The sequence below is a fragment of the Streptomyces sp. NPDC031418 genome (assembly GCF_055581605.1).
The window spans coordinates 268698-322751 of sequence record NZ_JBVIJC010000012.1 but is presented as its reverse complement, the minus strand read 5'-3'; the positions used below and the strand labels follow the sequence as shown (position 1 = coordinate 322751).

Here is a 54054-nt window from a genome sequence, read left to right as displayed (position 1 = left end):
GGCACTGCCCAGGGGCCGGAGCTTTTTTGCGTTGAGGTAAGGTCAGGGGGCATCGTTGGCTCGTTTCGCACAGGAGGCCCCCGGGTGGAGGTCCAGGAGACCCGTGTCCAGACAGACCGGGTCCTCACCATCCCCAACATCCTCAGCATGGCGCGGCTCGTCGGCGTACCCGTCTTCCTGTGGCTGATTCTCCGGCCCGAGTTCGGTGGGCCCAACAGCGATGGCTGGGCCCTCCTCATCCTGGCTTTCAGCGGGATCAGTGACTACCTCGACGGCAAGCTCGCCCGCCGCTGGAATCAGATCAGCAGCCTCGGCCGGCTCCTCGATCCCGCCGCAGACCGGCTCTATGTCCTTTCCACTCTCCTGGGCCTGACCTGGCGCGAGATCCTGCCGCTCTGGCTGACCGCCGTGTTGCTGGCGAGAGAACTGGTTCTGCTGGTGATGGTGGGTATCCTCCGCCGGCACGGGTATCCGCCGCCGCAGGTGAACTTCCTCGGCAAGGCGGCCACCTTCAACCTGATGTACGCGTTCCCGCTGCTGCTCCTCAGTGACTGGAGTGGTTGGATCGGGTCACTCGCTGCTATTTTCGGATGGGCGTTCGCCGGATGGGGTACAACCCTCTACTGGTGGGCAGGAGTGCTCTACGTAGTACAAGTCCGCCGATTGGTTCGTGCGGATGCCATAGCCGATTGAGCTCGGCGATTGTCCGGACGTAGCGCCTCGATGGCCCACTGTGGAAAAGTGCGGGACAATCTGGACGGGTGAAGTCGGCTAGACCGTCGTCTCTTGGAGGAGGACGCTTCCGACATGAAGGCCGTCGTGATGGCCGGGGGCGAAGGCACTCGCCTGCGCCCCATGACCTCGAGCATGCCCAAGCCGCTCCTGCCCGTGGCGAATCGCCCGATCATGGAGCACGTGCTACGGCTGCTCAAAAGGCACGGGCTCACCGAGACCGTGGTCACCGTGCAGTTCCTGGCCTCGCTCGTCAAGAACTACTTCGGTGACGGCGAAGAGCTCGGGATGGAGCTCACTTATGCCAATGAGGAGAAGCCACTCGGTACCGCCGGAAGCGTCAAGAACGCGGAAGAGGCATTGAAGGACGATGCCTTCCTCGTCATCTCCGGTGATGCCCTGACCGACTTCGACCTCACTGAGCTGATCAACTTCCACAAGGAGAAGGGCGCGCTGGTCACGGTCTGTCTGACCAGGGTGCCCAATCCGCTGGAGTTCGGTATCACGATCGTCGACGAGGAAGGCAAGGTCGAGCGGTTCCTGGAGAAGCCGACCTGGGGGCAGGTCTTCTCCGACACCGTCAACACGGGCATCTATGTCATGGAGCCCGAGGTCTTCGACTACGTCGAACCGGATGTTCCGGTCGACTGGTCCGGCGATGTGTTCCCGCAGCTGATGAAGGAAGGCAAGCCGATCTACGGCTTTGTCGCCGAGGGCTACTGGGAGGACGTCGGCACGCACGAGAGCTACGTCAAGGCCCAGGCGGACGTCCTCGAGGGCAAGGTCAACGTCGACATCGACGGCTTCGAGATCTCGCCGGGCGTGTGGGTGGCCGAAGGCGCCGACGTGCATCCCGACGCCGTGCTCCGCGGACCGCTGTACATCGGTGACTACGCCAAGGTCGAGGCCGGCGCGGAGATCCGGGAGCACACCGTCGTGGGCTCGAACGTCGTCGTCAAGAGCGGCGCGTTCCTGCACAAGGCCGTCGTGCACGACAACGTCTATGTCGGGCAGCACAGCAATCTGCGGGGCTGTGTCGTCGGCAAGAACACCGACATCATGCGGGCCGCCCGGATCGAGGACGGCGCGGTCATCGGTGACGAGTGCCTGATCGGTGAGGAATCGATCGTCCAGGGCAACGTCCGTGTCTACCCGTTCAAGACGATCGAGGCCGGTGCCTTCGTCAACACGTCGGTCATCTGGGAGTCCAGAGGGCAGGCGAACCTGTTCGGCGCCCGCGGGGTGTCCGGCATCCTGAACGTCGAGATCACACCCGAGCTGGCCGTGCGGCTCGCCGGCGCCTACGCGACGACCCTCAAGAAGGGTTCCACCGTCACCACGGCCCGCGACCACTCCCGGGGCGCCCGGGCGCTCAAGCGGGCGGTCATCTCCGCGCTTCAGGCCAGCGCCATCGACGTACGCGACCTGGAGAACGTACCGCTGCCCGTGGCGCGGCAGCAGACCGCGCGGGGCAGCGCCGGCGGCATCATGATCCGGACCTCGCCGGGCGTGCCCGACTCGGTCGACATCATGTTCTTCGACGGCAACGGCGCCGACCTGTCGCAGGGCAGCCAGCGGAAGCTGGACCGGGTGTTCGCCCGGCAGGAGTACCGGCGGGCGTTCCCCGGTGAGATCGGCGACCTGTACTTCCCGGCGAGTGTCTTCGACTCGTACACCGGCTCGCTGCTGCGGAACGTGGACACCACCGGGATCGCCGAGGCCGGGCTGAAGGTCGTCGTCGACGCCTCCAACGGCAGTGCCGGTCTGGTGCTGCCGAGCCTGCTCGGCAAGCTCGGCGTGGACTCGCTGACCATCAACCCCGGTCTGGACGAGTCCCGGCCCACGGAGACGGGCGAGATGCGCCGGAAGGGTCTGGTGCGGCTGGGCGAGATTGTGGCGTCCTCCGGTGCCGCGTTCGGTGTGCGGTTCGATCCCGTCGGCGAGCGGCTGTCGCTGGTGGACGAGAAGGGCAGGATTATCGAGGACGACCGGGCGCTGCTGGTGATGCTGGACCTGGTCGCCGCGGAGCGGCGCAGCGGCCGGGTGGCGCTGCCGGTGACCACGACGCGGATCGCCGAGCAGGTCGCCGCCTACCACGGCACCCAGGTCGAGTGGACCACCACCTCGCCCGACGACCTCACGCGCGTGGGCGGCGAGGAAGGGACCATCTTCGGCGGTGACGGCAAGGGCGGGTTCATCGTCCCCGAGTTCAGCAGTGTCTACGACGGTACGGCGGCCTTCGTACGGCTGATCGGTCTGGTGGCGCGGACCCAGCTCACCCTCAGCCAGATCGACGCACGGATCCCGCGGGCGCACGTCCTCAAGCGGGACCTCGCGACGCCGTGGGCCGTCAAGGGCCTGGTGATGCGGCGGGTGGTCGAGGCCGCCGGAGATCGCTTTGTCGACACGACGGACGGTGTCCGGGTCGTGGAGACCGACGGACGCTGGGTCATGGTGCTGCCGGACCCGGCCGAGGCGGTCACCCATCTGTGGGCCGAGGGGCCCGACGACGCCTCCGCACAGGCCCTGCTGGACGAGTGGTCGGGGGTCGTGGACAGCGCCGGACGGTGACGCGGAGCGCCCCGGGCGGCACCGCCCGGGGCGCTGCCGTACGGCGGCCTGATGTGGGGAAATGCGCTGCACGCGTGCGTGCCGGACACGTGTCCCTGGGGGGCCTGTCCGGCACGCCGGTGGGGCCATTCGGAGGTATCCCTCGCGACATGCGACGATGTGCGGCATGCCGCAGCAACCCCCCGTTCGGAGCAGCCCCGCGCGGCCGCAGCGCCCGGACGCCTCCATGTCGTTGATCAACAACGTCATGGACCACAGCCTCGACGACGGGTACGCCGAGGCCGCCGCCCGGAAGAAGTCCCAGGGCGAGGGCGGCCTGCCGAAGACCCTGCGGGCGAAGCTGGGCCTCGCGGCCGGTCTCGTCCTCGCGGCGCTGGTCGTGACGGTGGGGGCGGCACAGGCGCGGATCGCGGCGCCCGTGGTGGCCAAGGAGCGCCAGGAGCTGATCGACCGCGTCGACAAGGAGACCGCCGACGCGGACAAGCTGGAGAGCACGGTCGACAAGCTGCGCGACGACGTCACGGCCCGGCAGCGGGCCGCGCTGCGGTCGAGCGGCGGCAGCGCCGAGGCGGACCTGGTGAGCCTGCTGTCGGGCGCCACCGCGGTGCACGGCCCCGGCGTCAAGCTCGTCGTGAACGACGCCAAGGAGGCCACCACGGGCGGTGACGGGACCAATCCGCGGGAGACCGCGGGCTTCTCCGACACCGGCCGGGTGCGCGACCGTGACATGCAGCGTGTGGTCAACGGTCTGTGGGCCTCCGGAGCCGAGGCCGTCTCGATCAACGGGCAGCGGCTGACCGCCCTGTCCGCGATCAGGGCCGCGGGTGACGCGATACTGGTCGACAACAGGCCGCTGGTGCCGCCGTACACGGTGCTGGCGGTGGGGGACGGGGAAAGGTTGAGCACCGGGTTCCAGAACAGCGCCGACGGCCTGTATCTGCATGCCCTGGAGCAGAACTACGGCATCCGCGCCACCATCTCCACCGAGGGTGACGTGCGGCTGCCCGCCGCTCCCAGCGTGATCGTACGCACAGCACAGCCGAATGCCGAGAAGACTGGGAAGGGCACATCGTGATCGCCGTACTGGGCCTCGTCGTGGGAGTCGTGGCCGGCCTGTTGGTCCGGCCCGAGGTTCCGGCGGTGGTCGAGCCTTATCTGCCGATCGCCGTCGTGGCGGCGCTGGACGCCGTCTTCGGCGGTCTGCGGGCCATGCTCGACGGGATCTTCGACGACAAGGTCTTCGTGGTGTCGTTCCTGTCGAACGTGGTCGTCGCCGCGCTCATCGTCTTCCTCGGCGACAAGTTGGGCGTGGGCGCGCAGCTGTCCACGGGTGTCGTGGTGGTCCTGGGCATCCGGATCTTCTCCAACGCCGCGGCGATCCGACGGCACGTGTTCCGGGCGTGACATCCATGAGCGATCAGGAAGAACAGCCGCAGAAGGCGGAGAACAGGCTGCGCAAGGAGCTGCCGGCCGAGGTGCCCGCCCAGGCACCAGGGACCGAGCCGACGTCCGCGGACCCCGCTCCGGAACCGCTGACCGGCCGGCAGCGGCTGGTCAAGGGACTGTGGCCGCCGCGCTTCACCCGGGCCCAACTCATCGTCGCGGTCCTCCTGTTCGGCCTCGGTTTCGGTCTGGCCGTGCAGGTCGCCTCCAACAGCGACACCGACAGCGCGCTGCGCGGCGCACGCCAGGAAGATCTTGTACGCATCCTCGATGAACTGGATTCGCGCACACAGCGTCTTCAGGACGAGAAGCAGGGACTCGACAAGCAGCGTCAGGAACTCCAGAGCAGTTCCGACCAGGCCGCCGAGGCGCGCAAGCAGACCGCCGAGAAGGAGAAGCAACTCGGCATCCTGGCGGGCACGGTGGGCGCTCAGGGTCCCGGCATCACCTTGACGATCGAGGACACGAAGGGGACGGTCCAGGCGGACATGCTGCTCGACACCATCCAGGAGCTGCGCGCGGCCGGTGCGGAGGCGATCGAGGTCAACGGAGTGCGTGTGGTGGCCGGCACTTATTTCGCGGATGCGGGCAAGAGCGTGGACGTGGACGGGAACAAGATCAACGCCCCCTATCGTTTCAAGGTCATCGGCAAGCCGCAGGACCTGGAGCCGGCGCTGAACATCCCGGGAGGTGTGGTGCAGACTCTGGAGAAGGAGCAGGCCACGGTCACCGTCGCACGGTCGGGCAAGATCGTCGTGGACGCCTTGCGACAGGCGAAGCGGCCTGACTACGCTCGGTCGTCCTCCCAGTGAACCGGTGGTGCATGGGGGACATCCGGCAGGGGCATGAGGTTGCGGGGGGTCGGCGCACCGAAGAGGTGGTGCGTGGTGGAAACTGTCTGGTGGGCACGGACGTTGTGAGGATGTCCGGGTCGGCCGGTGTAGGCAATCAGGGTTCGTCCTGCCCCACGGGCGGGTCTGTTTCGGTCAAGGGGAATCGCCCGTGAAGTTGTTTGCGAAGTTGTTCGGCAAGAGCGCGCGAGAGGGCAACGCCAACGCGACCGCCCGTCATCGCGCACAGCCTGATGCGGAGGGCCAGCGCCCGCTGTTCCGGGACCAGGTCGCTGGTCCGGGTGGTGACATTTCGGGAGGTCAGGGCGCGGCGTCTGTTGACCCTGCCCAGTCCGGCGGCATAGGTTTCGGGCAACCGTCAACCTCAGGTACGGGTGGAGGGTTCACTCCCGGCCCGTACGCGTCCAACGCCCCGGCGGGGCAGCCGCAGCAGGAGGATCCGTCGATGTCGGTCCTGGTGTGTACGAGGTGCGGTAACCGCAATGCGGAGAACGCCCGCTTCTGCTCCAACTGTGGTGCGCCGCTGCGCCCCGGTGTGGTGCCGGAGCGTGCCTCCGAGACCACGTCCACGATCTCCATCTCCGGTCTCGAGGCCTACGAGGCGGAGGCGACCGGCCAGACGCCGCTGCCGATGCTCTCGCCTGAGGCGCAGGCCGCGGTGGACGCCCTGCCGCTCGGCTCGGCGCTCCTGGTGGTGCGCCGGGGTCCGAACTCGGGCAGCCGCTTCCTGCTGGACAGCGATCTGACCACGGCCGGACGTCACCCGCAGAGCGACATCTTCCTGGACGACGTGACGGTCTCGCGTCGCCATGTGGAGTTCCGGCGCTCCCCGGACGGTTCGTTCACCGTGGCCGACGTGGGCAGCCTGAACGGCACCTACGTCAACCGTGAGCGGATCGACCAGGTCGCCTTGCAGAACGGCGACGAGGTGCAGATCGGCAAGTACCGGCTGGTGTTCTACGCGAGCCGGCAGGGCATCTGACCCGCCCCCGGACTCGGTCCGGGGATCCCCCAGGGAAGGTCCATGCTGCAAACACCGAGTGGCGGTGCCGGAAGCGGTACCGCCGCCAGGGACAGTGGGCTGATGAGCATCGGCACGGTGCTGAACGTGCTGCGCGACGAGTTCCCCGAAGTCACCATCTCCAAGATCCGCTTCCTGGAGTCGGAGGGGCTCATCGAGCCGCAGCGGACCCCCTCGGGGTACCGCAAGTTCAGCGCCGAGGACGTCACCCGTCTCGGCCATGTCCTCAGGATGCAGCGGGACCACTATCTGCCGCTCAAGGTGATCCGTGAGCAGCTGGACGCCATGGAGCGCGGGGAGGCCGTACAGCTGCCGCTGGTGGGGCGCCAGCGCACCGCGGAGCATGAAGCGGAGCGGCCGGAGGGCCCCACGGTGGCCCGGGTCGGCCGGGCGGAGCTGCTGGCGGCCGCCGACATCGACGAGGGCGCGCTGAAGGAGTGGGAGTCCTACGGGCTCATCGCTCCGCTGGAGGAGGGCGTCTACGACGCGGAGGCGGTCACCGTGGCGTCCCTCATCGCCGAGCTGGGCGGATTCGGGATCGAGCCGCGCCACCTTAGGGTGATGAAGGCGGCGGCCGATCGCGAGGCCGGCCTGGTGGACCAGGTGGTGGCCCCGCTCAAGCGCCACCGCAACCCGCAGACCAGGGCGCTCGCCGAGGCCCGTACCAAGGAGCTGGCGGCGCTCACGGTGAAGCTGCACGCGGCTCTGGTGAAGACCGCGCTCGGGATCCGGCTGCCCTGACCGGGCGGGGTCCGGGGCGACCGGATCGGGCACCTGTTCCCGGCCCGACTACCCAAACGTCCCGAGCACGGCCTAGGGTTGCTGTGTGAACGAGCTCGATGTCGTAGGTGTCCGGGTCGAAATGCCCTCCAACCAGCCGATCGTGCTCCTGCGCGAAGTGGGGGGCGACCGCTACCTCCCCATCTGGATCGGACCGGGGGAGGCGACGGCGATCGCCTTCGCCCAGCAGGGCATGGCCCCCGCCCGACCGCTGACCCACGACCTTTTCAAGGACGTGCTGGAGGCCGTCGGCCAGGAGCTGACCGAAGTACGCATCACCGACCTGCGGGAAGGCGTCTTCTACGCGGAGCTGGTCTTTGCCAGCGGGGTCGAGGTCAGCGCCCGTCCCTCCGATGCCATAGCGCTGGCCCTGCGCACCGGAACGCCGATCTACGGAAGTGACACGGTGCTGGACGACGCGGGTATCGCCATCCCGGACGAGCAGGAGGACGAGGTGGAGAAGTTCCGCGAGTTCCTCGACCAGATCTCGCCCGAGGACTTCGGTACCAGCAGCCAGTGAGGCGCCGGAAGCGGTGACCGCTGGCGGCGCGTGCCGGCCGGCGGTGGCTTCGTACGGCCAGGCCGGTGGGCAATTGCCACCGGCCCTTGAGAGCGTCCTACGGCTTCCCGTGAGCGCATTCGGCTAGCCTTTCCCCGCGGTGGGACACGGGAAACCACTCCTAGGGTGATTATCACTCGGCGTGCCGAGTGTGGCGATCGTTGACGCACCCCTGGTGACTGCCTACCGTCGAGAAGGCAGGTCAAGGACGGAGGTCGGCGTGAGAACGAGCGGCGACGGTACGGCTGGGGGTGCCCCCGGACGCGGTTTCGGGGAGAGCGGTCCGTACCCTCCCCCCGGTTCTCAGCTGTGTTCGGACAGGGGGTACCCCCATGCCGGCAGCGCGGTCGAGCACGCCCCGCAGCGGCCGACGGTGGTGCCGGACGGCAAAGGGGTGGCGGCCATGACGTCCGAGCAGATCGGTTACCGCGGGCCCACCGCCTGCGCGGCCGCCGGCATCACCTACCGGCAGCTCGACTACTGGGCCCGCACCGGCCTGGTCGAGCCCAGTGTGCGGCCCGCGTACGGGTCCGGCACGCAGCGGCTGTACAGCTTCCGTGACGTCGTCGTGCTGAAGATCGTCAAGCGCTTTCTGGACACCGGTGTGTCGCTCCAGAACATCCGCTCGGCCGTCCAGCACCTCAGAGAACGCGGTTTCCGTGATCTGGAGCGGATGACCCTGATGAGCGACGGCGCCACGGTGTACGAGTGCACCTCGCCGGACGAGGTCCACGCCCTGCTCCAGGGCGGTCAGGGCATCTTCGGCATCGCCGTCGGAGTGGTGTGGCGGGACGTGGAAAGCGCGCTCTCCCAGCTGCACGGAGAGCGCATCGACACCGGTGAGACCCTCGTCGGGCACAACCCCGCGGACGAGCTGGCACGGCGGCGCAACCGGGCGGTCTGACGGCCCGGTCGGCCGGGGCTCCGGTCCCGGTCCGCGGGCATTGTCAGTGGCGTGGTGCAGCATCGGAGATGTGAGAAACGCGCCCACCATCCTGCATCTCGACATGGATGCCTTCTACGCCTCCGTGGAACAGGCATCCAAGCCGAGCCTGCGCGGGAAGGCGGTCGTCGTGGGCGGGCTCGGCCCGCGCGGTGTGGTGGCCACGGCGTCGTACGAGGCGCGGGTCCTCGGGGTGCACTCGGCGATGCCCATGGCCCAGGCGCGCCGGCTGGCGCCCAACGCGGCGTATCTGGTGCCGCGCTTCTCCCTGTACCGGTCGGTCAGCGAGCAGGTGATGGCGCTGCTGCGGGAGCTGTCCCCGCTGGTGGAGCCGCTGAGCCTGGACGAGGCGTTCGTGGACCTGGAGGCCGGGGGAGCGGCCTGGGACGAGGAGTCGGCGCGGCTGACCGGGATCAGACTGCGCAGCGACATCAAGGCGGTCACCGGGCTCACGGGGTCGGTCGGGCTCGCCGCGTCCAAGATGCTCGCGAAGATCGCCTCCGAGCAGGCCAAGCCGGACGGACTGGTGGTGATCGAGCCGGGCACCGAGCGGGAACTGCTGGGGCCCATGCCGGTGCGCACCCTGCCGGGGGTGGGGCCGGCCACCGGAGACCATCTGCGGCGGGCCGGGATCACCACCGTCGAGGAGCTGGCGGAGGCGGGCGAGGACGAACTCGTCCGGCTGCTCGGCAAGGCGCACGGGCAGGCGTTGTACGCGATGGCGCTGGCCCATGACGAGCGGCCCGTGGTGGCCGAGCGCGAGGCCAAGTCGGTGTCGGTCGAGGACACCTACGACGTCGACATCCACGACCGCCTGCGGATCGGTCTGGAGGTACGGCGGCTCGCCGACCGGTGCGTGGGGCGGCTGCGCGGGGCCGGGCTGTCCGGGCGGACCATCGTGCTGAAGGTGCGGCGGTACGACTTCTCGACGCTGACCCGCTCGGAGACGCTGCGCGGGCCCACGGACGATCCGGCGGTGGTGCGGGAGGCGGCCGCGCGGTTGCTGGACTCGGTGGACACCACGGGCGGGGTGCGGCTGCTCGGGGTGGGCGTGTCGGGGCTGGCCGACTACACGCAGGAGGATCTGTTCGCGCAGGCGGCGTGGGCCGCGGAGGAGGGCGAGCGGCAGGAAGAGGGGGAGGCGGACGGTGCCGAGGCCGAGGCGGAGACCGAGGGGGCGGAGCGGGGCGCGGAGCCCGCGGAGCGGCTGTGGCGGCCGGGGCAGGACGTGCGGCACGCGGAGTACGGGTACGGCTGGGTGCAGGGCAGCGGGGTGGGGCGGGTCACCGTGCGGTTCGAGACGCCGCAGTCCGAGCCGGGGCGGGTGCGGACCTTCCTCGTCGGGGACGCCGCACTGGAGGCGGTGGAGCCGTTGCCGCTGGTGCTGGGCGTCGCCGACCCGCCCGCCGGGGTCCCGGCGGCGGACGGTGGCCATCGGGCCGGCTCCGCGCCGGACCCCGGAACCCGGCAGCCCGTAGGTCCGGCCGGGGTCCAGCCCGGTTCCGGGTGAGTTCGAGGACGGGGTGGGATCAAGGCTTCGTGGGGCGGGTCAGGTTTCCTCCGTGCCCGCCAGCTTGCCGAAGTCGTGGTCCGGAAGTGGGGGGTGCGGCGATGTGTCGAGGCCGTAGTGGTGGTAGAGCTGGAGTTCCTGCTCGGGGGAGAGATGGCGGCCCACCCCGAAGTCGGGGGCGTCCCTGATCAGGGCGCGCTCGAAGGGGACCCGGAGGGAGCCGTCGACCAGTTCGCTCGGTTCCAGAGGGACGAAGGCGTCCCGGGAGAACAGGCCGGTGCGTATGGCCGCCCACTCGGGCACGCCCGTCGCATCGTCGAGGTAGACCTCGTCAATGGTGCCGATCTTGGTGCCATCGCGGTCGAACGCCTTGCGGCCGATCAGGTTGCGCGGATCGATGTCGGTCTGCACGGTCCCTCTCCCTCCACTTGGTCGCAACTCATCCGTAAGCACTACAAAAGAGCACATTCAACGAGGCGGCCACTCGAGGGCCCAGGCGTTGACCTCGCTGGTAGGCTGACAGCGGCTGCTGACCCCGTGCGGGAGAGTCCTCCGACCACGTCGGAGGCGCCGAAGGAGCAAATCCTCCCCGGAATCTCTCAGGCTCACGTACCGCACGGACGAGGTCACTCTGGAAAGCAGGGCGGGTGTCGACGGCTTCCGCTCTCACCGACGGTGAAAACCGGGCGTGCCCGGTGAAACTCTCAGGTTGAGATGACAGAGGGGGAGGCCGTCCGGGCACCCGCGCCGTGGTGCCCTCGAAGGTCGCGTCAGACCAGGAGGCCTCCGCCATGACCGCCCATCGCATTCCGCTCTCCGCACTCGAAGCGGGCATCCCCTTCGAGCAGCGCCACATCGGGCCCGACCAGGAGGCGCGGGCCAAGATGCTCGCGCAGGTGGGCTACGGCTCGCTGGACGAGCTGACCGCCGCCGCGGTCCCGGATGTGATCAAGAACGCCGACGCGCTCGATCTGCCGGGTGCCCGCACCGAGGCGGAGGTGCTCGCCGAGCTGCGCTCCCTGGCGGACCGCAACCAGGTGCTCGGATCGATGATCGGCCTGGGGTACTACGGCACCTTCACGCCGCCCGTCATCCTCCGCAACGTCATGGAGAACCCGGCCTGGTACACGGCCTACACGCCGTACCAGCCGGAGATCTCCCAGGGGCGCCTCGAGGCCCTGCTGAACTTCCAGACCATGGTCGCGGAGCTGACCGGCCTGCCGACCTCCGGCGCCTCGCTCCTCGACGAGGGCACGGCCGCCGCCGAGGCCATGGCGCTGTCGCTGCGGATGGGCAAGAACAAGAAGGGTCTCTTCCTCGTCGACGCGGACGCGCTGCCGCAGACGATCGCCGTCATCGAGACCCGTGCCGAGCCGACCGGCGTCGAGGTCGTCGTCGCCGACCTCAGCGAGGGCATCCCGGCCGACCTCGCCGCCCGCGAGATCAACGGCGTGCTGGTCCAGTACCCGGGCGCCTCCGGTGCCGTACGGGACATCAAGCCGGTCATCGACCAGGCGCACGAGCTGGGCGCGCTGGTCACCGTCGCCGCCGACCTGCTCGCCCTGACCCTGCTGACCTCGCCGGGTGAGCTGGGCGCGGACATCGCCGTCGGCACCACCCAGCGCTTCGGTGTGCCGATGGGCTTCGGCGGCCCGCACGCCGGCTACATGGCCGTGCGCGAGAAGTTCGCCCGCAGCCTGCCGGGCCGGCTGGTGGGCGTGTCCGTCGACGCCGACGGGAACAAGGCCTACCGGCTCGCGTTGCAGACCCGTGAGCAGCACATCCGCCGGGAGAAGGCCACCAGCAACATCTGCACCGCGCAGGTGCTGCTCGCGGTCATGGCGGGCATGTACGCCGTGTACCACGGGCCGGAGGGGCTGCGGACCATCGCACGGCGCACGCACCGCTACGCCTCCGTCCTCGCCGCCGGGCTGACGGCCGGCGGGGTCGAGCTGGTCCAGGGCGCCTTCTTCGACACCCTCACCGCGCGCGTGCCCGGCAAGGCCGCCGAGATCGTCGCCGCCGCCCGCGCGGGCGGCGTCAACCTGCGTCTGGTCGATGCCGACCATGTCTCCCTGGCTTGCGACGAGACCACCAACCGAGCCCAGCTCGCCGCCGTCTTCTCCGCCTTCGGCGTCGAGGGCGACATCGAGGCGCTGGACGCGGCCGCCGGCGAGGCCCTGCCCGAGGCGCTGCTGCGCACCGACGACTACCTGGCCCACCCGGTCTTCCACCAGCACCGCTCCGAGACTGCGATGCTGCGCTACCTGCGCAAGCTGGCCGACCGCGACTACGCGCTCGACCGTGGCATGATCCCGCTGGGCTCCTGCACCATGAAGCTCAACGCGACCACCGAGATGGAGCCGGTCACCTGGCCCGAGTTCGGCCAGCTGCACCCCTTCGCCCCGGCCGAGCAGGCGGAGGGCTACCTCACGCTCATCCGTGAGCTGGAGGACCGTCTCGCCGAGGTGACGGGGTACGACAAGGTCTCGCTCCAGCCGAACGCCGGTTCGCAGGGCGAGCTGGCCGGCCTGCTCGCCGTGCGCGGCTACCACCGGGCCAACGGTGACGAGCAGCGGACCGTCTGCCTGATCCCGTCCTCGGCGCACGGCACGAACGCCGCCAGCGCCGTGATGGCCGGCATGAAGGTCGTCGTCGTGAAGACCGCCGAGGACGGCGAGATCGACGTCGACGATCTGCGCGCCAAGATCGAGCAGCACCGCGACGAGCTGGCCGTGCTGATGATCACCTACCCGTCCACGCACGGTGTGTTCGAGGAGCACGTCGCCGACATCTGCGCCCAGGTCCATGAGGCGGGCGGCCAGGTGTACGTCGACGGCGCCAACCTCAACGCGCTGGTCGGCCTCGCCAAGCCGGGCCACTTCGGCGGTGACGTCTCCCACCTGAACCTGCACAAGACCTTCTGCATCCCGCACGGCGGCGGCGGTCCGGGCGTCGGCCCGGTGGCCGTACGGTCGCACCTGGCGCCGTACCTGCCGAACCACCCGCTCCAGCCGGCCGCCGGCCCGGAGACCGGGGTCGGTCCGATCTCGGCCGCTCCGTGGGGCTCGGCGGGCATCCTGCCGATCTCCTGGGCGTACGTCCGCCTGATGGGCGGCGAGGGGCTGAAGCGGGCCACCCAGGTGGCCGTGCTGTCGGCGAACTACGTCGCCAAGCGCCTGGAGCCGCACTACCCGGTGCTGTACACCGGCCCCGGCGGTCTGGTCGCGCACGAGTGCATCATCGACCTGCGGCCGCTGACCAAGGCGACCGGTGTGAGCGTCGACGATGTCGCCAAGCGCCTCATCGACTACGGCTTCCACGCGCCGACCATGTCGTTCCCGGTCGCCGGCACCCTGATGATCGAGCCGACCGAGTCCGAGGACCTCACCGAGCTGGACCGTTTCTGCGACGCGATGATCGCCATCCGCGCGGAGATCGAGAAGGTGGGCTCCGGCGAGTGGCCCGCGGAGGACAACCCGCTCCGGGGCGCCCCGCACACCGCCGCCGCGCTCGGCGGTGAGTGGGCGCACGCCTACAGCCGCGAGGAGGCCGTCTTCCCGGCCGGTGTCTCGGCCGCCGACAAGTACTGGCCGCCGGTGCGCCGTATCGACCAGGCCTTCGGCGACCGCAACCTGGTGTGCTCCTGCCCGCCGCTGGACGCGTACGAGGACTGAGCGAGCCGAGGCCGAGGGCCCCGTCCGGCTGGTGCCGGGCGGGGCCCTCGCCGTGTCCGGGGGCGGGTCAGGCCGTCGCCAGGGACACCTCGGTCGACTTGATCAGGGCGACGACGGAGGAGCCGGTGGCGAGGCCCAGGGCGGTGACGGACTCGCGGGTGACGGCCGAGGTCAGCTCGCCGCCCTCGATGGCGATCTTGACGGTGGCCATCGCGGCGCCGGCGGCCAGGTCCGTGACGGTGCCCGGCAGCTGGTTGCGGATGGACACGCGGCCCACCGGGTCGGTGGCGAGAGCCACCTCGGTGGCCTTCACCAGCGCCCGTACCGCGGTGCCCTCGGCGAGGCCGAGGTCCCGGGCGGCCTCCAGGGTGATCGCCGCGGTGAGGTCCTGGCCGCCGTCCAGGCGGAGCTTCACGGTGGCCATGGCCTCGCCGGGGTGTACGGCGGTGATGGTGCCGGGGAGCTGGTTGCGGATGCTCAGAGTCATGGCCCGACGGTAGTGCGGGTGGGGGTTCAGGCCGGGTACGCGTGGGTCTGCGTCGCTTTGACTGTCGCCCAGACCGGTGCACCCGGGTGCAGGTCCAGCTCCGCGGCGGCGACCGTGGTCAGGTCGGCGGCGAGCGGGAGTTCCCCGGTCAGATCGGCGCGGATCTGGTCGCCGTGGGTCTCCAGGCCGGCCACCTCGCAGCGCCACAGGTTGCGGGCGCTGGAGGCCGTGGGCCGGTCCCGGAAGAGGGTCACGGCGGACGGCGGGAAGGCGACGAAGGCCGGTCCGGACAGTGTCTCGGTGGTGGTGATGGAGGGCCCGGCGTCCAGTCGTACCGTGTGCCCGTCCGCCCGGCCGCGGTAGAGGTTGAGGCCGACCAGCTGGGCGATGTAGTCCGTGCGCGGGTGGCGGGCGATGTCGGTGGGGCCGCCCTCCTGTACGACGCGGCCGTGCTCCACGACCACCAGCCGGTCGGCGAGCACCATGGCGTCCAGCGGGTCGTGGGTGACCAGTACGGCGACGGCCTCGAACTCGGCGAGGTGGCGGCGCAGCTGGGCGCGGACCTCCAGCCGGGTGCGGGCGTCCAGGGCGGCCAGCGGCTCGTCCAGGAGCAGCAGCCGGGGCCGGGTGGCCAGGGCGCGGGCGAGGGCCACGCGCTGGGCCTGGCCGCCGGAGAGGCGGCGGGGCTTGGCGTGGGCGTGGGCCGCCAGGCCCATGCGGTCCAGCCAGGTGGCGGCCAGGGCGCGGGCCTCCGCCTTGGACGCGCCCTGGCAGCGGGGGCCGAAGGCGACGTTGTCGAGCGCGGAGAGGTGGGGGAAGAGGAGGTAGTCCTGGAAGACCACGCCGACCGGGCGGGACTCCGGGGGAGTGTGGTGCAGGGGGGTGCCGTCGAGGTGCAGATGGCCGCCGGTGAGGGGGATGAGGCCGGCCAGGGCGCGCAGGGCGGTGGTCTTGCCGGCGCCGTTGGGGCCGAGGAGGGCGAGGACTTCGCCGGGGGCGGCGGTGAGGGGGATGTCCAGGCGGAAGGTCGTGCGGTCGACGAGGAGGTGGGCGTCGAGGGCGGGTGGGGTGGTGGGGGTCGCGTGCGGGTGGGGGTGCGCGTGCGGCGGCTGCGGCGTGGGGGTGGCCCGGCCTTCGGCCGGGTTGAGGTTCCCACCCGCACCACGCGTGCGGCGTTCGTCGGCGGGTGCGGGTGGCCCTTGTGGGGGTGCGGCGCCGTCGGCGGGTGCGGGTGGGATGTGGTGGCGTGCAGCGCCGTCGCCGGGTGCGGCGCCGTCGGCGGGTGCCGGTGCGGGTCGGTGGGGTGCGGCGCCGTCCGTGGGGAGGCCGGGGGTGTGCGGGTTGGTCATGGTGTTGTCATCCAGCGGTCCCGGAGGCCGGCCAGGACGGCGATCGACACCGCCAGCAGGACCAGGCTGAGCGAGATGGCGGCCTCGGGGTCGTTCTGAAGGGCGAGGTAGACCGCCAGGGGCATGGTCTGGGTACGGCCGGGGAAGTTGCCCGCGAACGTGATCGTCGCGCCGAACTCGCCCAGCGCCCGCGCCCAGGCGAGCACCGCGCCGGCGGCGATGCCGGGGGCGATCAGCGGCAGGGTGACCCGGCGGAACGCGGTGAAGCGGGACGCCCCGAGCGTGGTCGCCGCCTCCTCGTAGCGCGGGTCGGCGGCGCGCAGGGTGCCCTCGACGCTGATGACCAGGAACGGCATCGCGACGAACGCCTCGGCGATCACCACGCCGGCGGTGGTGAACGGCAGCGTGATCCCGAACCAGGCGTCGAGCCACTGGCCGACGACGCCGTTGCGGCCCAGCGCGAGGAGGAGAGCGACACCGCCGACCACCGGCGGCAGCACCAGCGGCAGCGTCACCAGGGCCCGGACGAGACCCCGGCCGGGGAACTCCGTACGGGCCAGCAGCCAGGCCAGCGGCACCCCGAGGACCAGGCTCACGGCGGTCGCCGCGGTGGCCGTGACCAGCGACAGCTGGAGCGCCTGCCACACCTCGGGGCTGGTCAGCTGGTCCGGCAGACTGCGCCAGGGCGCGCGCACGAGCAGCGCGAGCAGCGGCAGCAGCAGAAACGCCAGGGCCAGCACACCCGGCAGCAGCAGGGGCAGCGGCACCGCGAGCCGTCCGCGTCGGCCCCCCGTGCCGACGCGGCGGCGCCACGGCCGGCCCGTGCGGGGGCCGGCCGGGGCACCGGGCTGGTCGAGCGAGGTCATGGCTTGAGGAACCCGGCCTGGCTCAGCACCTTCTGGCCCTCGGCGGACCGCACGAGGGCGATGAACGCCTTGGCGGCCTGGGCGTTCTGTCCGTTCTTCAGCGGTGCGATCGGGTATTCGTTGACGGCCTGGGCGGACTCGGGGAACTCCACGCCCTCCACCTTGTCACCCGCGGCCTTCACATCGGTCTGGTACACCACCGCGGCGTCGGCCTCCTTCAGCTCCACCTTGGTCAGGGCGGCCTTGACGTCCTGCTCGTAGGAGACCGGGGTGAGCTTGAGCTTGGCGGCGTCCAGGGCCTTCTGGGCGGCCGCGCCGCACGGCACGGTCTTGTCGCACAGGACGACCTTCAGGCCCGACGTGGTGAGGTCCTTCAGGGAGGACACCTTCTGCGGGTTGCCCGGCAGGGTGGCGATCTCCAGCTTGTTGCGCACGAAGGTGGCCGGGGTGCCGGCCGCGTCCTTCTTGGCCGTCACGATCGCCATGGTCTTGGGGCTGGCGGCGGCGAAGACGTCCGCCGGGGCGCCACCGGTGATGCTGGCGGCGAGGGTGTCGCTGCCGCCGAAGTTGAAGCTGACCTTGGTGCCCGGGTGCTGCTGTTCGAACTCCTTGCCCAGGGTCGTGAAGCTCTCCTTCAGGGAGGCGGCCGCGAACACGGTGACGGTGCCGGACAGCTTTCCGGAGGAGGGCTCGTCCGAGGTGCCGGTGGTGGACTTGGACGAGGAGGAGCAGGCGCTGAGGGCTGTCAGGGCGGCGGCTCCAGCGCCGGCCACCTTCAGCATTCGCCTGGTCCGGCGCACGGAACGGGTCATCACGATCTACTCCTCGGATCTCGGTACACACGTCGCGCCCTGCCACGGCCGAGCCCCGGCCATGTCCGGATCATACTTCCGCATCTGCCAGGGTTAAGTCTTCTGTCGCATCGCATGAGCTGAGCGGTCCCGGCTTGTAGCTTGCATATGCGGTTGTACGGAGTGGTCGTCACGAGAGGTGGAGGTGCCGAGCGGGGCGCCACGTGCGCGTAGGGGAGGGGGGAGGAGGAAGAAGGCGTCAGGTGCGGTCGATGTGCACGTTCGTGGACTTCACGCGTGCCGTGGCCTCCATGCCGACCTCCAGGCCGAGTTCCTCCACGGCCTCCCGGGTGAGCAGGGAGACCAGCCGGTGCGGGCCCGCCTGGATCTCCACCTGGGCGGCGACGTCGCCCAGCTTGATCGCGGTGACGATGCCAGGGAAGGCGTTGCGCACGGAGGTGCGGGAGACGTCCTCCTCGCCGCCGCCCGTCCTGGCCAGCTCGACGGAGAACGCGGCGAGGTCCCTGCCGTCGATGAGGCGCCGCCCGGCCTCGTCGCGATGGGTGGTCATCCGGCCCGCGTCGGCCCAGCGGCGGGCGGTGTCCGGGCTCACGCCGAGGAGCCGCGCGGCCTGGCCGATCGTGTACGACTGCATGCCGGTCACGATAGGGCCCGAGGCGGCGAACCGCGGAATGCCGAAAGGGGCCGGGGGCCTGCTGCCCCGGCCCCTTGGCGCCGGCTCGGATCGGGTCCGGCTCAGCCGGTGTGGACGCGGGGGCGGCGTACCCGGTCCGGTTCCGCCTCGCGCAGCACCTCTCGGGTGACGGGGGCGACCTCGCCCTGGCCGAAGAGGAAGAAGCGCAGGAAGTTGGCGAAGGGGTTGCCCTCGGTCCACTCGAAGTAGATGTGCGGGGTGCAGCCGGTCATGTCCCGGGCGTGCAGCAGGAGGGCGGCCAGGGCGTTGGGGATGGAGGCGGACTCCAGGGTCAGCACGCGGTAGCGGCCGTGCAGGACCTCGCCCCGTACGGTCAGGCCGGCCTCGAACTCGGACGGGTCGGTGACCGTGACCTCGACGAAGACGAAGTCCTCCTGCTCGGGCATGTCGTTGTCGGCGCGGATCTGCTCGACCTTGTCGCGGTACTCGGCCTTGTCGCGGTGGCCGGGCTGGTTGGCGATGAGCCGTATCTTCCGGCTGGCCATGTCCCGGATGAATCGTTCCGCCATCGGGTCGAGCGTCACGCTGGTCACGCGCAGCTCGAAGGCGCGGGCGAGCCGGGACACGAACGAGACCAGCATGATGCCGACGATGAAGCAGGCACCGATCTTCACGCCGTCCGGGCGTTCGATGACGTTGACGACCGTCACGTAGAGCATGACGGCGGCCACGACCGAGAAGGCGATGAACGAGTGGCGCTGCCCCGCCTTTCGGGCGGCGATGGTCACGGCGATGGCTGCGGAGGACATCAGGACCAGCACGCCGGTGGCGTAGGCGCCGCCCTGTTTGTCGACATTGGCGTCGAAGGCCCAGGTGACGAGGAAGGCGACCAGGGTGAAGACGAGGACCATCGGGCGTACCGCGCGGGCCCAGTGCGGGGCCATGCCGTAGCGGGGGAGGTAGCGCGGCATGAGGTTGAGCAGGCCGGCCATCGCCGAGGCACCCGCGAACCACAGGATGGCGATCGTGGAGAGGTCGTAGACCGTGCCGAACGCGCCGCCGAGGTATTCGTGCGCGAGGTAGGCGAGGGCGCGGCCGTTGGCCGGGCCGCCGGCCTTGAAGTCGTCGGCGGGGATGAGGACGGTGGTGATGAAGCTGGTGGTGATCAGGAAGACGCTCATGATGAGCGCGGCGGCCGTGAGCAGCTTCTTGGTGTCGCGGATGCGGCCCGTGGGCTTTTCCTCGGTGTCGTCCGGGTCGCCCTGGACATGGGGCATGACGGCGACGCCGGTCTCGAAGCCGGACAGACCGAGGGCGAGTTTGGGGAAGACCAGCAGGGAGACGCCGATCATCGCGAAGATGCTGCCGTGCTGGGCGGTGAGCGCGTTGGTCCAGTCGGTGACCACGTGCTGGGCGGTCAGCACATGCCAGAAGCCGACGGCCACGACCACGGCGTTGAGCGCGAGGTAGGTGACCACGAGGGCGACCGCGACCCCGATCGCCTCCAGGAAGCCCTTGAGGAAGACCGCGCCGAGCAGCGCCACCAGCAGCAGGGTGATCAGCATCTTGTGGCTGTGCAGCGCGCTGGTCAGATGGGGGTTCTCCACCAGGTGGGTGGAGGCGTCGGCGGCGGAGAGGGTGATGGTGATCAGGAAGTCGGTGGCCGCGAACCCCAGCAGCGTCAGGACGAACAGCTTGCCCTGCCAGAAGGAGAGCAGCCGCTCCAGCATGGCGATGGAACCCTCGCCGTGCGGGCTCTCCTCCGCGACCCGGCGGTAGACCGGCAGCGCGCCCGCCAGGGTGACGATCACCAGCACCACGGTCGCCACCGGCGACAGCAGCCCGGCCGCCAGGGCGGCGATGCCGGGCTGGTAGCCGAGGGTGGAGAAGTAGTCCACGCCGGTCAGGCACATCACCCGGTACCAGCGCTGGCCCTGGTGCGGGGGCGTCGGCTCGGCGTGTGGACCGGTGTGCGCGCCGTGCTTGCCCATGTCGGACAGGCCCTCCAGCATCCAGGTGCGCAACCGGCTGGTACTGGGAGGGTGTTCGGTGGTCGCCATCGGCGTGCTCCTGAAGTGCAGCTCAGCTGTTTCCGGCCGTCCTGCGGTCGGCCGGATCAGCGTAAGCGGAGAGTGATGCTCAGGCCCCTGAATCCCGGCCCGGGAGGCGTCAATCTTGCGTTAAGAATGGCCCCGGGGTGCACGTGACGCGGCGAAGAGGGTGCGGGGCTCGCGTCGAAAGGGTGAGGTCACGGCGCGGAGGCGAGGCCGGAGAGGGAGCGGGGTGGGGCCCGGTGGGACAGGCGCCGGGGGCGACCACCCTGCGTTATGTTCTGGGTCACATCCGGGGGTCCGGTGTGGCCTGTCCGGTGTCTCCATCCGTCTCCTCCTGGCGCGATAGGTCCGATAGCCGCGACAGATGCGATAGCGGTGTCCGGCGCTCAGCCAGGTCCTGGTGGTCCTGGCGACCAGCCCCCTGTTTCACAGTCCCCGGGTGTCCATCCGCAGGTGCCATGTGTTTCTGCGGTGGACCGCGAGGAGGTCGGACTGGAGGGGGGAGGGCGGTACCGCCAGCACCGGGCAGTTCGCGTGGGACAGGCAGTGGCGGGGGACCCGGCCCGAGAAGGCGCGGCGCAGGCCGCGCCGCCCCGCGCCCACGACCAGGACGTCGTCCTCGCGGTCGGCGGTCGCCACCAGCGCCGGGCCCGGCGCTCCCCGGACGATGACGGCGCACATCGGCACCCCGGGACCCGTCGCGCCGAAGATCTCCTCGAGCACCGAGGCCAGTCGCCGGCGGGCCAGCCGCTGCCACTCCTCGACCGGCAGGTCCGCGCCCGGGCAGCGGCGGGTGGCGGGATCTCCGCCGGGTGGCTCCCAGGCCAGCACCGGCCAGAGTTCGGCCCCCAGCCGGCGGGCGAGTGCGGTGGCCCGGCGCAGGGCCGTGACGCTGCCGAGGGAGCCGCTCACGCCGACCACCACTCGCGGGGTCGCGGAGGCGTCGTAACCGGACATGATCCACCGTCCTCGCGGGCGCCCGCGGTCGACGCTCGTGGGCATGCCCGCCTGCGAGGCCCTTGTTCCCTTCCTTCCATCCCACCCCCTCGGCGGGAAATCGACCAGCCGGGCGAGGCCCGCTCCGCGCCCGGCGGCGGCGTCGTAGTCGAAACTTTCGGTCCGGTGCGACGGGTGCAGCTCCGGCTGGGGTGCAGGGACCGGCGGCGGCCTTGTCATCCCGGGCTTCCGTCCCGGTCCGGCGGGCCCGGAGCCGCCCTCGGCGCACGACCGGTGACACCCCTGAGGCAAACCGAGTGCTGCCTGCTCCTGCGTAACACCTTGACGCTTATCACCTGCCTTCCTAGAGTCCGGGTTCGGAACGTTCGGGATTTTCTTCGAATGTTTCGGACAGCACTTCCTGAAGCAACTCCGAAAGTTTCCGAAGGAGCGCAAGATGGGCGACCCTGCACTGTCCCGCCGCGGCTTTCTGGCGGCCTCCGTCGCCGCCGGTGTCGGGATGACCGCACTCAGCGGCTGTGGCGGCGGCTCGGACGGGGGGTCGTCCTCGGGGACGACCACGATCGAGTGGTGGAACATCTCGACCACGCAGCCGACCAAGACCGTCTGGGCCAATCTCGCCAAGAAGTTCGAGGCACAGAACCCCAAGATCAAGGTGAAGATCGTCCAGCTGGAGAACGACGCCTACAAGTCGAAGATGACCGCGCTCATCGCCTCCGGGAAGCTGCCGGACATCTTCCACACCTGGGGCGGCGGCGTGCTGAAGCAGCAGGTCGAGGCGGGCCTGGTCGAGGACCTCACGGACCGGACGAAGGACTTCTCCGCCGGCCTGCTGCCGGTGGCCAAGCAGCCGTACCTCGTCGAGGACAAGCTCTACGGCATCCCGTTCGACATCGGCATGGTCGGCTTCTGGTACAACAAGTCGCTCTTCAAGAAGGCCGGCATCACCGCGCCCCCGACCACCTGGAGCGGCTTCCTCGACGCCGTACGGAAGCTGAAGTCGGCCGGCATCACCCCGATCGCCCTCGCGGGCAAGGAGAAGTGGCCCGGCATGTACTACTGGGCCTACCTCTCGATGCGCGCCGCCGGGGCCGACGCCCTCCAGAAGGCCGCCGACGCCAAGGACTTCACCGGCGCCGGCTTCGTCGAGGCGGGCCGGCACCTGAAGGAGCTGGTCGACCTCCAGCCCTTCCAGAAGGGCTACCTCGGCGCCGCCTACTCCACGCCCACCGGCCAGGCCGCCGCGGTCGGCAACGGCAAGGCCGCGATGGAGCTGATGGGCCAGTGGGCGCCGATCGTGGAGGCCGACTCGGGCAAGGGACTCGGCGCCGATCTCGGCTTCTTCCCCTTCCCCGAGGTCGAGGGCGGCCAGGGGAAGATCACCGAGGTGTTCGGCGGAGGCGGCGGCCACGCGCTGCGCAAGGGTGCCCCGCAGGCCGCCTACGACTTCCTGAAGTTCTTCGCCTCCGAGACCACCGACCGGGAACTGGTCAAGAAGACGGGCACGCTGCCGGTCGTCCCGGCCGCCGAGAGCGTGCTCACCGACCGCAACCTCAAGGCCGTACAGGCCCAGTTGAAGGCCGCCACCGGCTTCCAGCTCTACCTGGACCAGGCCTATGTGCCCGCCGTCGGCCAGGAGGTCAACGACAGTGTGGCCGCGCTGATCGCCGGCTCGAAGTCGCCCGAGCAGGTCACGCAGTCCATCACGCAGGCCGCGAAGGAAGCGTGAGGGCCGGCGATGACCTCCACCTACCTCCCGGACGGGCCATGACCTCCACCTACCTCCCGGACAAGCGGAGCGGTCCCGCCGCCGACCGGCTGCCCCCGGCCGCGCGCGCGGCGCGCGGCCGGTCCCGGCGACGGGCCCTGCACTGGCTCACCGCCGTGGGCCTGCAACTGCCCGCCCTCGTCCTGTTCGGCGTGCTGGTCCTGCTGCCGATCCTGTTCGCGCTGTACGCCTCCTTCTTCCGCTGGGGCGGCTTCGGGATGCCGTCCGACTACGCCGGCACCGAGAACTTCAGCCGCCTTTTCCAGGACCCGGTGTTCATCGGCGACCTGTGGCGCATGCTGCTGCTGGTCGGCCTGTCGCTGGTGCTGCAACTGCCGTTCGCGCTCGCCATGGCCGTGCTGCTCAACCAGAAGGTGCGCGGCCGTGCGGTCTACCGGATGCTGTTCTTCGCGCCGTACGTGCTGTCCGAGGCGATCACCGGCGTGCTGTTCAGCATGATCTTCGCGCCGGACGAGGGCTTTGCCGACCATGTGCTGAAGAGCATCGGCCTCGAGGGCCTCGGCGGCGAGTGGTTCTCCGGCACCTCCACCGTGCTGGCGACCCTCTTCCTGGTCATGATGTGGAAGTACTTCGGCTTCCACATGATGCTCTACCTGGCCGGACTCCAGGCGATCCCGGCCGAGTTGACCGAGGCGGCGACCGTCGACGGCGCGAATCCCTGGCAGCGCTTTTGGCACGTCACCCTGCCGCTGCTCGCGCCCACCCTGCGGATCAGCGTCTTCCTGGCCGTGATCGGATCGATCCAGCTCTTCGACCTGGTGTGGGTGGTCACCGCGGGCGGCCCCGACCACCACTCCGAGACCCTGGCCGTGACCATGTTCCAGTACGGCTTCAAGCGCTACCAGGTCGGCTACGCCAGTGCGATCAGCGTCGTCATGTTCGTGATCAGCCTGGTCTTCGCCCTTGCCTACCAGCGGTTCGTCCTGCGCCGCGATCTGGAGGGGGCCACCACGAACATGAGGGGAGCGCAAGGATGAGTGTCCGCCGCCGGGGTCGTACGCTGCCGCTGCACGTGGTGCTCGTCGCGGTCGGCGCCGTCATGGCCGTACCGCTGCTGTACGCGCTGCTGTCCGGCTTCAAGTCCACCGACCAGCTCTCCCGCAACCCGGTCGGGCTGCCGCACCCCTGGGTCTTCGCCAACTACGACGGCATCCTGAAGTCGGGGTCCTTCTGGCGGCTGGTCGGCAACAGCACACTGATCGCGGTCGGTACGACGGTCATCGTCGTCGCGGTCTCCGCGCTCGCCGCGTTCTCCTTCGCGCGGTTCGCCTTCCGCGGCCGGGAGCTGCTGTTCACGCTGTTCACGATGGGGCTGATGTTCCCCTTCGCGGTCGCGGCGCTGCCGTTGTTCCTGCTGCTGCGCTCGATGCACCTGCTGGACAACCCGCTGGGGGTGATCCTGCCGCAGGCCGCCTTCGGGCTGCCGATGACGATCATCATCCTGCGCGGCTTCTTCCGGCAGATCCCGGGCGAGCTGGAGGAGGCGGCCACCCTCGACGGCTGCGGGCCGCTCGGCTTCTTCTGGCGGGTGCTGCTGCCGATGGCCCGGCCCGCGCTCGGCACGGTGTCGGTGCTGGCCGTCGTCGCCAGCTGGAACAACTTCTTCCTGCCGCTGCTGGTGTTCACCGACAGCACCTGGTGGACCGTGCCGATCGGCGTCCAGCAGTTCCAGGGCCAGTACTCCTCCGACACCGCACGGGTCTTCGCCTACCTCGTGCTCGCCATGGTCCCGGCCCTCGCCTTCTACTCGGTCGCCGAGCGCCAGCTCGTCGGCGGCCTGACCGCCGGCGCCACCAAGGGCTGAACCCCCCTTCGACAGACAGGAACCGCACCATGCCCAGCAAGAGCACGCGTCTCAGACTGGCGGGCGTCCTCGCGGCCGCCCTCATGACCGCCGGGTTCGCCGCCCCCGCCGCCCAGGCCCATGAACGGCAGCCCACCCGGCAGCCCACCCTCGCCGACCTCGCCGAGCGCCACGGCCGCTACTTCGGCAGCGCCACCGACAACCCCGAACTCACCGACTCCGCCTACACGAAGATCCTCGGCAGCGAGTTCGACATGATCACACCCGGCAACGGCATGAAGTGGTACGCCACCGAGCCCCAGCAGGGTGTCTTCGACTGGAGTGCCGGCGACCAGATCGTCCGCCTCGCCCGCCACCACCACCAGCGGGTCCGCGCCCACACGCTGGTCTGGCACAGTCAGCTGCCCGACTGGCTGACCTCGAAGCAGTGGACGGCCACCGAACTGCGGGCCGTGCTGAAGAAGCACATCACCACCGAGGTACGGCACTACCGGGGCAAGGTGTACTCCTGGGACGTCGTCAACGAGGCGTTCAACGAGGACGGCACCTATCGCGAGACCATCTGGTACAAGACCCTCGGCCCCGGCTATATCGCCGACGCACTGCGCTGGGCCCACCAGGCGGACCCGCACGCCAAGCTCTACCTGAACGACTACAACATCGAGGCGATCGGCCCGAAGAGCGACGCCTACTACCGGCTCGTCAAGGACCTCAGGGCGCAGCGCGTCCCGCTCGACGGGATCGGCTTCCAGAGCCATCTGGCTCTCCAGTACGCCTATCCCACCACCGTGGAGGACAACCTCCGCCGCTTCTCCCGTCTGGGCCTCGACACCGCGCTCACCGAGGTCGACGTGCGGATGCAACTGCCCGCGACCCAGGAGAAGCTGGCCGAGCAGGCGGACTGGTACCGGAACCTGACCAAGGCGTGCCTGGCCGTACACCGCTGTGTGGGCGTGACCATCTGGGACTACACCGACAAGTACTCCTGGATCCCCGCCGTGTTCCCGGGCGAGGGTGCGGCGCTGCCCTGGGACGAGCAGCTGAACCCCAAGCCCGCCTACCAGGCCCTGCGGGAGGCGCTGCGCTAGCCGGCCCAGAGGCGGCCCAGGGCGCCGGGCGGTACGGCGGTACCGCCCGGGTCGTGCTCAGGCCGCGGTCATCACCTGGTCCGCACCGAGCGGACGGTGCGGGGCGATGACCCGGCCGTCGGGCAGCAGCTCACCGGTGTCCTCGAAGAGCAGGACACCGTTGCACAGCAGACTCCACCCCTGCTCCGGGTGGTGCGCCACAAGACGGGCGGACTCCCGGTCGGCGGATTCTGCTGGCGGGCACGGTGGCTGGTGCTGGCACATGGGCGGGATCTTTCGCTCTGTCTTGGTCATGTCCGTCCCCCGTCATGATGAGTCGGTCGGAACCCAGTGTTGCCCTCCGGGCGTCGATCCGCAGGCATTTGGCAGCACCGCTTCTCACAGGTTCAGGACGCGTCACCCGCGCGGACGGTTCAGTCCAACTGCACCGCCACTTCGGATGGTTTGCAGTGGTCACAAAGGGCTAGTCCGGACGGGAGCGGAGCCCTCCCCGCGGGTGCCGACGGGAGCTGCGGGCGCCGCCGGTGAAGACGGCCGTACCCCGCCGGCCGTGCGGACGGCGGGGTACGGATGCGGTGCGAGCGGGGTCAGGCCGCCGGGGAGTCGAGCGCCGGGGAGTCGAGCAGCGGCAGCCGGGTCATGCGACGGGTCAGCACCGGAAGCAGCTCGGCGACCCGGAAGGGGCGGTGCGCCGGGATGCCGGGCGGTGCGGGTGCGAGCGGGACGAGCAGATCGGTGGCGGCCGGGTGCCCGTCGGCGCCGTCGGCGGCGGGGTCACCGTGCAGCCACAGGGTGAGCATGTACAGGCCCGGTACCGACAACAGGCGTGCCTGATACGGCTGTTGGAGCGCCTCGGCCTGGTGCAGCGCGCGCTCGGTGGAGGCGACGTACGGGCCCTCGAAGAAGTGCGAGAAGGCCCAGCCGTCCGGGGTCAGCATGGTGTCGGCCGCTGCCACCGCCCGGTCGCCGCAGCGGATCAGGAAGCGCCAGCCGGCCAGTCGGGTCGCCGACAGGCCCTGCACGGTGATCCGGTCCAGCACATGGACGGGCAGCGGGAGTTCGGGCGTCGTGGGTCCCTGTGCGGCGCGCAGGGACGGGGTGCGGGCCTCCTGGACCGCGGTGGGAGATCCGAGAGCGGCGAGGACGGAGCGCAGGGCAGGCGCGGGGGCAGGGGGAACGTGCAGCGGCATGTGGGTCGCCTCTCATTCGACAGGCGCGGCGGCGCGAGGAGGGTGGGGCGGACGGCGCTGTCTGCTCACGGAAGGCCGAAGGGATGGGGGCCCGGATCGGTGGACGAGGTGTGGCTCGGTCCGCCGCGCGTCGTGGTGACGGCGGGAGCACGGCAGGAACCAGGGACCGAGGGCGCCTACCTTCAGCCTTGTGGACGAAGTTTATACGACGCGTGTTCGGCTGTTGTTTCGTCTATATGATTCCGGCGGGCCTGGCAAGGTCTTAATCAGGCGTTGATTTGCGGGAATCATCCCGATTTCCCGGCCGGTCCCCTTCGCTGACCTCGGCATACGCACCGGTAACGTTCGGCCGAATGCCGTCGGTGTTTCTCACGAGGCGTTAGGGGAACACGGGGATGCAGGCTGACGCATGCCCCGTGAATGTGCCGCGGGGAACATTCCGACAGAGTAGCGGGTGCCGGGTTCCCGCGGGGCGTTATCTATCGCTTCCACTGGGCATCATCCCCCCTGCACCCGGGAGCCCGGCGGCCGGAACCCCGGGCCGCCCATCTGAGGAGGGACGCTTCGATGGGGGAGAAGGTCGTGGCGGGGCAGTTCGACCTGTCCGATCGCCAGCGCTACCGCGAAAAGCTCCAGAAGTGCCTCGCGGGACTGGAGCGACTGCTGCGGGAGAAGCGGTTCGACCGCCCCAAGAACCTTATGGGCGTGGAGATCGAATTGAATCTCGCGGGACCGGACGGCATGCCGAAAATGCTGAACGGGCAAGTACTGGAACGCATCGCGAGCCGGGATTTCCAGACAGAACTCGCCATGTTCAACCTGGAAGTCAACATAGCCCCACACCGATTGGGCGGCCGGGTATTCGACCGGCTCGCCGAGGAACTGCGCACCTCGCTCGCGTACGCCGACCGCAAGGCCGGTGAGGTCGACGCCGGCATCGTCATGATCGGCATCCTGCCCACCCTTGACCGGGACGACCTGGTCTCCTCCAACCTGTCCGAGGTCGACCGCTACACCCTGCTCAACGACCAGATCGTGGCCGCGCGCGGGGAGGACTTCCGGCTGGACATCGAGGGTGTGGAGCATCTGGTGTGCACCTCGAAGTCGATCGTCCCGGAGGCCGCCTGCACCTCGGTCCAGCTGCACCTCCAGGTCACCCCGGCCCGCTTCGCCGATGTGTGGAACGCGGCCCAGGTGGCCTCCGCCGCGCAGATCGCCGTCGGCGCGAACTCCCCGTTCCTGTTCGGGCACGAGCTGTGGCGCGAGTCCCGCCCGCCGCTGTTCCTCCAGTCCACCGACACCCGCCCGCCGGAACTCCAGGCGCAGGGGGTTCGGCCCCGGACCTGGTTCGGCGAGCGGTGGATCACCTCCGCGTACGACCTGTTCGAGGAGAACCTGCGCTTCTTCCCGGCCCTGCTGCCGCTGTGCGACGACGAGGACCCGTCGGCGGTCATCGACGCCGGCGGGGTGCCCCGGCTGTCCGAACTCGTCCTGCACAACGGCACGATCTACCGCTGGAACCGGCCCGTGTACGGCATCGCCGACGGCGTCCCGCACCTGCGGGTGGAGAACCGGGTCCTGCCGGCCGGGCCCACCATCACCGATGTGATCGCCAACGCGGCGTTCTACTACGGCCTGGTGCGCGCCCTCGCCGAGGAGTCCCGGCCGGTCTGGACCCGCCTCCCCTTCTCCGTGGCCGAGGCCAACTTCGACGCGGCCTGCCGGTACGGCATCGACGCGCGCTTCGTCTGGCCGCGCCGGGGACGGTACGGCGGGACGGGCGAGGTCGACGCGGTGACGCTGATCCGCGACGAGCTGCTGCCGATGGCCGAGGCCGGGCTGGCCGCGTGGGGTGTCGAGAGCGCCGACCGGGATCTCTACCTGGGCGTCATCGACGAACGCTGCCGGCGCCGGGTCAACGGGGCCACCTGGCAGGCGGCCACCTTCCACCGGCTCCTGGAGCAGGGGCTGTCCCGCGAGGCCGCCCTGGCCGCGACCACCCGGCGCTATGCCGAGCTGATGCACGGCGGCGAGCCGGTGCACACCTGGCCGGTGGGCCTGCCGGAGCCGGTGCCCCTGGGCTGAGTACAGGGCCGGCACGAGGGGTGCGGGCTGGCGGCGGACGGGTCGGGTCCGGGCTGTGGTGCGGGCCGTACTCCGGGTTGGGGTGCGGCCGGCACCGGGTGCCGGCGGCCGGTGTGCGCGGGTGGCGCCAGGGTGCGCGGGTGTGTTCCGGGTGCGGCCCGGTGCGTCGTCCTCGCCTCCGCTTCTGCGATCCTTGCGGGCAAGGTGGGCCAGGGGCCCGTGAGCCGGCGGGAGGCAGGGGTGCAGGTGGAGGCTGACGCGGTGGCCGATTCCTCGGCGCGGGGGCGCGACCCGCGGCGGATCCTGCGGGACGAGACGCTGCTGGTGCTGGCCCTCTCCCTCGGCGCGAGCGGGGTCTCGGCGCTGATCAGCTTCATCGGCTCGGTCACCAAGCCCGGCGGGCTGAAGGACCAGGCGGCCACCCTCAACGCCTCCGCCGCGCCCGGCCGCCCCTGGCTGGACCTCGCCTGGCAGCTCTTCGGCATCGCCACCGCCCTGGTCCCGGTCGCCCTGGTCGCCCACCTCCTGATGCGGGAGGGACGCAGCCTGCGCACCCTCGGCTTCGACCGCACCCGCCCCTGGCCCGACCTCGCCCGGGGAGCCGGCGTCGCCGCGGTGATCGGGAGCACCGGCATCGCCTTCTACCTGGCCGCCCGCGGCCTCGGCTTCAACCTGACCGTGGTGCCCGAGGCACTGCCGGGCGTGTGGTGGAAGTACCCGGTGCTGATCCTGTCCGCGATGCAGAACGCCATCCTCGAAGAGGTCATCGTCGTCGGCTATCTGCTGCGCCGGCTCGGCCAGTTGGGCTGGACCCCGGCCACCGCGCTGGTGGCGAGCGCGGTGCTGCGCGGCTCGTACCACCTCTACCAGGGCATCGGCGGCTTCCTCGGCAACATGGTCATGGGCGTGGTGTTCGTCTGGCTGTACCGCCGCTGGGGCCGGGTCGGCCCGCTGGTCGTCGCACACTCCCTGCTCGACATCGGCGCGTTCGTCGGCTACGCCCTGCTCGCCGGCAAGGTGGGCTGGCTGCCGACGGCCTGAGCGCGGCGGACCGGCCGTCCTCAGGCGTGCAGTTCGCCCTCGATCACCGTGACCGCGCGGCCGGTGAGCAGGGTGCGTTCGCCGCGCAGACCGGTGCGGACCAGACCGGTGCGCCGGGAGGCCTGGAGCCCGGTGAGGTCGTCGCGGCCGAGCCGGGCGGACCAGTGCGGGGCGAGCGCGGTGTGGGCGCTGCCGGTCACCGGGTCCTCGTCGATGCCGACGCGGGGGAAGAAGCAGCGGGAGACGTAGTCGTGGCCGGCGGCGGGGTCCGCGGCGCGGGCGGTGGCGATGATCCCGCGGCTGGAGTGGGCGGCCAGGGCCTTGTGGTCCGGGGCGAGCCCCAGCACCGTCTTCTCGTCGGCCAGTTCCACCAGCAGGTCGCCGACGTTCGGCCCGGTGTCGAAGGTGGCCACCGGTTCCGCGCCCAGCGCCTCGGCGACCCCGGCCGGGGCCTCCACCGGGGTCAGCGGGGCGGTGGGGAAGTCCAGGGTGATCGAGCCGTCCGCGCCGGGCGTGGCGATCAGCACGCCACTGCGGGTGGCGAACCGCACCGGGCCGGTGTGGGCGCCGCCGGTGTGCAGCACATGGGCCGTGGCGAGCGTGGCGTGCCCGCACATCGCGACCTCGGCGACGGGCGTGAACCAGCGCAGTGCCCAGTCCGCCTCGCCGCCCCCGGGCAGCCGGTGCGCGAACGCGGTCTCGGCGTGGTTGACCTCCATGGCGACGCTCTGGAGCCAGTCGTCGGCCGGGAAGGCGTCGTCGTCCAGGAGCAGGACGCCGGCGGGGTTGCCGGTGAAGGGGCGGTCGGCGAAGGCGTCCACGATTCGAATGCGCATGAGCCGAGGCTAGGTGCTTCGGTTGGTTTCGACCCAAGGCCAATTCATGGGTTCTGGCCTGGATTCCGCAGGGTGGCCGCAGCCGGCCGCAGCCACGGCAGGAGCTGCGCCACCCCGAAGGACACCTCCAGCACCAGGAACGGCCACAGCACCCCGGGCCCGCCGTGCGCCAGCGCGTACGCCTGCCACAGGGCGAACAGGGCGCGTGCGGTGCCGTCGAGAAGACCGTGCAGCGGCAGGGGCCGTACGACGCGCAGGACCGACCACACCACCACGACCGACCCCATCAGGTTGGCGTACAGGGTCTGCATCGGGGTGAGCGCGGGCATGGGGCCGAGGCCGCTCGCGGCACCCGCCGCCGACAGCGCGTGGTGGGCCAGTGCGTAGGTCCATGGTGTCGCGAAGGACGCGGTGACGATCAGGTCGTACCAGCCGCTGGCGCGGACGAGACGGAGGTAGGCGGGGGCGGCGGGGTTCACGGGGGCTCCTCGGCAGGGGTCGCTCGGGCGCCGCCCACGCTAAACAGCGGAGTACGCTCCAAGGTCAAGTCGAGCGACCTGACGGGGGAGTCATGCGTATCGGTGAACTGGCCGCGCGGACCGGGGTGTCCAGGGACACGCTGCGCTTCTACGAGAGGATCGGTCTGATCGAGGGCGACCGGCGGCCCAACGGCTATCGCGACTTCCCGCCGGAGACGGTGCCCTGGCTGCACTACATCCGGACCGCGCAGGCCCTCGGGTTCACCCTGGCCGAGATCGCCCGGCACGGCGCGGAGCTGCGGGACGCCCCGGACAGCGCGACCGCCCTGTCCGCGCTGTTCGCGGAGAAGATCCAGGTCATCGACGAGCGTATGGCTCAACTGTCCGCGCTGCGCGCCGACCTCGCCGCCCGCGTCGGCACGGGGTGCCCCCTGCGGGCGGCGGAGCGAGCCGGCTGAGCGGCCGCACCCCGGGGGTGCGGCCGCCCCTTGGGTCAGTCCGCGCAGCGGTTGCGGTCCGGCGAGCCGGCGGCCGCGGACCCGGCCGTGGCTTCGTGGGCCGCGAGTTCCTCCCGGGTCCCGACGAAGGCCGCTCCGGCGTTCGCGGGGAGGCGTTCGACCACCATCGCGATGGCCTCCTGCGCCGTCGCGGCCGGTCCCACATGCTGGCTTCGCGACGGGCCGGAGACCGCGTAGCCGCCGTCCGCCGCGGGCTGGATGTAGGGGATGTCCCAGGTCCCCGGCCACTCCGTGCAGCGGCTGAAGTGCAGTTCTCCCATACCGGTCCAGGGGAACAGCTGCCGTAGGCGGGGTTCGGCGTAGGCAGCTTCGAGCAGCTCCGGACGGACCCGGCCGTCGGCGCGGACCTTCTGCCAGCCCGCTTCGACCGCAGCCCGGCTCGATGTCGTCATGTCCATAGCCAACATCATCCCGGTCGGCCCGTCAGAGCCGGAACGCCCTGCTCACCTGATCAGTGAGTTCCGCTTCCGTCATCGTGGTGTCGACGTGGATGGCGCGCAGCCGGAGGCGCCGGATCTCCTCCTCCAGGCGTCCGGTGAACATGCGGTCGCGTTCGGCGAGGTTGCGACCGGCCTTCGCGGGGTCGCTGGTCTTCGACAGGAACCCTTCCCCCGGTGCCGAGCGACTCCGGAAGGCGGCCTGGCGGAAGGCGGGTGTGGGAAGCAGCCAGACCGCGCGCTCCGGAGCGGCGAGCAGAGGCTGCACGAGGTGGGGCAGCAGCCGGAACCCCTCGACGACGACGCACGGTTCCGGCGGCAGGCGGAGGAGGTCCTCCACGATCAGGCCGAAGCCCTCGCCCCGGTACCAGTGGAACGTCTCCAGCATGACGTCCGGAGTCCGGTTCACCCAGCGCTCGTCCATGTCCATGGCGATGAACGCGTGCAGAAGCGGGGCGTCTTCGGCCGTGGTCCGCTCCGCGTGGTCGCGCATCGCGTCGTCGGTCGAGTAGAGACGCCAGCCATGGCGGTCGGCGAGTCGGCGGGCGATCGTCGACTTGCCCGCGCCACTCCCGCCGCCGATCCAGAACACGTTCCGCAGCCGCGCCGCGAGCCGCACGGCGTCGGGCACCTCTTCGCAGTCTTCTCCCACCCCTTCCGATTGCCCGTTTCCGGCGCGGAAGCCACGTTCGCCGCGTGCGCCGTTACCCGGGAGGTAATGGCAGCGGTCTGCCGGCGCCGGTGAGAATGCCGGCCTGCCGCGTCATGCGGACGCGGCAGATCGGATCGGGGTGATGAGTCATGTCCGTAGCCGCTGCCGCGGCCACGCGCGCTGTCGTGGAGGAGCTGTTGCGCCGGATCGGCGAGGGCGATCCGGAGAGCATCGCCGAGCTGTATGCCGTGGCCTGCGACTGGAAGCTGGACTGGCCGGAGGCCGAGCACGGTCGGACCGCCACTCCATGGATCCGGCACCGCTCCACCCGCGCCGATGCCGCCGCCCACTACCGGGAGCTCGGTGAGCACCATGTGCCCGGGCAGGCGGCGACCGAGATCGAGCGCATCCTCGTCGACGGCCGCGACGCGGTGGTGCTCGGCGAGATCCGGCAGACCGCCCGCTCCACCGGGCGTGCCTACCGTGCCCGGTTCGCCCTGCACCTCACCGTCGAAGACGGTCTTGTCACCCGGCATCACGTCTACGAAGACAGCCTGGCCGTCGCCGTGGCCTTCGACAGGAAGGAGCCGGGCGAGACTCGCTGAGGGCCGGGTCTGGCGTGAGGAGGGGCTTGTTATGCGATCGGTTCCGATATATCGTCGAAGCATCGCGAACGATACGCGATGTAGACGTGAAAGATCGGCGATGGAAATGGAGTGATCGCGATGCGTTCCCATGGATACGAGCGTGGACACCGGCACGAGGGCTTCGGCCGACGGGGTATGGGTGGATTCGAGGGCCGGCGGGCCGCCTTCGGGCCCTTCGGGCCGGGGGGTCCGGGCGGACCCGGGTTCGGGCCCGGTGGTCCGGGGTTCGGCCCCGGGTTCGGGCCGGGACCCTGGGGGCCGCGAGGGCGGGGCGGCCCGCGGGGGCGGGCGCGGCGCGGCGACGTACGCGCGTCGATCCTGGCCCTGCTCAAGGAGCGGTCCATGCACGGCTACGAGATGATCCAGGAGATCGCCGAACGCAGCGGCGGCGCGTGGAAGCCCAGCCCCGGCTCGGTCTACCCGACGCTGCAACTGCTGGAGGACGAGGGCCTGATCACCAGCGAGAGCGAGGGCGGCAAGAAGCTGTTCTCCCTCACCGAGAGCGGCCGCGCTGCCGCCGAGGAGGGGGCCGAGGCGCCGTGGGAGGAGGCCTCGCGCGGGGTCGACTGGGAGGCGCTCGGGGAGATCCGCCAGGCCGGCTCCGGTCTGATGGAGGCCTTCGGGCAGGTCTGCAAGACCGGCAGCAAGGAGCAGCGCGAGAAGGCGCTGGCCGTCCTCAACGACGCCCGCAAGAAGCTGTACCTCATCCTCGCCGACGAGCACTGAGACCCGGCCGGCGGCCGAGGCGCCCCGCGTGGACACCGCGCGGGGCGCCTTCGGATGTCCCCGCCCCCCGCTCACTCGACCAGCGCGGCCAGCCTGCGCAGCGACTCGGTCAGGGCGGCGCCGGCCGAGTCCTTCAGCTTGCCCGCCATCAGGGACACCGCGGCCCCCGTGAACTCGCCGTCGATCCGGACGGCCGTGGCGTCGCCGTCGGGGGTGAGCGTGTAGCGGGTGGTCAGCGCCACCGCCATCGGACCCTTGCCGTGGATCACCAGCACCCGGGCCGGTTCCAGCTCCTCGACGGTCCAGTCGACCTCCGCCGGGAAGCCCATCAGCTTCATGTTCTCCCGGAAGGTGCCGCCGACGGCGAGGTCCGTCGGTCCGCCGTCGGGGAAGCCGGTGTGGGTGGTGTTCCACTCCCCGTACGACGACCAGTCGGTGAGCCGGCCCCACACCTTCTCGGCCGGTGCCTGGATGCGTGCCTCCGCGCTGACTTCGGCCATGCGACCACCCCTTCGGATCGGGTTCGAGTCGGGTGTATCCGGCTGCGGTGTCGCGGAACGTAGCCGCAGGGCGGCGAACATTCAATACTGATGAACCGTCAGGAATGGTCGGTGTCGGGCGCGGACCGGCCCACGCGCCGTATCTCCGCCGCGTCGAACGCGTCCCACGCGCGCGGCAGCGCACTCTCGTCGTGGCAGTGCCAGGCCTCCCAGAACAGGTCGGCGAGCGTTGCGTCCTCGGGTGCGTAGACCCGGTACACGTACTGCTTGCCGTCCACCGCCGGCAGCGCCACGAGCCAGCACCCGCCCACGCTCTCCATGTCCCTGTGGGACGTACCCAGGCGTGCGCCGGTTGCCTTCAGGGCGCGTGCCAGGCCGGCGCGCGCCCCCGTGGACCGGATCGGCCTGATCTCCTCCCCAAGGAGGAGATCCCGACCGGCGATGTCCACTCTGCGTGGGACGCGAAAATGGTTCCGCTCGGGGATGACCCGGCCCGTGGGGACTGATGGGGTAGGCGATGTGCACTCCCGTATAGTCGGCCCGACCGCCCCTGACGAGGCGAGCCCGTGCCCGGACGACGCCGCAGGGCTCGGCGCGGCCTGTGCCGCGATCGTCGCCGCTGCCCGCCGCCGGGCCGTGCGGGACGGGGACCGGCAGATCGACACCGCCCATCTGCTCCACTCCCTGCTGGAGCACGACCCCGAGGTGCGTGCCGCGGTCGGCGGACCGGCGCAACTTGCCCGGCTGTTCGGCTATCTCGTGCAGCGCAGTATCGGATACGGGCTGCGCTGGCAGGGGAGTGTGGAGGACTCCGGGGCGATAGCCGTCGTGGCCCGGCCTGAAGGCTCCGCCGGCTCCGATGGCTCCGGCGGCTGGTCGCCGGTCGCGGCCGCGGCGCTCGCCGAGGCCCGGGCGCGGGCGCACCGGCGCGGTGAGCCCCGCGCCGCCGGCACCGATCTCCTCGCCGCGCTCATCGCGGACCCGGAGTCCCGCGCCGTCCAGGTGCTCGAGCGCGCCGGTATCCCCGCCCGCGAGCTGCGCACCCGCCTCGACCGCGGTGTGGAGGCGGGCGCGGACGACCAGGGCGCCGGCTGCTGACGGGGCACCTGCCGGGCCGGTGTCCGTCCATCTCCTGAGACAGGTGTCATGGGGGATGACGCTCCTGTCGTCCGCTGTCATGATGTGCCGGTGCATACGTCTGAGAGCAGTCAGGGCAGCCGGGGCAAGGGGGCGGGACTCGGTCTCGCGCTGGCCTCGGCGGTGGCGTTCGGCGGGTCGGGAGTGGCCGCCAAGCCGTTGATCGAGGCGGGCCTCGACCCGCTGCACGTGGTGTGGCTGCGGGTCACCGGCGCCGCCCTCGTGATGCTTCCCCTCGCGGTCCGGCACCGCGCCCTGCTGCGCCGGCGCCCCGCGCTGCTCGCCGGGTTCGGGCTGCTGGCCGTCGCCGGTGTCCAGGCCTGCTACTTCGCCGCACTCTCCCGTATCCCGGTCGGGGTGGCGCTGCTCATCGAGTACCTGGCTCCCGCGCTGGTGCTCGGCTGGGTGCGGTTCGTACAGCGGCGGCCGGTCTCGCGGGCCGCCGCGCTCGGTGTGGTCCTCGCGGCCGGCGGGCTCGCCTGTGTGGTCGAGGTGTGGTCGGGGCTGAGCTTCGACGCGCTCGGCCTGCTGCTCGCGCTCGGCGCCGCCTGCTGCCAGGTCGGCTACTTCGTCCTGGCCGACCAGGGCAGCGACGCGGGCGCGGAGGCACCGGACCCGCTCGGCGTCATCGCCTACGGCCTGCTGGTCGGCGCGGCCGTGCTGACGGTCGTCGCCCGGCCCTGGACCATGCCGTGGTCGGTGCTGACCGGCTCCGCCGACCTGAACGGCACCGCCGTACCGGCTCTCGCCCTGCTGGGCTGGATCGTCCTGGTCGCCACCGTCGTCGCGTACGTCACCGGTGTGCTCTCCGTGCGGCGGCTGTCGCCGCAGGTCGCCGGGGTCGTCGCCTGCCTGGAGGCGGTGATCGCGACGGTGCTGGCCTGGGTACTGCTCGGCGAACACCTGTCGGCTCCCCAGGTCGCCGGTGGCGCGGTCGTGCTGGTCGGCGCCTTCATCGCCCAGTCCTCGACACCGGCCAAGGGGGCCGCGGAACCGGTGGCGGCGGGCGGCGCGGAAAGGGAGCTGTCCGCGCGGGGCACGGCGGCCTGAGGGGCCGGGGGAGGGGGCGGCGCATCCAGGGCAGCCCCCCTCCGCCGCCGAGGCGTCGGAGGGGGCTGCCCTGGACGGAGCGGGCTGGGCGTTCGGGCTAGTGCGCGGAGAGGTAGTCCGGCAGGGGCACTTCCGGGGCCAGGTCGGGGTTGGGGATCGGGGTGTCGTAACCCTTGCGGAGGGGGACCACGCCGGACCAGTGCGGGAGGTCCAGGTCCTCGGGCTCGTCGTTGGCGGGGCCGGTGCGGATCTTCGCCGAGACCTGCTCCAGGTCCAGGCGGATCACGGCGGTGGCGGCCAGTTCCTTCTTGTTCGCGGGCCGCGAGTCGGCGGCCCGGCCCGGGACGACATGGTCGACCAGCGCGTCCAGCGCCAGTCGCCGCTCCTCGGGGTCGGTGACCTCGTGCGCGACGCCGTGCACCACGACCGAGCGGTAGTTGATCGAGTGGTGGAAGGCGGACCGGGCCAGCACCAGGCCGTCGACATGGGTGACCGTCAGGCACACCGGCAGACCCGGATCGGCCTGGCCGGCCATCCGCAGCGGGCGCGAACCCGTGGAGCCGTGCACATAGAGCCGGTCGCCGACCCGGCCGTACAGGGTCGGCAGCACCACCGGGGCGCCGTCGCGGACGAAGCCGAGGTGGCAGACGTAACCCTCGTCGAGTATCGCGTGCACCACGTCCTTGTCGTACGACGCGCGGTCCGCCGAGCGCGTGGGCACTGTGCGGTCGGTGGCGGGGTAGGAGGCGGACTGCGGTTCCTCGGTCGTGCCCGGCATGGCGGTCCTCCGTGAAAAAGTTATTGCACTAGTGCATAATTGGCTTTGTGCTAGGAGAATATCCGATCGAAGGGCGCGGCGCAGCCGAGATCGCGTCGAGCGTCGAGCGCGCGGTGGGCTCGGGCGAGCTGAAGCCGGGCCAACCCCTGCCTCCCATGCGGGAGTTGGCGGCCCGGCTCGGGGTGAATCCCAATACGGTGGCGGCCGCCTACCGCACCCTGCGCGAGCGCGGGGTGATCGAGACCGCCGGCCGCCGGGGCAGCCGGGTGCGGGCGAAACCGGCCACCACCGGGCGCAGGGAGCTGCGCGTCCAGGTGCCGCCGGGCGGCCGCGACCTCGCCGCCGGCAACCCCGACCCGGCCCTGATGCCCCGCCTCGGCCCGGCCTTCGCCGCGGCGGCGGAGGCCGCGGACCGCGATCCGGTCCTCTACGGGGCCGAGCCCGTCGACCCGGACCTCGTCCGCCTCGCCCGCGCCGAACTCGACGCGGACGGCGTCCCGGAGGGGCCGGTCATGGTGGCCTCCGGTTCCCTCGACGCCGTCGAGCGGGTGCTCGTCGCCCACCTCCGGCCGGGCGACGCCGTCGCCGTCGAGGACCCCGGCTGGGGCAGCGTCATCGACCTGGTGCCCGCGCTGGGGCTGCGCGCGCTCCCGGTCGGCGTGGACGACGACGGACCGCGCGCCGAGGATCTGCGCCGCGCGCTGGAGTCCGGGGCCCGCGCCGTGATCGTCACCGACCGCGCCCAGAACCCGACCGGCGCCGCGGTGTCGGCCACGCGCGCGCGTGCCCTGCGCGCGGTGCTGCGGGAGCATCCGCAGACCCTGCTGATCGAGGACGACCACGGCAACGGCATCGTCGACCTGCCGCTGCACCCCCTCGCGGGTGTCACCCGGCACTGGGCCTTCGTCCGCTCCGTGGCCAAGGCCTACGGCCCCGATCTGCGCCTCGCCGTCCTCGCCGGGGACCCGGTCACGCTGGACCGGGTGCGCGGCCGCCAGCGCCTCGGGCCTGGCTGGGTGAGCCTGCTGCTCCAGCGGGCGGTGGTGCGGCTGTGGAGCGAGGGCGCCGTGGACCGGGCGGCGGTGGCGGCGGCGTACCGGAACCGCAGGCAGCTCCTGATCGACGCGCTCGCCGGCCACGGCCTGACCGCCCACGGCCGCAGCGGTCTGCACGTCTGGGTCCCGGTCCCCGACGAGACGGTCGCGGTGGCCCGGCTGCTCCAGGCCGGCTGGGCGGTCGCACCGGGCGCCCGCTTCCGGCTGAACAGCCCCCCGGGCGTCCGGATCACCGTCTCGACCCTGACCGCCGAGGACATCGAGCCGCTGGCCGAGGCGGTGGCGGCGGCGGTACGGCCGTCTCCGGAGCGCGTCTACGGGTGACCGGAGCACTGCCGGAGGACGGCGCCGGCTCAGCCGGCCTTGCGGCGCACCTGGGTCAGTGCCGCTCCCGCCAGGACGATCACGGCGCCGACCGGGGTCGTCCAGCGCAGCGACTCGCCGAGGATCGCTACGCCCGCGGCGGTGGCGATGACCGGGATGAAGTACGTGACCATCTGTGCCGTGGTCGGCCCGACCTCCGCGACCAGGCCGTACTGGATCAGGACGGCCAGCCCGGTGCCCAGCGCCCCCAGCGCGGCGATCGCCAGCAGCGGGACGAGCCGGACATGGGCGGGGAGGTCGGTGAACAGCGGGGTGACCAGGGTCAGCTGGACCGTCGCCAGCAGCAGCTGGCCGCCGGTCATGGACAGATGCGAGTTCCCGGTGCCGGCGAGGGTGCGCCGGACGTAGATCCAGCCGACGGGGTAGCTCAGCGAGGCCAGCAGTGCCATCGCCGTACCCGTGGCGTCCAGCCCGTGGAAGCCCTGCCAGGCTCCGAGGACCGTCAGCACCCCGAGGAAGCCGAGGCCGAGCCCGGCGACGCGGACCCGGGTGGGCCGGTCCTCGGACAGGGCGACCAGGGACAGCGCCATGCCCCACAGCGGGGAGGTCGCGTTGCAGATGCCGGCCAGCGTGGACGGGATCGTCAGCTCCGCGTAGGCGAAGAGCGAGAACGGCAGGGCGTTCAGGAAGAACGCGGCGACCGCCATGTGGCCCCACAGGCGCGCTCCGCGCGGCAGCCGCTCCCGCTTGACGGCCATCGTCGCCGCCAGGACCGCCGTACCGAACACGAGCCGCCCCAGGGTGACCTGGAAGGGCGCGTAGCCCTCCGTGCCCACCTTGATCAGCAGAAAGCTGAAGCCCCAGATCAGCGACAGGGCGCCGAAGCGGAGCCGCCAGTCCAGGCGGGCGCGCGGGCCGGCCGGGGCGGAGGCGGGGGTGCGGGTGGGGGGCTTGGGGGACTGCGGTCGCGGCGCGGGGGCCGTCCTCGGGGCGGGGGTGCTCATGCCCTCCACGATGCCCTGGGCGATCTCGTAGCACAATCGAGATTTTCCCTCAGGTACCTCTTAGAATCCCTTACATGTTGAATCTGGAGCGCCTGCGCACCCTGGACGCCCTCGCCCGGCACGGCTCGGTCAGCGCGGCCGCCGAAGCGCTGCACGTCACCACCTCCGCCGTCTCCCAGCAGCTGGGCAAGCTGGAGCGGGAGGTCGGTCAGCAGCTCCTCGCCAAGAACGGCCGGGGGGTACGGCTCACCGACGCCGGCCGGCTGCTGGCGGAGCACACGGCACGCATCCTCTCCCAGGTAGAGCTGGCCGAGTCCGACCTCGAGGCGCACCGCGGCCAGGTCGTCGGCGAGCTGCGGCTGTCCGCGTTCCCGACCGCCGCCCGCGGCCTCTTCCCGGCCGCCCTGGGCGCGCTGCGCAGCGCGCACCCGGGGCTGCGGGTGCGCTCCAGCGAGCTGGAGCCGGAGCGCGGCATCGCGGCGGTCGTCCGCGGCGACCTCGACCTCGCCGTGGTCCTCGACTGGTACAACAAGCCGATGCCGGTGCCGGACGGCCTGGTCAAGGCGCCCCTGCTGGACGACCCGGCCGATGTCGCGATGCCCGCCGGGCACCGGTTCGCGGACCGGGCCGAGGTGGACCTCACCGACTTCGCCGAGGACGAGTGGATCACCTGGGGCGAGGGCGAGTTCTGCCACGAGTGGCTGATGTTCACGCTCCGCTCCAAGGGCGTCGAGCCGATCGTCGGCCACCGTGCCGGGGAGACCCACACCCAACTCGGGCTGGTGGCCGCCGGGCTGGGCGTGTGCATCGCACCGCTGCTGGGCCGCCACCCGGTGCCCGAGGGGGTCGTCCTGGTGCCGGTGCGGCCCCGCGTGCGCCGCCATGTCTACGTGATCTGGCGGGCGGACGCGGACCGCCGGCCCTCGATCCGCGCGGCCGTGGACGCCCTCCAGTCAGCCGCCCGCCAGGTGAGCCGGCCCTAGCCCCCCTAGCGCGTCCCCAGCTTGCGGAAGTCCCAGGAGACGATCTTCTCCGGGGTCAGCCGGGCCCAGGCGTGCCGGCCGTCGTGCGGCATCTCCTCCAGGCCGAAGTTCTTGCGGGCGAACAGGGTCTCCGGGGTGTCGAGTTCGGCGCACAGCTCACCCGTGCGCGGCACCTCGCCCACGAACTCGACCCGCCCGGACAGCTCGGCCCCGCGCAGCTCGTCGTACTCCTCGCCGGAGTCGATCACGACGGCCACGCGCGGATCGCGCCGCAGCTGTGCCCAGCGCCTGCTGCGGACCACCGAGTACAGCCACAGCGAGGTGCCGTCCCAGGCGAACCACAGGGCGCTCACATGCGGGGTGCCGTCGGCCGAGACGGTCGCGACCCGGCAGGTGCGCTGTGTGGTGAGGAACGCGTCCAGCTCGCCGGGCGTCATCATGATCCTCCGGCCCCTGCGCTGCTGACTGACGCTCATGCGGCCCCCTCTTCTGTCCCCTGTAACCGGCCAACTATCGTGTCAGAGCGATCCTCTGACATTCCGTCAGAAAATCAAGGGGGGTCCCTCATGCCGTCGTACGACCGGCTCGCCGAGCTGCTCGATCCCGTGCACACCGTCCTGCTGACCGTGGAGTGCCAGCGCGGGGTCGTCGGACCGGACAGCGCACTGCCCGAACTCGCCCGAGCGGCCCGCGCCTCCGGCGCCCTGCGCAATGTCGCCCGGCTGGTCGCCGCCGCCCACGCGAGCGGTGTGCAGGTGATCCACGCCATCGCCGAGCGCCGCCCGGACGGCCGCGGCGCCAGCCGCAACGCCCGCCTGTTCCGGGCCGCCGAACGCCTCCCGGTGCAGCAGCTCAGCGGCAGCACGGCGGTGCGCGTGGCGCCCCCGATCGAGGTCGGCGACGAGGATCTCGTCGTACGGCGGCTGCACGGCCTGTCCCCGCTGCACGGCACCGACGTCGACCCGCTGCTGCGCAATCTCGGCTGCCGCACGCTGGTCGTCACCGGTGTCTCGGCGAACGTGGCCGTGCCCAACGCGGTGTTCGACGCCGTCAACCTCGGCTACACGGTCGTCGTCCCGGCCGACGCCATCGCCGGGGTGCCCGCCGACTACACCCCCCAGCTGGTCCGGCACACCCTCGCGCTGGTCGCCACGGTCACGACCACCGACGAGGTCCTCGGCCATCTGGCACGGGTCAGGCCAGCGTGATGTCCTCGCCGGAGACGGTGATCTTCGCCGCGGGCAGCGGCCGGGTCGCCGGACCCTGCTTCACACTGCCGTCCTCGGCGGAGAAGTGGCTGTTGTGGCACGGGCACACGATCACCCCGTTCGCCACGCTGCTCACCGCGCAGCCCTGATGGGTGCACTTCGACGAGAACGCCTTGTACTGGCCGGCGGTCGGCTGCGTGACCACCACCCCCTGGTCCTTGAAGACCTTGCCGCCGCCCTCCGGGATGTCGGAGGTCTTGGCCAGTGCGGTGCCGGAGCCGGTGGTCACGCTCTTCGAGGAGTCGTCGCCCGAGCCGCAGGCCGTCAGCGCGGCGGCGAGCCCCGCCGCTCCGGCCGCCGCCACGACGGTACGGCGGGCCGGTCCGGCGGGGGAGTTGAGCGATGCGCTGGTCATGTGGGGGTTCCCTTCCGCGGTGCGGTTCGTGGTCCGCCGAGGGGTACGGCCCCCGGGCGCCACCTGTTCAGACGGGGAACCCCGATCCTCGCCGCCCGGGCATGCGCAGGCAGCGGTGCGCGAGCTGTCGGCCGGTCCCGGCCGCGCCCCAGTAACCTGGGGCGATGCTCAAGGAAGTCACCGCGACCCGCTACATCACGCCGCTGCGTGAGGGGGGATCGCTGCCGGGACTCGTCGAGGCCGACGACTTCGGGACCTATGTCATCAAGTTCACCGGCGCCGGACAGGGCCGCAAGACGCTCGTGGCCGAGGTGGTGTGCGGCGAGCTGGCCCGGCGGCTCGGGTTCCGGATGCCCCGGCTGGTCACCCTGCGCCTGGACCCGGTCCTCGGCCTCGGCGAGCCCGAACAGCAGGTGCAGGACCTGCTGCGCGGCAGCGGTGGCGCCAACCTCGGCATGGACTTCCTCTCCGGCGCCCTCGGCTACGACCCGCTCGCCTTCCCGGTGCGCCCCGAGGAGGCCGGCCGGATCGTCTGGTTCGACGCGCTCGTCAACAACGTCGACCGCTCCTGGCGCAACCCCAACCTCCTGGTGCACCGCGGCGAACTGTGGCTCATCGACCACGGCGCCACCATGATCTGGCACCACAACTGGCCCTCCGCCGGGGCCTCCGCCGCCCGCCCCTACGACGCCTCGGACCACGCCCTCGCCCGCTTCGCCCCGGACGTCACCGCCGCCGCGGCCGAGCTGGCGCCCCTGGTCACCGAGGACCTGCTCGCCGAGGTCACCGCCGAGATCCCCGACGCCTGGCTGGCCGACGAGCCGGGCTTCGACACCCCGGACGAGCTGCGGCGGGCCTATGCGCGCCCGCTGCTGGCCCGGGCGGCCGTCATCGCCGAGCGCATCACCGGTATCGAGGAGGGCAAGTGAGCGAGCGGCACATCCACGTGGCCGGCCATGTCACCGAGCGGCACATCACCCGGGCGGGCCAGGGCGGCGACCGGGACGTGTTCGAGTACGCGCTGCTGCGGGTCGTGCCGCGGATCGAGCGCGGCGAGTACATCAACGCCGGCGTGATCCTCTACTGCCGGGCGCGGGGCTACGTCGGAGCCCGCACCCATCTGGACGAGGCCCGGCTGCGGGCCCTGGACCCGGCGGCGGACGCGGACGGGATCCGGGCCGCCCTCGGTGCCGTGGAGAGGATCTGCGCGGGCGGCGAGGAGGCCGGGCAGGCGGCCCGGGACGACGCCGGCCGGCGCTTCCGCTGGCTGATCGCGCCCCGCTCCACCGTCGTCCAGCCGGGTCCGGTGCACACCGGACTCACCACCGACCCGGCGGCCGAGGCCGAGCGCTTGCTGGACCTCCTGGTGAGGTAATGGATCACACCGGCCGGGCGCCCCGTTGACACCGGGTGCCAGGCCTTCTAGCGTCACGGGTGCTGAAGGTACTAAGCGGTCGCTCACCGCGCACGAGGGGTCCCTGCCGAGGGGCCCGACAGGTTCTCTCAAGGGCGAGGAGAAGCAGTAATGTCCACCACTGAACAGCGGGTCGCGGTCGTCACCGGAGCGGCGCGCGGCATCGGGGCCGCCACCGCCGTACGGCTGGCCGCCGAGGGTCGCGCGGTCGCCGTGATCGACCTGGACGAGGCCGCCTGCAAGGACACCGTCGAGAAGATCACCGCCGCCGGCGGCACGGCGATCGCGGTCGGCGCCGACGTGTCCGACGAGGCGCAGGTCGAGGCGGCCGTCGCCCGCATCACCGCGGAGCTGGGCGCGCCGACCATCCTGGTCAACAACGCCGGCGTGCTCCGCGACAACCTGCTGTTCAAGATGAGCGTCTCCGACTGGGACACCGTCCTGAACGTGCACCTGCGCGGCTCCTTCCTGATGACCAAGGCCGTGCAGAAGCACATGGTCGACGCGGGCTTCGGCCGGATCGTCAACCTGTCCTCCTCCTCGGCGCTCGGCAACCGCGGCCAGGCCAACTACTCCGCCGCCAAGGCCGGTCTCCAGGGCTTCACCAAGACCCTCGCCATCGAGCTGGGCAAGTTCGGCATCACCGCCAACGCCGTGGCCCCCGGCTTCATCGCCACGGAGATGACCAAGGCCACCGCCGACCGGGTGGGCATGGGCTTCGACGACTTCAAGAAGGCCGCCGCCACCCAGATCCCGGTGCAGCGCGTCGGCGAGCCCGAGGACATCGCCAACGCCATCGCCTTCTTCACCGGCGAGGCGGCCGGCTTCGTCTCCGGCCAGGTGCTGTACGTCGCCGGCGGCCCGCTCAACTAAGGAACACGCACCATGACTTCCGTGGAACTCTCCGGCAAGGTCGCCCTCATCACGGGCGCCAGCCGCGGCATCGGGTACGGCATCGCCGAGGCCCTGGTCGCGCGCGGTGACCGGGTCTGCATCACCGGCCGCACCGAGGACAGCCTGAAGGAGGCCGTCGACCGGCTCGGCGCCGACCGGGTCATCGCCGTCGTGGGCAAGGCCCATGACCCGGACCACCAGACCGAGGCCGTCGAACGCACCATGGAGGCCTTCGGCCGCCTGGACTTCCTGGTCAACAACGCGGGCACCAACCCGGTCTTCGGGCCGCTCGCGGACCTCGACCTGAACGTCGCGCGCAAGGTCTTCGACACCAACGTGATCTCCGCGCTCGGCTTCGCCCAGAAGGCCTGGCACGCCTGGCAGAAGGAGAACGGCGGCGCGATCGTCAACATCGCCTCGGTCGCGGGCCTCGCGCCCTCGCCGTTCATCGGCGCCTACGGCGTCAGCAAGGCGGCGATGATCAACCTGACCCAGCAGTTGGCGCACGAGTTCGCGCCGAAGGTCCGGGTCAACGCGATCGCCCCGGCCGTGGTCAAGACCAAGTTCGCCCAGGCGCTGTGGGAGAACCGCGAGGACGAGGCGGCCGCCGCCTACCCGCTCGGCCGGCTCGGCCTGCCCTCCGACATCGGTGGCGCCGCGGCCTTCCTCACCTCCGGTCAGTCCGACTGGATCACCGGTCAGACGCTCGTCCTGGACGGCGGCATCTTCCTCAACGCCGGCGTCAGCTGATCGTCCGTTCCGGGCGCCGAACTTCCGACGGATCGGCGCCCGGAACGCCGTACACGATCCACCCAGTGGGATGACAACGTCGTCACAGCGCAATCGATCAAGAGCCGGGATTCCAGGGGTGGTTCGACTAGCCGGACGCTGCGGTATGGTCTGCCGACCCTTGGTACGGCAGATCGAGGAGCGTGCGCGTGTTCAACCGGAACCGATTCCTGCGGCGAGTCGCGGCGATCGCGTCCATATCCCTGCTGACCGGATGCGGTCTGTTCTCCGACGGAGACCCGGCCGGCAAGGGGCCCATCGTGGTCGGCACCACCAGTGCGCCGAGCACCCTGGACCCGGCCGGCGCCTGGGACGGTTCCTGGGAGCTGTACCGCAACATCTACCAGACGCTCCTCGCCTACCCGAACGGCGCGACCACCCCGCAGCCCGACGCCGCCGAGAGCTGCTCCTTCACCGACTCCGGCAGCCGCACCTACCGCTGCACCCTGCGCGCGAACCTGAAGTTCGCCGACGGCGACCCGCTCACCGCCCGGGCCGTCGCCTACTCCATCAACCGCATCCGCACCATCAACGCCCCCGGCGGCCCCGCGGGCCTGCTCGACAGCCTGGACCGGGTGGAGACGAGCGGCGACCGGACCATCGTCTTCCATCTCAACCAGTCCGACGCCACCTTCCCGTTCGTGCTGGCCACCCCCGCCATGTCGATCGTCGACCCCGACGACTACCCGGCCCGCTCGCTGCGCACGGACGGCAAGGTCTTCGGCTCCGGGCCCTACCAGCTCCAGTCGTACGAGGAGGACAAGGAGGCCGTCCTCGTCGGCAACGGCAACTACCACGGCTTCGCCCAGCCGCAGAACGACGCGGTGACCATCCGCTACTTCCAGGACTCGTCCAGCATGGTCAAGGCCCTGCGGGCGAAGCAGATCGACGTCACCTACCGCGGTCTCGCCGCCGACGACATCCTCGCCCTCCAGCAGCACGCCACCACCGACCTCCAGCTCGTCGACGGCGCCGGCACCGACATCAGCTACCTGGTCTTCAACCCCAAGGACCCCTGGGCCAAGCAGCCCGCCGTGCGCAGGGCCGTCGCCCAGGTCATCGACCGGGGCGCCATCGCCCACAAGGTCTACAAGGACACCGTCGACCCGCTGTACTCCATGATCCCCAAGGGCCTGACCGGGCACACCACCGGCTTCTTCGACGACTACGGCGACCCCAGCGCCGACAAGGCCCGCGCCCTGCTGACCGCCGCCGGCATCCACCAGCCGGTCCCGCTCACCCTCTGGTACACCACCGACCGCTACGGCTCCGAGACGGGCCAGATGTTCCAGGAGCTCAAGCGGCAGCTGGAGGCCTCCGGGCTGTTCACCATCACCCTCAAGAGCCGCCCCTGGAAGAGCTACGTGGTCGGCTACCAGAAGGGCGAGTACCCGGTGTTCGGGCGCGGCTGGTTCCCGGACTTCCCCGACGCGGACAACTTCATCGCCCCCTTCGTCGGCGAGCACAACGCGCTCGGCACGCCGTACCCGGCCAAGGAGATCACCGGCAAGCTGCTGCCCCACTCGCGCGCGCAGAGCGACCGCGCGCAGACCGTCAAGGACGTGGAACAGGCCCAGCAGATCCTGGTGAACGACGCCCGGCTGATCCCGCTGTGGCAGGGCCGGCAGTACGTGGCCGCGAGCGACGACATCTCCGGCGGCGAGCAGGCCCTCGACCCGTCGACGATCATGATGATGTGGATGCTGCACCGCAAGACCAGCTGGTGAGCCCGGTGCCCGACCCTTGTCGTGCCGGTTGTCAGTGGTCGCCTGTAGGTTCTGAGGCGAGCAAGTGACCGCACATCGTGAGGACGTTGACGTGACCGACACCGCCATGCTGCCCGAGTCCTGGCGCGGGGTTCTGAGCGACGAGCTGCAACAGCCCTACTTCAAGGAGCTGACCGAGTTCGTCGAGGAGGAGCGGGCGAAGGGTCCTGTCTACCCGCCGCGCGAGGAGGTCTTCGCCGCGCTGGACGCCACGCCGTACGACCAGGTCAAGGTGCTGATCCTCGGCCAGGACCCGTACCACGGCCCGGGCCAGGGGCACGGCCTGTGCTTCTCGGTGCGCCCCGGGGTGAAGACCCCGCCCTCGCTGCGGAACATCTACAAGGAGATGCAGGAGGAGCTGGGCCTGCCGGTCCCGGACAACGGCTACCTGATGCCGTGGGCCCGTCAGGGCGTGCTCCTGCTCAACGCGGTGCTCACCGTGCGCGAGGGCGAGGCGAACTCGCACAAGGGCAAGGGCTGGGAGAAGTTCACCGACGCGGTGATCCGCGCGGTGGCCGACCGCAGCGACCCGGCGGTGTTCGTGCTCTGGGGCAACTACGCCCAGAAGAAGCTCCCGCTGATCGACCAGGAGCGGCATGCGGTGGTGAAGGGCGCCCACCCCTCCCCGCTCTCCGCGAAGAAGTTCTTCGGCTCCCGCCCCTTCACCCAGATCAACGAGGCGATCGCCCGCCAGGGCCACACCCCGATCGACTGGACCATCCCGAACCTGGGCTGAGCGCCCCGAAGGGGCGCGGGGAACTGCGCGACCAGCCCCCACCGTGCCGCGGTCAACCACTGCCCCGGACACGACGGCGCCGCCTGCCCCGCAAAACCGGCGGCGCCATCTAGCGTCGAAGACAGACACCTGACGACGGCCCGGAGGACGCGGTGGTGGAGCGACAGGACCAGGCGGCGCCGGACGCCCTGCTGACGCGGATCGGCCAGGTCGTGATGCTGCACCACGGCGGCGACCGGGAGGAGGCCCGCAGCCGCTTCCTCGACCTGTGGGCGGAGGTCGGCGAGCACGGCGCCCCGCTGCACCGCTGCACCCTCGCCCACTACCTCGCCGACACCCAGGACGATCCGGCGGACGAACTCGCCTGGGACCTGCGGGCCTTGTCCGCGGCGGAGGAGCTGGCCGACGGGCGCGGCGGCGATCCGCTGACCGTCCGGGGCTTCTTTCCCTCCCTGCATCTCAACCTGGCCGCGGACTACGCCAAGCTGGGCCGCCCCGAGGCCGCCCGCAGCCACCTCCGCCGGGCCCGCAGTGCGGCGGGCACGCTCACGGACGACGGGTACGGGGCCGGGGTGCGGGCGGCGATCAGGCGCCTGGCCGTGCGGCTGGGGGAGGACGGCGACGGCAGCTGCGGGCCGCCGCGCCAGCGGTAGCCGGCGGGGCGCTGCCGATCGGCGGCGCCGGTCAGCGGCCGTAGGTCTCCTCGCAGATCACCGCCTCCGGGCTGTCCTTGCGCCAGCCGCCGTACTGCCTGCCCAGCGCGCAGACGTCCGGGGTCTTCGGGATCGTCCGGGGCAGGCCCGGAACGCGGGTGTGGGTGCGCCGGTGGTGGTGATGCGGGTGGTGCGGCCGAGCGCGCGGGCGCGGCGGTGCCGCCGGAGCGGCCGGAGCCGCCGGGATGTGCGGGTGGTGGACGGCCGGGGGTGCGGCGGCGGGCCGGTGCGGAGTCGCCGGCCCGGAGTGCTTCGGATGCGGGGGGTACGGCCCGACCATCTCCAGCGCCTCACGGGCCGGTGCCTGCACCACCCGGGGCTCCCCGCTGCCGTCCGGCCGGGGCACCGGCGGCAGCGCGGTCGCCGATGCGGGCGGGGGCCCGGGAGGTGCCGGGCGCGGAACCGTCATACAGCCCGTGAGGGCCGATACGGCCATGGTGACCAGGAGCGCTGCGGTGGTGGTCGTTCGATGCACCGCGCAAGAATGCTGGGTCGGCCCGTCGTTTCGCACCGGGGAGCGAAGGTTCGGACCCCCGCACGGGTGATTGCGTGCCCCGGACGAGGGGTTTCGGATGCTCGGGGCTGACGTTCAGTCGCCGGTGACGCCGTCGATGCGCTCGCGGAGCAGATCGGCGTGGCCGTTGTGCCGGGCGTACTCCTCGATCATGTGCGTGTAGATCCAGCGCAGGTTGAACGACTCGTTCGTGCGCCGGTGCCGGCCCTTGGAGAGGTCGTCCAGAGCGAAGCCGGCCGCGTGCCGCCGGGCCGCCTCGATCTCGGCCTGCCAGGTGGCGTGGGCCTCCGCCCAGGTGTCCGACTCGGTGACCCGGAAGTCGCCGTCGGGGCCCTCTTCGGTGAAGTAGATCGGCCCGGCCTGCTCGCCCGCCAGGATCCTGCGGAACCAGGCCCGCTCGACCTCCGCCATGTGCCGCACCAGCCCCATCAGGGACAGCATGGACGGCTCCGCGGACGCGGTCCGGAGCTGGGCGTCGGTCAGGCCCTCGCACTTGTGGGCCAGGGTCTGGCGATGGTATTCGAGCCAGCCCTCCAGCATGGTGCGTTCGTCGGCGGTGGTCGCGGGTTCACGGCGTTCCATGGTCATGACGGCATCCTCACCCGGTGCGGACCGGGGAAACCATCGGTTTTTCGGCTCCGGGGCTCAGCGGCCCAGCATGCCGGTGAGCAGCTCGCGCAGGCCGGTGCGGATCTCGGCCAGGCCCGGGGTCCGTGCGCCGAAGGAGCCCGCCGCGCAGGAGAACATCAGCCCGTCCGCCCAGGCGACCAGCGACAGCACATGCCGGTCCGGGTCGGGGGAGCCGGCGGCGGTGAGCAGTGCGGCCAGTTGCTCCTTGAAGACGGCGCCGGTCGCGTCGTAGAAGGCGCGGAGTTCGGGGCGGCGGGTGGCCTCCAGGGCCAGTTCGTAGCGGGCGATGAGCAGCTCGCGGTTGCGGGTCAGGGAGCGGTGCAGCGCGAGGGCCAGCCCCTCGGCCAGCGCGTCGGGTCCGTCCCCGGGGTCCGGGGTCTCGTCCAGGGCCAGTACCCGCGCCTCCCGCTCGGCGTGCCGCCGTACCGCGAGTTCCAGCAGGGCCTGCCGGGTGCGCGCCACGTTCGACGTCGAGCCCGGCGGCAGCCCGGCCGTCTCGTCCACCGCCCGGTGGGTCAGCCCGCGCATCCCGCGTTCGGCGAGCAGGGCGAGGGCGGCGTCGGCGACGAGTTCGGCGCGGGAGGCGTTCGGGCTGCTTGCGGGCATGGGGTGACCCTATCCGAGTCACTACTTCTGTAGTACGGTCGACGCATCGGTTAACTACATCTGTAGTGATTGGGTGGAGGGGTCATGGCGAAGCGGTCGGCGTGTGCGGTGGTCATCGGGGGCGGGATCGGCGGCCTGACCGCCGCCGCGGCCCTGCACCGGCGCGGCTGGGAGGTGACCGTGCTGGAGCGGGCCCGCTCGCTGGAGCCCGTCGGCGCGGCCATCTCGCTGGCCCCGAACGCCCTCGCCGCCCTGGACGTCCTCGGCGTCGGCGAGGAGATCCGGGACCTGGCCGCCTGGCAGGGCGACGGCGGCCTGCGCACGCCGAGCGGCCGCTGGCTGTCCCGGTCCAGTGCCCGGGCCGCCGCCGACCGCTTCGGCGGACCTCTGGTCCTGCTGCCCCGCGCCACCCTGGTCGACCGGCTCGCCGCCCTGCTCCCGCCCGGCGCCGTCCGGACCGCCTCCGCCGCGACCCTCACCGACCCCGGCGACCGCGACCGGCCCGCCCGGGTCACCACCGGCGGCACCGAACGGGAAGCGGACCTCGTCGTCGCCGCGGACGGCATCAACTCCCGGGTGCGCGCCGCACTGTTCCCCCTGCACCCCGGGCCGGTCCACGCCGGGTTCACCACCTGGCGGCTGCTGCTGCCCCTGCCCGGCGCGCGGTTCGCCTCCCACGAGACCTGGGGCCGCGGCCGGATCTGGGGCACCCACCCGCTCAAGGACGGCCGGGTCTACGCGTACGCGGCCGCCCTGGCCCCGGCCGGCGAGCGGGCCGCCGACGGCGAGAAGGCCGAACTGCTGCGCCGTTTCGGCGACTGGCACGAGCCGATCCCCGCCGTCCTCGCCGCCGCCCGTCCCGAGGACGTCCTCCGGCACGACGTGCACCACATCGCCACGCCCCTGCCCGCCTACCACCTGGGCCGCACCGCCCTCCTCGGCGACGCCGCCCACGCCATGCCGCCCACCCTCGGCCAGGGCGGCAACCAGGCCATCGAGGACGCGGTGGTGCTCGCCCACCACGCGCCCGACCTCGTCGCCTACACCGCGGACCGGCTGCCGCGGACCACCGGGATCGCCCGCCGGGCCGTCAAGGTGGCCCGCGTGAACCTGGCCCGCGGCCGGGCGGCCGTCGCCGTACGCGACACCGCGGTCGCCGCGCTGTCGAAGGCCGGACCCGCGCTGTTCCTGCGCGGCTTCGACGGCATCGCCGACTGGCGGCCCCCGTATGCTTCCGAGCAGGCACACGCCGGACAGCGGCAGGGGAGACACAGGTGAAGATCGGCTGCATCGGACTCGGGGACATCGCCCAGAAGGCGTATCTGCCGGTGCTCGGCACCCAGCCGGGAACCGAACTCCACCTCCAGACCCGTACCCCCGCGACCCTCCACCGGGTCGCCGACGCCCTGCACCTGCCGCGGGAGCAGCGCCACGCGGACCTGGACTCGCTGCTCGCCGCCGGCCTCGACGCCGCCTTCGTGCACGCGCCCACCGCCGTCCACCCCGAGATCGTCACCCGGCTGCTGGAGGCGGGCGTCCCGACCTACGTCGACAAGCCGCTGGCCTACGAACTCGCCGACTCCGAACGGCTGGTGGACCTCGCCGAGCGGCGCGGCGTCTCCCTCTGCGTCGGCTTCAACCGGCGCCACGCCCCCGGATACACGCAGTGCCTGGACCACCCGCGCGAGCTGATCCTCATGCAGAAGAACCGGATCGGACTGCCCGAGGAGCCGCGCTCGCTGATCCTGGACGACTTCATCCATGTCGTCGACACCCTGCGCTTCCTGGTGCCGGGCCCCGTCGACGACATCACGGTCCGCGCCCGCGTCCGGGACGGTCTGCTGCACCACGTCGTGCTCCAGCTCGGCGGGGACGGCTTCACCGCGCTCGGCGTGATGAACCGGCTCAGCGGCTCCACCGAGGAGATCCTGGAGGTCTCCGGCCAGGACACCAAGCGCCAGGTGCTCAACCTCGCCGAGGTCGTCGACCACAAGGGCCAGCCGACCGTGCGCCGGCGCGGCGACTGGGTGCCGGTCGCCCGGCAGCGCGGCATCGAGCAGGCGGTCCTCGCCTTCCTCGACGCCGTGCGGGCCGGCAAGGTGCTCAGCGCCCGGGACGCGCTGGCGACCCATGAGCTGTGCGAGCGGGTGGTACGAGCGGTTCAGGAGCGTTCCGGCGCAGCCTGAGCGCCCGTGTCCCCTCCGCCGCGCACACCACCACCAGCACCAGCAGCGCGCCGTGCACCGGCCAGTCGCCGTAGCGGACGTACGGCGTGACACCGTGCGCGAGCGGTACGTCGTACACCCGGGCGGTGCTCGCACCGGTGCCGAGCCACGGTCCGAGCCGCTGCCCGCCCGGCCCGTACACGGCGGAGACCCCGGTGAGGGTCGCGTGCACCATCGGCCGGCCGGTCTCCGCGGCGCGCAGCGCGGCAAGTGAGGCGTGCTGCGCCGGTGCCCAGCTGTCCTGGAAGGTGGAGGTGGCGGACTGGCCGAGGAGGACGTCCGCACCGTCCCCCGCGAGATGCCGGCTCATGTCGGGGAAGGCGGTCTCGAAGCAGACCAACGGGCCGATCCGCAGCCCGTGCCCGGCCTCCATGACCACCTGCGCGGTGCCGCGCCGGCGGTCCTCGCCGGCCGCCTTGCCCACGGAGGTGGCCCAGCCGAACAGCGAACGCGCCGGTATGTACTCCCCGAACGGCACCAGCCGCATCTTGTCGTACCGCGCGCCGGTCGGGCCGTCCGGGCCGATCAGCACCGAACTCTTGTAGATGCCGGGCCGGTCGGAGCGGCGGGCGTCCACGTTCACCAGCACGTCCGCACCGGTGCGCCGGGACAGCGCGGTGATCCGCCGGGCCAGGTCGGGCCGGTCCGCCAGATCGAAGCCGACACTGGACTCGCCCCACACCACCAGGTCCACGCCCCGCCCGGCGAGCCGCCGGGTCAGCTGCTCCTCGCGGTCGAACCGCCGCTCGGCGCTGTCCCGCCCGCCCACGACACC

At 71.5% G+C, this 54054-nt stretch carries 57 protein-coding genes, 1 pseudogene and 1 riboswitch (1 of these 59 cut by a window edge); of the genes and pseudogenes, 34 read left to right on the top strand and 24 right to left on the bottom strand.

Going from position 1 to position 54054, the window contains the following annotated elements; translation table 11 throughout:
- Positions 1–84 precede the first annotated feature (84 nt).
- The 10 genes and pseudogenes from ACZ5CZ_RS20545 (at position 85) to ACZ5CZ_RS20500 (ending at position 10528) form a co-directional block, all read left to right on the top strand.
- Entirely contained in the window at positions 85–693 is a 609-nt protein-coding gene (locus ACZ5CZ_RS20545) for a CDP-alcohol phosphatidyltransferase family protein (protein WP_385844111.1), read from the top strand.
- 114 nt (positions 694–807) lie between these two features.
- The gene (locus ACZ5CZ_RS20540) at positions 808–3303 is read left to right on the top strand and encodes a sugar phosphate nucleotidyltransferase (RefSeq protein WP_467541097.1); all 2496 of its coding nucleotides are present in this window, start codon (positions 808–810) and stop codon (positions 3301–3303) included.
- Between the two features lie 166 nt (positions 3304–3469).
- On the top strand, positions 3470–4378 hold the full coding sequence (locus ACZ5CZ_RS20535) for a DUF881 domain-containing protein (RefSeq protein WP_385844113.1): 909 nt from the start codon (positions 3470–3472) through the stop codon (positions 4376–4378).
- Positions 4375–4707: a small basic family protein gene (locus ACZ5CZ_RS20530; protein WP_003988855.1), complete on the top strand. Its 333-nt coding sequence runs from the start codon at positions 4375–4377 to the stop codon at positions 4705–4707. The genes ACZ5CZ_RS20535 and ACZ5CZ_RS20530 overlap by 4 nt, the downstream gene beginning before the upstream one ends.
- Positions 4708–4712: 5 nt before the next feature.
- Positions 4713–5558 (top strand): DUF881 domain-containing protein, encoded by an 846-nt coding sequence (locus ACZ5CZ_RS20525; protein WP_385844114.1) that lies wholly within the window; start codon positions 4713–4715, stop codon positions 5556–5558.
- Between the two features lie 190 nt (positions 5559–5748).
- Positions 5749–6579: an FHA domain-containing protein gene (locus ACZ5CZ_RS20520; protein ID WP_385844115.1), complete on the top strand. Its 831-nt coding sequence runs from the start codon at positions 5749–5751 to the stop codon at positions 6577–6579.
- A 42-nt stretch (positions 6580–6621) separates the two neighbouring features.
- Positions 6622–7359, top strand: a complete 738-nt coding sequence (gene ftsR, locus ACZ5CZ_RS20515; protein ID WP_385844116.1) for a transcriptional regulator FtsR — start codon at positions 6622–6624, stop codon at positions 7357–7359.
- An 85-nt stretch (positions 7360–7444) separates the two neighbouring features.
- The gene (locus tag ACZ5CZ_RS20510; RefSeq protein WP_026253112.1) at positions 7445–7918 is read left to right on the top strand and encodes a bifunctional nuclease family protein; all 474 of its coding nucleotides are present in this window, start codon (positions 7445–7447) and stop codon (positions 7916–7918) included.
- A 259-nt stretch (positions 7919–8177) separates the two neighbouring features.
- Complete coding sequence (locus tag ACZ5CZ_RS20505) at positions 8178–8861, top strand: MerR family transcriptional regulator (protein ID WP_385844117.1); 684 nt, start codon at positions 8178–8180, stop codon at positions 8859–8861.
- A 70-nt stretch (positions 8862–8931) separates the two neighbouring features.
- Positions 8932–10528 (top strand): annotated as a pseudogene (locus ACZ5CZ_RS20500) (DNA polymerase IV).
- Here ACZ5CZ_RS20500 and ACZ5CZ_RS20495 read toward each other — a convergent pair.
- Positions 10450–10821 carry a PRC-barrel domain-containing protein gene (locus ACZ5CZ_RS20495; RefSeq protein WP_385844118.1) on the bottom strand — a complete coding sequence of 124 codons (372 nt, stop codon included), beginning with the start codon at positions 10819–10821 and terminating at the stop codon, positions 10450–10452. The pseudogene ACZ5CZ_RS20500 and the gene ACZ5CZ_RS20495 sit on opposite strands and share 79 nt — an antisense overlap.
- A gap of 119 nt (positions 10822–10940) precedes the next feature.
- Positions 10941–11035, top strand: a riboswitch (glycine riboswitch).
- A gap of 166 nt (positions 11036–11201) precedes the next feature.
- Between ACZ5CZ_RS20495 and gcvP the strand changes: the two genes are divergently transcribed.
- Positions 11202–14087, top strand: a complete 2886-nt coding sequence (gcvP, locus tag ACZ5CZ_RS20490) for an aminomethyl-transferring glycine dehydrogenase (protein ID WP_468944637.1) — start codon at positions 11202–11204, stop codon at positions 14085–14087.
- 67 nt (positions 14088–14154) lie between these two features.
- On the opposite strand, the gene ACZ5CZ_RS20485 is transcribed toward gcvP, so the two are convergent.
- The 7 genes from ACZ5CZ_RS20485 to ACZ5CZ_RS20455 all read right to left on the bottom strand — a co-directional run bounded on the left by ACZ5CZ_RS20485 (position 14155) and on the right by ACZ5CZ_RS20455 (position 21246).
- The gene (locus ACZ5CZ_RS20485) at positions 14155–14574 is read right to left on the bottom strand and encodes a TOBE domain-containing protein (RefSeq protein ID WP_385844120.1); all 420 of its coding nucleotides are present in this window, start codon (positions 14572–14574) and stop codon (positions 14155–14157) included.
- A 26-nt stretch (positions 14575–14600) separates the two neighbouring features.
- The gene (locus tag ACZ5CZ_RS20480) at positions 14601–15923 is read right to left on the bottom strand and encodes an ABC transporter ATP-binding protein (RefSeq protein ID WP_468944634.1); all 1323 of its coding nucleotides are present in this window, start codon (positions 15921–15923) and stop codon (positions 14601–14603) included.
- The gene (locus ACZ5CZ_RS20475) at positions 15920–16789 is read right to left on the bottom strand and encodes an ABC transporter permease (RefSeq protein WP_468944632.1); all 870 of its coding nucleotides are present in this window, start codon (positions 16787–16789) and stop codon (positions 15920–15922) included. Before ACZ5CZ_RS20475 ends, ACZ5CZ_RS20480 begins: the two co-directional genes overlap by 4 nt.
- A complete protein-coding gene (gene modA / locus ACZ5CZ_RS20470) occupies positions 16786–17601 on the bottom strand; it encodes a molybdate ABC transporter substrate-binding protein (protein ID WP_468944630.1) in 816 nt (271 codons plus the stop codon). The genes ACZ5CZ_RS20475 and modA overlap by 4 nt, the downstream gene beginning before the upstream one ends.
- Positions 17602–17839: 238 nt before the next feature.
- Positions 17840–18235, bottom strand: coding sequence for a TOBE domain-containing protein (locus ACZ5CZ_RS20465; RefSeq protein WP_468944627.1), 396 nt, complete (start codon positions 18233–18235; stop codon positions 17840–17842).
- 101 nt (positions 18236–18336) lie between these two features.
- Positions 18337–20295, bottom strand: coding sequence for an APC family permease (locus ACZ5CZ_RS20460; protein ID WP_468944625.1), 1959 nt, complete (start codon positions 20293–20295; stop codon positions 18337–18339).
- Between the two features lie 420 nt (positions 20296–20715).
- On the bottom strand, positions 20716–21246 hold the full coding sequence (locus ACZ5CZ_RS20455; RefSeq protein WP_468944622.1) for a universal stress protein: 531 nt from the start codon (positions 21244–21246) through the stop codon (positions 20716–20718).
- Between the two features lie 436 nt (positions 21247–21682).
- On the opposite strand from ACZ5CZ_RS20455, the gene ACZ5CZ_RS20450 reads away from it, so the two are divergent.
- The 4 genes from ACZ5CZ_RS20450 to ACZ5CZ_RS20435 are packed head-to-tail and all read left to right on the top strand — an operon-like array spanning position 21683 to position 25927.
- Positions 21683–22975 carry an extracellular solute-binding protein gene (locus ACZ5CZ_RS20450; RefSeq protein WP_385844126.1) on the top strand — a complete coding sequence of 431 codons (1293 nt, stop codon included), beginning with the start codon at positions 21683–21685 and terminating at the stop codon, positions 22973–22975.
- A 38-nt stretch (positions 22976–23013) separates the two neighbouring features.
- The gene (locus ACZ5CZ_RS20445) at positions 23014–24012 is read left to right on the top strand and encodes a carbohydrate ABC transporter permease (protein ID WP_385844127.1); all 999 of its coding nucleotides are present in this window, start codon (positions 23014–23016) and stop codon (positions 24010–24012) included.
- The gene (locus tag ACZ5CZ_RS20440; RefSeq protein WP_385844128.1) at positions 24009–24839 is read left to right on the top strand and encodes a carbohydrate ABC transporter permease; all 831 of its coding nucleotides are present in this window, start codon (positions 24009–24011) and stop codon (positions 24837–24839) included. Before ACZ5CZ_RS20445 ends, ACZ5CZ_RS20440 begins: the two co-directional genes overlap by 4 nt.
- A gap of 29 nt (positions 24840–24868) precedes the next feature.
- Positions 24869–25927, top strand: a complete 1059-nt coding sequence (locus tag ACZ5CZ_RS20435; protein WP_468944617.1) for an endo-1,4-beta-xylanase — start codon at positions 24869–24871, stop codon at positions 25925–25927.
- Positions 25928–25984: 57 nt separating this feature from the next.
- Here the strand turns inward: ACZ5CZ_RS20435 and ACZ5CZ_RS20430 are convergent, their stop codons facing one another.
- Together ACZ5CZ_RS20430 and ACZ5CZ_RS20425 are read right to left on the bottom strand one after the other, a co-directional pair.
- Positions 25985–26191: a DUF5999 family protein gene (locus ACZ5CZ_RS20430; protein ID WP_061918215.1), complete on the bottom strand. Its 207-nt coding sequence runs from the start codon at positions 26189–26191 to the stop codon at positions 25985–25987.
- 323 nt (positions 26192–26514) lie between these two features.
- Positions 26515–27117 carry a hypothetical protein gene (locus ACZ5CZ_RS20425; RefSeq protein WP_385844130.1) on the bottom strand — a complete coding sequence of 201 codons (603 nt, stop codon included), beginning with the start codon at positions 27115–27117 and terminating at the stop codon, positions 26515–26517.
- Between the two features lie 567 nt (positions 27118–27684).
- On the opposite strand from ACZ5CZ_RS20425, the gene ACZ5CZ_RS20420 reads away from it, so the two are divergent.
- Together ACZ5CZ_RS20420 and ACZ5CZ_RS20415 are read left to right on the top strand one after the other, a co-directional pair.
- Positions 27685–29202: a glutamate-cysteine ligase family protein gene (locus tag ACZ5CZ_RS20420; protein WP_468944614.1), complete on the top strand. Its 1518-nt coding sequence runs from the start codon at positions 27685–27687 to the stop codon at positions 29200–29202.
- A gap of 240 nt (positions 29203–29442) precedes the next feature.
- Entirely contained in the window at positions 29443–30243 is an 801-nt protein-coding gene (locus tag ACZ5CZ_RS20415; RefSeq protein WP_385844132.1) for a CPBP family intramembrane glutamic endopeptidase, read from the top strand.
- Between the two features lie 20 nt (positions 30244–30263).
- On the opposite strand, the gene ACZ5CZ_RS20410 is transcribed toward ACZ5CZ_RS20415, so the two are convergent.
- Complete coding sequence (locus ACZ5CZ_RS20410) at positions 30264–31079, bottom strand: PhzF family phenazine biosynthesis protein (RefSeq protein ID WP_468944611.1); 816 nt, start codon at positions 31077–31079, stop codon at positions 30264–30266.
- Positions 31080–31123: 44 nt separating this feature from the next.
- Positions 31124–31558: a hypothetical protein gene (locus tag ACZ5CZ_RS20405; RefSeq protein ID WP_468944608.1), complete on the bottom strand. Its 435-nt coding sequence runs from the start codon at positions 31556–31558 to the stop codon at positions 31124–31126.
- Positions 31559–31650: 92 nt separating this feature from the next.
- Between ACZ5CZ_RS20405 and ACZ5CZ_RS20400 the strand changes: the two genes are divergently transcribed.
- Complete coding sequence (locus ACZ5CZ_RS20400; RefSeq protein ID WP_468944606.1) at positions 31651–32016, top strand: MerR family transcriptional regulator; 366 nt, start codon at positions 31651–31653, stop codon at positions 32014–32016.
- A 35-nt stretch (positions 32017–32051) separates the two neighbouring features.
- On the opposite strand, the gene ACZ5CZ_RS20395 is transcribed toward ACZ5CZ_RS20400, so the two are convergent.
- Together ACZ5CZ_RS20395 and ACZ5CZ_RS20390 are read right to left on the bottom strand one after the other, a co-directional pair.
- Complete coding sequence (locus ACZ5CZ_RS20395; RefSeq protein ID WP_468944603.1) at positions 32052–32468, bottom strand: DUF6193 family natural product biosynthesis protein; 417 nt, start codon at positions 32466–32468, stop codon at positions 32052–32054.
- A gap of 31 nt (positions 32469–32499) precedes the next feature.
- Entirely contained in the window at positions 32500–33144 is a 645-nt protein-coding gene (locus tag ACZ5CZ_RS20390) for an AAA family ATPase (RefSeq protein WP_468944600.1), read from the bottom strand.
- A 170-nt stretch (positions 33145–33314) separates the two neighbouring features.
- On the opposite strand from ACZ5CZ_RS20390, the gene ACZ5CZ_RS20385 reads away from it, so the two are divergent.
- Positions 33315–33770, top strand: a complete 456-nt coding sequence (locus ACZ5CZ_RS20385) for a nuclear transport factor 2 family protein (RefSeq protein WP_468944598.1) — start codon at positions 33315–33317, stop codon at positions 33768–33770.
- Positions 33771–33890: 120 nt separating this feature from the next.
- On the top strand, positions 33891–34538 hold the full coding sequence (locus ACZ5CZ_RS20380) for a PadR family transcriptional regulator (protein WP_385844139.1): 648 nt from the start codon (positions 33891–33893) through the stop codon (positions 34536–34538).
- Between the two features lie 71 nt (positions 34539–34609).
- Here ACZ5CZ_RS20380 and ACZ5CZ_RS20375 read toward each other — a convergent pair whose 3' ends face one another.
- A complete protein-coding gene (locus tag ACZ5CZ_RS20375; RefSeq protein WP_468944594.1) occupies positions 34610–35038 on the bottom strand; it encodes a type II toxin-antitoxin system Rv0910 family toxin in 429 nt (142 codons plus the stop codon).
- Positions 35039–35136: 98 nt separating this feature from the next.
- Positions 35137–35331: a hypothetical protein gene (locus ACZ5CZ_RS20370; RefSeq protein WP_385844355.1), complete on the bottom strand. Its 195-nt coding sequence runs from the start codon at positions 35329–35331 to the stop codon at positions 35137–35139.
- Between the two features lie 226 nt (positions 35332–35557).
- Between ACZ5CZ_RS20370 and ACZ5CZ_RS20365 the strand changes: the two genes are divergently transcribed.
- Both ACZ5CZ_RS20365 and ACZ5CZ_RS20360 read left to right on the top strand, forming a co-directional pair.
- Entirely contained in the window at positions 35558–36136 is a 579-nt protein-coding gene (locus ACZ5CZ_RS20365) for a Clp protease N-terminal domain-containing protein (RefSeq protein WP_468944591.1), read from the top strand.
- A gap of 84 nt (positions 36137–36220) precedes the next feature.
- On the top strand, positions 36221–37225 hold the full coding sequence (locus ACZ5CZ_RS20360) for an EamA family transporter (protein WP_468944658.1): 1005 nt from the start codon (positions 36221–36223) through the stop codon (positions 37223–37225).
- A 97-nt stretch (positions 37226–37322) separates the two neighbouring features.
- Here the strand turns inward: ACZ5CZ_RS20360 and ACZ5CZ_RS20355 are convergent, their stop codons facing one another.
- On the bottom strand, positions 37323–38003 hold the full coding sequence (locus tag ACZ5CZ_RS20355) for a pyridoxamine 5'-phosphate oxidase family protein (RefSeq protein ID WP_385844143.1): 681 nt from the start codon (positions 38001–38003) through the stop codon (positions 37323–37325).
- Positions 38004–38050: 47 nt separating this feature from the next.
- On the opposite strand from ACZ5CZ_RS20355, the gene ACZ5CZ_RS20350 reads away from it, so the two are divergent.
- Positions 38051–39382, top strand: coding sequence for an aminotransferase class I/II-fold pyridoxal phosphate-dependent enzyme (locus ACZ5CZ_RS20350; protein WP_468944588.1), 1332 nt, complete (start codon positions 38051–38053; stop codon positions 39380–39382).
- Between the two features lie 29 nt (positions 39383–39411).
- On the opposite strand, the gene ACZ5CZ_RS20345 is transcribed toward ACZ5CZ_RS20350, so the two are convergent.
- Positions 39412–40422, bottom strand: a complete 1011-nt coding sequence (locus tag ACZ5CZ_RS20345; RefSeq protein ID WP_468944586.1) for a DMT family transporter — start codon at positions 40420–40422, stop codon at positions 39412–39414.
- Between the two features lie 38 nt (positions 40423–40460).
- Between ACZ5CZ_RS20345 and ACZ5CZ_RS20340 the strand changes: the two genes are divergently transcribed.
- Positions 40461–41369, top strand: a complete 909-nt coding sequence (locus ACZ5CZ_RS20340; protein WP_385844146.1) for a LysR family transcriptional regulator — start codon at positions 40461–40463, stop codon at positions 41367–41369.
- Positions 41370–41374: 5 nt separating this feature from the next.
- Here ACZ5CZ_RS20340 and ACZ5CZ_RS20335 read toward each other — a convergent pair whose 3' ends face one another.
- Positions 41375–41845 carry a pyridoxamine 5'-phosphate oxidase family protein gene (locus tag ACZ5CZ_RS20335; RefSeq protein ID WP_385844147.1) on the bottom strand — a complete coding sequence of 157 codons (471 nt, stop codon included), beginning with the start codon at positions 41843–41845 and terminating at the stop codon, positions 41375–41377.
- 90 nt (positions 41846–41935) lie between these two features.
- Here ACZ5CZ_RS20335 and ACZ5CZ_RS20330 point away from each other — a divergent pair, with 90 nt between their 5' ends.
- Positions 41936–42577: a cysteine hydrolase family protein gene (locus ACZ5CZ_RS20330; protein ID WP_385844148.1), complete on the top strand. Its 642-nt coding sequence runs from the start codon at positions 41936–41938 to the stop codon at positions 42575–42577.
- Here the strand turns inward: ACZ5CZ_RS20330 and ACZ5CZ_RS20325 are convergent.
- Positions 42564–42992, bottom strand: coding sequence for a Rieske (2Fe-2S) protein (locus tag ACZ5CZ_RS20325; protein WP_385844149.1), 429 nt, complete (start codon positions 42990–42992; stop codon positions 42564–42566). The genes ACZ5CZ_RS20330 and ACZ5CZ_RS20325 overlap by 14 nt on opposite strands.
- Positions 42993–43156: 164 nt before the next feature.
- Here ACZ5CZ_RS20325 and ACZ5CZ_RS20320 point away from each other — a divergent pair, with 164 nt between their 5' ends.
- The 7 genes from ACZ5CZ_RS20320 to ACZ5CZ_RS20290 all read left to right on the top strand — a co-directional run bounded on the left by ACZ5CZ_RS20320 (position 43157) and on the right by ACZ5CZ_RS20290 (position 49244).
- Positions 43157–43921, top strand: coding sequence for a HipA family kinase (locus tag ACZ5CZ_RS20320; RefSeq protein WP_468944581.1), 765 nt, complete (start codon positions 43157–43159; stop codon positions 43919–43921).
- Positions 43918–44367: a DUF3037 domain-containing protein gene (locus tag ACZ5CZ_RS20315; RefSeq protein ID WP_385844151.1), complete on the top strand. Its 450-nt coding sequence runs from the start codon at positions 43918–43920 to the stop codon at positions 44365–44367. Before ACZ5CZ_RS20320 ends, ACZ5CZ_RS20315 begins: the two co-directional genes overlap by 4 nt.
- A 150-nt stretch (positions 44368–44517) precedes the next feature.
- A complete protein-coding gene (fabG, locus tag ACZ5CZ_RS20310; protein ID WP_385844152.1) occupies positions 44518–45279 on the top strand; it encodes a 3-oxoacyl-ACP reductase FabG in 762 nt (253 codons plus the stop codon).
- Positions 45280–45291: 12 nt separating this feature from the next.
- On the top strand, positions 45292–46050 hold the full coding sequence (locus tag ACZ5CZ_RS20305) for an SDR family oxidoreductase (protein ID WP_385844153.1): 759 nt from the start codon (positions 45292–45294) through the stop codon (positions 46048–46050).
- A gap of 188 nt (positions 46051–46238) precedes the next feature.
- Positions 46239–47816 carry an ABC transporter substrate-binding protein gene (locus ACZ5CZ_RS20300; RefSeq protein WP_468944576.1) on the top strand — a complete coding sequence of 526 codons (1578 nt, stop codon included), beginning with the start codon at positions 46239–46241 and terminating at the stop codon, positions 47814–47816.
- 91 nt (positions 47817–47907) lie between these two features.
- Positions 47908–48591, top strand: a complete 684-nt coding sequence (locus tag ACZ5CZ_RS20295) for a uracil-DNA glycosylase (protein ID WP_385844155.1) — start codon at positions 47908–47910, stop codon at positions 48589–48591.
- 152 nt (positions 48592–48743) lie between these two features.
- Complete coding sequence (locus ACZ5CZ_RS20290) at positions 48744–49244, top strand: hypothetical protein (protein ID WP_385844156.1); 501 nt, start codon at positions 48744–48746, stop codon at positions 49242–49244.
- A gap of 31 nt (positions 49245–49275) precedes the next feature.
- Here ACZ5CZ_RS20290 and ACZ5CZ_RS20285 read toward each other — a convergent pair whose 3' ends face one another.
- The 3 genes from ACZ5CZ_RS20285 to ACZ5CZ_RS20275 form a co-directional block, all read right to left on the bottom strand.
- Positions 49276–49779 (bottom strand): hypothetical protein, encoded by a 504-nt coding sequence (locus ACZ5CZ_RS20285; RefSeq protein ID WP_385844157.1) that lies wholly within the window; start codon positions 49777–49779, stop codon positions 49276–49278.
- 114 nt (positions 49780–49893) lie between these two features.
- On the bottom strand, positions 49894–50406 hold the full coding sequence (locus ACZ5CZ_RS20280) for a DinB family protein (protein WP_468944572.1): 513 nt from the start codon (positions 50404–50406) through the stop codon (positions 49894–49896).
- A gap of 57 nt (positions 50407–50463) precedes the next feature.
- On the bottom strand, positions 50464–51054 hold the full coding sequence (locus tag ACZ5CZ_RS20275) for a TetR/AcrR family transcriptional regulator (protein WP_385844159.1): 591 nt from the start codon (positions 51052–51054) through the stop codon (positions 50464–50466).
- Positions 51055–51138: 84 nt separating this feature from the next.
- On the opposite strand from ACZ5CZ_RS20275, the gene ACZ5CZ_RS20270 reads away from it, so the two are divergent.
- Both ACZ5CZ_RS20270 and ACZ5CZ_RS20265 read left to right on the top strand, forming a co-directional pair.
- Positions 51139–52332, top strand: coding sequence for an FAD-dependent monooxygenase (locus ACZ5CZ_RS20270; RefSeq protein WP_468944570.1), 1194 nt, complete (start codon positions 51139–51141; stop codon positions 52330–52332).
- Positions 52329–53240, top strand: a complete 912-nt coding sequence (locus ACZ5CZ_RS20265) for a Gfo/Idh/MocA family protein (RefSeq protein ID WP_385844161.1) — start codon at positions 52329–52331, stop codon at positions 53238–53240. Before ACZ5CZ_RS20270 ends, ACZ5CZ_RS20265 begins: the two co-directional genes overlap by 4 nt.
- Here ACZ5CZ_RS20265 and lnt read toward each other — a convergent pair.
- On the bottom strand, positions 53158–54054 hold the 3' portion of the coding sequence (gene lnt / locus ACZ5CZ_RS20260; RefSeq protein WP_385844162.1) for an apolipoprotein N-acyltransferase. It continues 696 nt past the right edge of the window; the window shows 897 of its 1593 coding nt (coding positions 697–1593); the start codon falls outside the window, past its right edge; the stop codon is at positions 53158–53160. The two genes, ACZ5CZ_RS20265 and lnt, sit on opposite strands and share 83 nt — an antisense overlap.

Excerpts from the sequence above, each read along its gene's own strand:
- ACZ5CZ_RS20325 (WP_385844149.1), bottom strand. The coding sequence starts at position 42,992 with ATGACCAGCGCATCGCTCAACTCCCCCGCCGGACCGGCCCGCCGTACC.
- modA (WP_468944630.1), bottom strand. The coding sequence starts at position 17,601 with ATGACCCGTTCCGTGCGCCGGACCAGGCGAATGCTGAAGGTGGCCGGC.
- ACZ5CZ_RS20395 (WP_468944603.1), bottom strand. The coding sequence starts at position 32,468 with ATGACGACATCGAGCCGGGCTGCGGTCGAAGCGGGCTGGCAGAAGGTC.
- fabG (WP_385844152.1), top strand. The coding sequence starts at position 44,518 with ATGTCCACCACTGAACAGCGGGTCGCGGTCGTCACCGGAGCGGCGCGC.
- ACZ5CZ_RS20330 (WP_385844148.1), top strand. The coding sequence starts at position 41,936 with ATGCCGTCGTACGACCGGCTCGCCGAGCTGCTCGATCCCGTGCACACC.
- ACZ5CZ_RS20355 (WP_385844143.1), bottom strand. The coding sequence starts at position 38,003 with ATGCCGGGCACGACCGAGGAACCGCAGTCCGCCTCCTACCCCGCCACC.
- ACZ5CZ_RS20540 (WP_467541097.1), top strand. The coding sequence starts at position 808 with ATGAAGGCCGTCGTGATGGCCGGGGGCGAAGGCACTCGCCTGCGCCCC.
- ACZ5CZ_RS20475 (WP_468944632.1), bottom strand. The coding sequence starts at position 16,789 with ATGACCTCGCTCGACCAGCCCGGTGCCCCGGCCGGCCCCCGCACGGGC.
- gcvP (WP_468944637.1), top strand. The coding sequence starts at position 11,202 with ATGACCGCCCATCGCATTCCGCTCTCCGCACTCGAAGCGGGCATCCCC.
- ACZ5CZ_RS20465 (WP_468944627.1), bottom strand. The coding sequence starts at position 18,235 with ATGCAGTCGTACACGATCGGCCAGGCCGCGCGGCTCCTCGGCGTGAGC.
- ACZ5CZ_RS20400 (WP_468944606.1), top strand. The coding sequence starts at position 31,651 with ATGCGTATCGGTGAACTGGCCGCGCGGACCGGGGTGTCCAGGGACACG.
- ACZ5CZ_RS20385 (WP_468944598.1), top strand. The coding sequence starts at position 33,315 with ATGTCCGTAGCCGCTGCCGCGGCCACGCGCGCTGTCGTGGAGGAGCTG.
- ACZ5CZ_RS20480 (WP_468944634.1), bottom strand. The coding sequence starts at position 15,923 with ATGACCAACCCGCACACCCCCGGCCTCCCCACGGACGGCGCCGCACCC.
- ACZ5CZ_RS20450 (WP_385844126.1), top strand. The coding sequence starts at position 21,683 with ATGGGCGACCCTGCACTGTCCCGCCGCGGCTTTCTGGCGGCCTCCGTC.
- ftsR (WP_385844116.1), top strand. The coding sequence starts at position 6,622 with ATGCTGCAAACACCGAGTGGCGGTGCCGGAAGCGGTACCGCCGCCAGG.
- ACZ5CZ_RS20320 (WP_468944581.1), top strand. The coding sequence starts at position 43,157 with ATGCTCAAGGAAGTCACCGCGACCCGCTACATCACGCCGCTGCGTGAG.
- ACZ5CZ_RS20435 (WP_468944617.1), top strand. The coding sequence starts at position 24,869 with ATGCCCAGCAAGAGCACGCGTCTCAGACTGGCGGGCGTCCTCGCGGCC.
- ACZ5CZ_RS20525 (WP_385844114.1), top strand. The coding sequence starts at position 4,713 with ATGAGCGATCAGGAAGAACAGCCGCAGAAGGCGGAGAACAGGCTGCGC.
- ACZ5CZ_RS20420 (WP_468944614.1), top strand. The coding sequence starts at position 27,685 with ATGGGGGAGAAGGTCGTGGCGGGGCAGTTCGACCTGTCCGATCGCCAG.
- ACZ5CZ_RS20425 (WP_385844130.1), bottom strand. The coding sequence starts at position 27,117 with ATGCCGCTGCACGTTCCCCCTGCCCCCGCGCCTGCCCTGCGCTCCGTC.
- ACZ5CZ_RS20280 (WP_468944572.1), bottom strand. The coding sequence starts at position 50,406 with ATGACCATGGAACGCCGTGAACCCGCGACCACCGCCGACGAACGCACC.
- ACZ5CZ_RS20375 (WP_468944594.1), bottom strand. The coding sequence starts at position 35,038 with ATGGCCGAAGTCAGCGCGGAGGCACGCATCCAGGCACCGGCCGAGAAG.
- ACZ5CZ_RS20275 (WP_385844159.1), bottom strand. The coding sequence starts at position 51,054 with ATGCCCGCAAGCAGCCCGAACGCCTCCCGCGCCGAACTCGTCGCCGAC.
- ACZ5CZ_RS20410 (WP_468944611.1), bottom strand. The coding sequence starts at position 31,079 with ATGCGCATTCGAATCGTGGACGCCTTCGCCGACCGCCCCTTCACCGGC.
- ACZ5CZ_RS20340 (WP_385844146.1), top strand. The coding sequence starts at position 40,461 with ATGTTGAATCTGGAGCGCCTGCGCACCCTGGACGCCCTCGCCCGGCAC.
- ACZ5CZ_RS20535 (WP_385844113.1), top strand. The coding sequence starts at position 3,470 with ATGCCGCAGCAACCCCCCGTTCGGAGCAGCCCCGCGCGGCCGCAGCGC.
- ACZ5CZ_RS20270 (WP_468944570.1), top strand. The coding sequence starts at position 51,139 with ATGGCGAAGCGGTCGGCGTGTGCGGTGGTCATCGGGGGCGGGATCGGC.
- ACZ5CZ_RS20455 (WP_468944622.1), bottom strand. The coding sequence starts at position 21,246 with ATGTCCGGTTACGACGCCTCCGCGACCCCGCGAGTGGTGGTCGGCGTG.
- ACZ5CZ_RS20305 (WP_385844153.1), top strand. The coding sequence starts at position 45,292 with ATGACTTCCGTGGAACTCTCCGGCAAGGTCGCCCTCATCACGGGCGCC.
- ACZ5CZ_RS20335 (WP_385844147.1), bottom strand. The coding sequence starts at position 41,845 with ATGAGCGTCAGTCAGCAGCGCAGGGGCCGGAGGATCATGATGACGCCC.
- ACZ5CZ_RS20440 (WP_385844128.1), top strand. The coding sequence starts at position 24,009 with ATGAGTGTCCGCCGCCGGGGTCGTACGCTGCCGCTGCACGTGGTGCTC.
- ACZ5CZ_RS20380 (WP_385844139.1), top strand. The coding sequence starts at position 33,891 with ATGCGTTCCCATGGATACGAGCGTGGACACCGGCACGAGGGCTTCGGC.
- ACZ5CZ_RS20445 (WP_385844127.1), top strand. The coding sequence starts at position 23,014 with ATGACCTCCACCTACCTCCCGGACAAGCGGAGCGGTCCCGCCGCCGAC.
- ACZ5CZ_RS20485 (WP_385844120.1), bottom strand. The coding sequence starts at position 14,574 with ATGACTCTGAGCATCCGCAACCAGCTCCCCGGCACCATCACCGCCGTA.
- ACZ5CZ_RS20460 (WP_468944625.1), bottom strand. The coding sequence starts at position 20,295 with ATGGCGACCACCGAACACCCTCCCAGTACCAGCCGGTTGCGCACCTGG.
- ACZ5CZ_RS20430 (WP_061918215.1), bottom strand. The coding sequence starts at position 26,191 with ATGTGCCAGCACCAGCCACCGTGCCCGCCAGCAGAATCCGCCGACCGG.